The organism is Mycolicibacter kumamotonensis (assembly GCF_002086285.1).
GTDB classification, from domain to species: Bacteria; Actinomycetota; Actinomycetes; order Mycobacteriales; family Mycobacteriaceae; genus Mycobacterium; species Mycobacterium kumamotonense.
On the sequence record NZ_MVHU01000007.1, the window covers coordinates 57,672 to 113,850 of the forward strand.

Annotated in this window: 56 protein-coding genes and 1 riboswitch (2 of these 57 only partly in view); of the genes, 17 read left to right on the forward strand and 39 right to left on the reverse strand. The window is 69.0% G+C overall.

The window, feature by feature from the left end:
- Positions 1-1,992: the 3' portion of an AAA family ATPase gene (locus BST28_RS06860; RefSeq protein WP_083080448.1), read on the forward strand. Its footprint begins 39 nt before the window's first position; the window shows 1,992 of its 2,031 coding nt (coding positions 40-2,031); its start codon lies beyond the left edge, outside the window; the stop codon is at positions 1,990-1,992.
- On the opposite strand, the gene dapE is transcribed toward BST28_RS06860, so the two are convergent.
- Positions 1,982-3,061, reverse strand: coding sequence for a succinyl-diaminopimelate desuccinylase (gene dapE, locus BST28_RS06865; protein WP_083080450.1), 1,080 nt, complete (start codon positions 3,059-3,061; stop codon positions 1,982-1,984). The two genes, BST28_RS06860 and dapE, sit on opposite strands and share 11 nt — an antisense overlap.
- A gap of 104 nt (positions 3,062-3,165) precedes the next feature.
- Here dapE and dapD point away from each other — a divergent pair, with 104 nt between their 5' ends.
- The gene (gene dapD / locus BST28_RS06870; RefSeq protein WP_109560663.1) at positions 3,166-4,119 is read left to right on the forward strand and encodes a 2,3,4,5-tetrahydropyridine-2,6-dicarboxylate N-succinyltransferase; all 954 of its coding nucleotides are present in this window, start codon (positions 3,166-3,168) and stop codon (positions 4,117-4,119) included.
- Here the strand turns inward: dapD and BST28_RS06875 are convergent.
- Both BST28_RS06875 and BST28_RS06880 read right to left on the reverse strand, forming a co-directional pair.
- Positions 4,116-6,977, reverse strand: coding sequence for an MMPL/RND family transporter (locus BST28_RS06875; protein WP_083080454.1), 2,862 nt, complete (start codon positions 6,975-6,977; stop codon positions 4,116-4,118). The two genes, dapD and BST28_RS06875, sit on opposite strands and share 4 nt — an antisense overlap.
- The gene (locus BST28_RS06880) at positions 6,974-7,399 is read right to left on the reverse strand and encodes an MmpS family transport accessory protein (RefSeq protein WP_083080455.1); all 426 of its coding nucleotides are present in this window, start codon (positions 7,397-7,399) and stop codon (positions 6,974-6,976) included. The genes BST28_RS06875 and BST28_RS06880 overlap by 4 nt, the downstream gene beginning before the upstream one ends.
- A gap of 125 nt (positions 7,400-7,524) precedes the next feature.
- On the opposite strand from BST28_RS06880, the gene BST28_RS06885 reads away from it, so the two are divergent.
- Positions 7,525-8,199: a TetR/AcrR family transcriptional regulator gene (locus BST28_RS06885; RefSeq protein ID WP_083080534.1), complete on the forward strand. Its 675-nt coding sequence runs from the start codon at positions 7,525-7,527 to the stop codon at positions 8,197-8,199.
- 3 nt (positions 8,200-8,202) lie between these two features.
- Here the strand turns inward: BST28_RS06885 and BST28_RS06890 are convergent, their stop codons facing one another.
- The gene (locus BST28_RS06890) at positions 8,203-8,445 is read right to left on the reverse strand and encodes a hypothetical protein (RefSeq protein WP_065287879.1); all 243 of its coding nucleotides are present in this window, start codon (positions 8,443-8,445) and stop codon (positions 8,203-8,205) included.
- A gap of 108 nt (positions 8,446-8,553) precedes the next feature.
- Complete coding sequence (locus tag BST28_RS06895; RefSeq protein WP_083080457.1) at positions 8,554-9,954, reverse strand: acyl-CoA synthetase; 1,401 nt, start codon at positions 9,952-9,954, stop codon at positions 8,554-8,556.
- 132 nt (positions 9,955-10,086) lie between these two features.
- Here BST28_RS06895 and BST28_RS06900 point away from each other — a divergent pair, with 132 nt between their 5' ends.
- Complete coding sequence (locus BST28_RS06900; protein WP_083080458.1) at positions 10,087-10,818, forward strand: helix-turn-helix transcriptional regulator; 732 nt, start codon at positions 10,087-10,089, stop codon at positions 10,816-10,818.
- A gap of 21 nt (positions 10,819-10,839) precedes the next feature.
- On the opposite strand, the gene ctaD is transcribed toward BST28_RS06900, so the two are convergent.
- Together ctaD and BST28_RS06910 are read right to left on the reverse strand one after the other, a co-directional pair.
- Positions 10,840-12,552, reverse strand: coding sequence for an aa3-type cytochrome oxidase subunit I (ctaD, locus tag BST28_RS06905; RefSeq protein WP_083080535.1), 1,713 nt, complete (start codon positions 12,550-12,552; stop codon positions 10,840-10,842).
- 119 nt (positions 12,553-12,671) lie between these two features.
- Complete coding sequence (locus BST28_RS06910) at positions 12,672-13,574, reverse strand: pseudouridine-5'-phosphate glycosidase (RefSeq protein WP_083080460.1); 903 nt, start codon at positions 13,572-13,574, stop codon at positions 12,672-12,674.
- 99 nt (positions 13,575-13,673) lie between these two features.
- On the opposite strand from BST28_RS06910, the gene BST28_RS06915 reads away from it, so the two are divergent.
- Positions 13,674-14,612 (forward strand): GmrSD restriction endonuclease domain-containing protein, encoded by a 939-nt coding sequence (locus tag BST28_RS06915; protein ID WP_019739078.1) that lies wholly within the window; start codon positions 13,674-13,676, stop codon positions 14,610-14,612.
- Positions 14,613-14,622: 10 nt separating this feature from the next.
- Here the strand turns inward: BST28_RS06915 and BST28_RS06920 are convergent, their stop codons facing one another.
- From BST28_RS06920 to dapC, 4 genes are all read right to left on the reverse strand, one after another.
- Positions 14,623-15,807 carry a PPE family protein gene (locus BST28_RS06920; protein WP_083080462.1) on the reverse strand — a complete coding sequence of 395 codons (1,185 nt, stop codon included), beginning with the start codon at positions 15,805-15,807 and terminating at the stop codon, positions 14,623-14,625.
- A gap of 8 nt (positions 15,808-15,815) precedes the next feature.
- Positions 15,816-16,115, reverse strand: coding sequence for a PE family protein (locus tag BST28_RS06925; RefSeq protein ID WP_019738254.1), 300 nt, complete (start codon positions 16,113-16,115; stop codon positions 15,816-15,818).
- 339 nt (positions 16,116-16,454) lie between these two features.
- On the reverse strand, positions 16,455-17,582 hold the full coding sequence (locus BST28_RS06930) for a PPE family protein (RefSeq protein WP_234808211.1): 1,128 nt from the start codon (positions 17,580-17,582) through the stop codon (positions 16,455-16,457).
- A 382-nt stretch (positions 17,583-17,964) separates the two neighbouring features.
- Positions 17,965-19,083, reverse strand: a complete 1,119-nt coding sequence (dapC, locus tag BST28_RS06935; RefSeq protein WP_083080466.1) for a succinyldiaminopimelate transaminase — start codon at positions 19,081-19,083, stop codon at positions 17,965-17,967.
- Positions 19,084-19,228: 145 nt separating this feature from the next.
- Here dapC and BST28_RS06940 point away from each other — a divergent pair, with 145 nt between their 5' ends.
- A complete protein-coding gene (locus tag BST28_RS06940) occupies positions 19,229-19,777 on the forward strand; it encodes a PadR family transcriptional regulator (protein ID WP_083080536.1) in 549 nt (182 codons plus the stop codon).
- Positions 19,778-19,787: 10 nt separating this feature from the next.
- Positions 19,788-21,830, forward strand: coding sequence for an FAD-dependent oxidoreductase (locus tag BST28_RS06945; RefSeq protein WP_083080468.1), 2,043 nt, complete (start codon positions 19,788-19,790; stop codon positions 21,828-21,830).
- Here the strand turns inward: BST28_RS06945 and BST28_RS06950 are convergent.
- From BST28_RS06950 to BST28_RS07015, 14 genes are all read right to left on the reverse strand, one after another.
- Positions 21,827-24,379, reverse strand: a complete 2,553-nt coding sequence (locus BST28_RS06950) for a bifunctional FO biosynthesis protein CofGH (protein ID WP_083080470.1) — start codon at positions 24,377-24,379, stop codon at positions 21,827-21,829. The two genes, BST28_RS06945 and BST28_RS06950, sit on opposite strands and share 4 nt — an antisense overlap.
- 67 nt (positions 24,380-24,446) lie before the next feature.
- Entirely contained in the window at positions 24,447-24,857 is a 411-nt protein-coding gene (locus BST28_RS06955) for a hypothetical protein (protein ID WP_207570055.1), read from the reverse strand.
- A 179-nt stretch (positions 24,858-25,036) separates the two neighbouring features.
- Positions 25,037-25,963 (reverse strand): N-acetyl-1-D-myo-inositol-2-amino-2-deoxy-alpha-D-glucopyranoside deacetylase, encoded by a 927-nt coding sequence (gene mshB / locus BST28_RS06960; protein ID WP_083080474.1) that lies wholly within the window; start codon positions 25,961-25,963, stop codon positions 25,037-25,039.
- 38 nt (positions 25,964-26,001) lie between these two features.
- Positions 26,002-26,904 carry a hypothetical protein gene (locus BST28_RS06965; protein ID WP_234808212.1) on the reverse strand — a complete coding sequence of 301 codons (903 nt, stop codon included), beginning with the start codon at positions 26,902-26,904 and terminating at the stop codon, positions 26,002-26,004.
- 253 nt (positions 26,905-27,157) lie between these two features.
- On the reverse strand, positions 27,158-28,996 hold the full coding sequence (locus BST28_RS06970; protein ID WP_211662790.1) for an ABC transporter family substrate-binding protein: 1,839 nt from the start codon (positions 28,994-28,996) through the stop codon (positions 27,158-27,160).
- 83 nt (positions 28,997-29,079) lie between these two features.
- The gene (typA, locus tag BST28_RS06975; RefSeq protein ID WP_029249332.1) at positions 29,080-30,963 is read right to left on the reverse strand and encodes a translational GTPase TypA; all 1,884 of its coding nucleotides are present in this window, start codon (positions 30,961-30,963) and stop codon (positions 29,080-29,082) included.
- An 84-nt stretch (positions 30,964-31,047) separates the two neighbouring features.
- A complete protein-coding gene (locus BST28_RS06980; protein WP_100227011.1) occupies positions 31,048-31,437 on the reverse strand; it encodes a MarR family winged helix-turn-helix transcriptional regulator in 390 nt (129 codons plus the stop codon).
- 39 nt (positions 31,438-31,476) lie between these two features.
- Positions 31,477-31,863 (reverse strand): RidA family protein, encoded by a 387-nt coding sequence (locus tag BST28_RS06985; RefSeq protein WP_083080478.1) that lies wholly within the window; start codon positions 31,861-31,863, stop codon positions 31,477-31,479.
- A gap of 36 nt (positions 31,864-31,899) precedes the next feature.
- Complete coding sequence (locus BST28_RS06990) at positions 31,900-32,232, reverse strand: DUF732 domain-containing protein (protein WP_083080480.1); 333 nt, start codon at positions 32,230-32,232, stop codon at positions 31,900-31,902.
- Positions 32,232-32,981, reverse strand: coding sequence for a respiratory nitrate reductase subunit gamma (gene narI / locus BST28_RS06995; protein WP_019737779.1), 750 nt, complete (start codon positions 32,979-32,981; stop codon positions 32,232-32,234). Before narI ends, BST28_RS06990 begins: the two co-directional genes overlap by 1 nt.
- Positions 32,978-33,646 (reverse strand): nitrate reductase molybdenum cofactor assembly chaperone, encoded by a 669-nt coding sequence (narJ, locus tag BST28_RS07000; protein WP_019737780.1) that lies wholly within the window; start codon positions 33,644-33,646, stop codon positions 32,978-32,980. Before narJ ends, narI begins: the two co-directional genes overlap by 4 nt.
- Complete coding sequence (narH, locus tag BST28_RS07005) at positions 33,643-35,253, reverse strand: nitrate reductase subunit beta (RefSeq protein WP_083080482.1); 1,611 nt, start codon at positions 35,251-35,253, stop codon at positions 33,643-33,645. The genes narJ and narH overlap by 4 nt, the downstream gene beginning before the upstream one ends.
- Positions 35,253-38,978 (reverse strand): nitrate reductase subunit alpha, encoded by a 3,726-nt coding sequence (locus BST28_RS07010; RefSeq protein ID WP_083080484.1) that lies wholly within the window; start codon positions 38,976-38,978, stop codon positions 35,253-35,255. Before BST28_RS07010 ends, narH begins: the two co-directional genes overlap by 1 nt.
- A gap of 150 nt (positions 38,979-39,128) precedes the next feature.
- Positions 39,129-39,521 (reverse strand): (deoxy)nucleoside triphosphate pyrophosphohydrolase, encoded by a 393-nt coding sequence (locus tag BST28_RS07015; protein ID WP_083080486.1) that lies wholly within the window; start codon positions 39,519-39,521, stop codon positions 39,129-39,131.
- 33 nt (positions 39,522-39,554) lie between these two features.
- Here BST28_RS07015 and BST28_RS07020 point away from each other — a divergent pair, with 33 nt between their 5' ends.
- Positions 39,555-39,839 carry a 4a-hydroxytetrahydrobiopterin dehydratase gene (locus BST28_RS07020; RefSeq protein WP_083080488.1) on the forward strand — a complete coding sequence of 95 codons (285 nt, stop codon included), beginning with the start codon at positions 39,555-39,557 and terminating at the stop codon, positions 39,837-39,839.
- On the opposite strand, the gene BST28_RS07025 is transcribed toward BST28_RS07020, so the two are convergent.
- The gene (locus BST28_RS07025) at positions 39,817-41,103 is read right to left on the reverse strand and encodes a mannosyltransferase (RefSeq protein ID WP_083080490.1); all 1,287 of its coding nucleotides are present in this window, start codon (positions 41,101-41,103) and stop codon (positions 39,817-39,819) included. The genes BST28_RS07020 and BST28_RS07025 overlap by 23 nt on opposite strands.
- Before the next feature lie 86 nt (positions 41,104-41,189).
- Here BST28_RS07025 and BST28_RS07030 point away from each other — a divergent pair, with 86 nt between their 5' ends.
- On the forward strand, positions 41,190-42,176 hold the full coding sequence (locus BST28_RS07030; RefSeq protein ID WP_019737786.1) for an Rv1157c family protein: 987 nt from the start codon (positions 41,190-41,192) through the stop codon (positions 42,174-42,176).
- Positions 42,177-42,180: 4 nt separating this feature from the next.
- Here the strand turns inward: BST28_RS07030 and BST28_RS07035 are convergent, their stop codons facing one another.
- Together BST28_RS07035 and BST28_RS07040 are read right to left on the reverse strand one after the other, a co-directional pair.
- The gene (locus BST28_RS07035) at positions 42,181-42,327 is read right to left on the reverse strand and encodes a hypothetical protein (RefSeq protein ID WP_019737787.1); all 147 of its coding nucleotides are present in this window, start codon (positions 42,325-42,327) and stop codon (positions 42,181-42,183) included.
- Entirely contained in the window at positions 42,324-42,923 is a 600-nt protein-coding gene (locus tag BST28_RS07040) for an HhH-GPD-type base excision DNA repair protein (RefSeq protein WP_083080492.1), read from the reverse strand. Before BST28_RS07040 ends, BST28_RS07035 begins: the two co-directional genes overlap by 4 nt.
- 133 nt (positions 42,924-43,056) lie before the next feature.
- Here BST28_RS07040 and BST28_RS07045 point away from each other — a divergent pair, with 133 nt between their 5' ends.
- Entirely contained in the window at positions 43,057-43,353 is a 297-nt protein-coding gene (locus tag BST28_RS07045) for a DUF732 domain-containing protein (RefSeq protein ID WP_065287804.1), read from the forward strand.
- Here BST28_RS07045 and BST28_RS23230 read toward each other — a convergent pair whose 3' ends face one another.
- Both BST28_RS23230 and BST28_RS07050 read right to left on the reverse strand, forming a co-directional pair.
- Positions 43,354-43,527 (reverse strand): DUF5302 domain-containing protein, encoded by a 174-nt coding sequence (locus tag BST28_RS23230; protein WP_019739046.1) that lies wholly within the window; start codon positions 43,525-43,527, stop codon positions 43,354-43,356. It lies immediately after the preceding gene.
- Between the two features lie 65 nt (positions 43,528-43,592).
- Positions 43,593-44,036, reverse strand: coding sequence for a PPOX class F420-dependent oxidoreductase (locus tag BST28_RS07050; protein WP_083080494.1), 444 nt, complete (start codon positions 44,034-44,036; stop codon positions 43,593-43,595).
- A gap of 52 nt (positions 44,037-44,088) precedes the next feature.
- Here BST28_RS07050 and BST28_RS07055 point away from each other — a divergent pair, with 52 nt between their 5' ends.
- Positions 44,089-44,610: a DUF1697 domain-containing protein gene (locus tag BST28_RS07055; RefSeq protein ID WP_083080538.1), complete on the forward strand. Its 522-nt coding sequence runs from the start codon at positions 44,089-44,091 to the stop codon at positions 44,608-44,610.
- A 24-nt stretch (positions 44,611-44,634) separates the two neighbouring features.
- Positions 44,635-45,456, forward strand: coding sequence for a class I SAM-dependent methyltransferase (locus BST28_RS07060; protein WP_083080496.1), 822 nt, complete (start codon positions 44,635-44,637; stop codon positions 45,454-45,456).
- Here BST28_RS07060 and BST28_RS07065 read toward each other — a convergent pair.
- Positions 45,453-45,836: an Rv1152 family transcriptional regulator gene (locus tag BST28_RS07065; RefSeq protein ID WP_019738107.1), complete on the reverse strand. Its 384-nt coding sequence runs from the start codon at positions 45,834-45,836 to the stop codon at positions 45,453-45,455. The two genes, BST28_RS07060 and BST28_RS07065, sit on opposite strands and share 4 nt — an antisense overlap.
- Positions 45,837-45,864: 28 nt before the next feature.
- Between BST28_RS07065 and BST28_RS07070 the strand changes: the two genes are divergently transcribed.
- Positions 45,865-46,578: an NAD-dependent deacylase gene (locus tag BST28_RS07070; RefSeq protein WP_083080498.1), complete on the forward strand. Its 714-nt coding sequence runs from the start codon at positions 45,865-45,867 to the stop codon at positions 46,576-46,578.
- Between the two features lie 6 nt (positions 46,579-46,584).
- Here the strand turns inward: BST28_RS07070 and BST28_RS07075 are convergent, their stop codons facing one another.
- Positions 46,585-47,223: a methyltransferase domain-containing protein gene (locus tag BST28_RS07075; RefSeq protein ID WP_083080500.1), complete on the reverse strand. Its 639-nt coding sequence runs from the start codon at positions 47,221-47,223 to the stop codon at positions 46,585-46,587.
- A gap of 165 nt (positions 47,224-47,388) precedes the next feature.
- Between BST28_RS07075 and BST28_RS25055 the strand changes: the two genes are divergently transcribed.
- A complete protein-coding gene (locus tag BST28_RS25055) occupies positions 47,389-47,514 on the forward strand; it encodes a hypothetical protein (RefSeq protein WP_019738104.1) in 126 nt (41 codons plus the stop codon).
- A 273-nt stretch (positions 47,515-47,787) separates the two neighbouring features.
- Here the strand turns inward: BST28_RS25055 and BST28_RS07080 are convergent, their stop codons facing one another.
- From BST28_RS07080 to BST28_RS07090, 3 genes are read right to left on the reverse strand one after another with little or no spacing between them, the layout of a single operon-like run.
- Positions 47,788-48,786 (reverse strand): NAD(P)H-dependent flavin oxidoreductase, encoded by a 999-nt coding sequence (locus BST28_RS07080; RefSeq protein ID WP_019738103.1) that lies wholly within the window; start codon positions 48,784-48,786, stop codon positions 47,788-47,790.
- A gap of 40 nt (positions 48,787-48,826) precedes the next feature.
- Positions 48,827-49,579 (reverse strand): 3-hydroxyacyl-CoA dehydrogenase, encoded by a 753-nt coding sequence (locus BST28_RS07085; protein ID WP_019738102.1) that lies wholly within the window; start codon positions 49,577-49,579, stop codon positions 48,827-48,829.
- Positions 49,580-49,619: 40 nt separating this feature from the next.
- Complete coding sequence (locus tag BST28_RS07090; protein ID WP_083080502.1) at positions 49,620-50,705, reverse strand: CaiB/BaiF CoA transferase family protein; 1,086 nt, start codon at positions 50,703-50,705, stop codon at positions 49,620-49,622.
- 50 nt (positions 50,706-50,755) lie between these two features.
- Here BST28_RS07090 and BST28_RS07095 point away from each other — a divergent pair, with 50 nt between their 5' ends.
- Positions 50,756-51,565, forward strand: coding sequence for an enoyl-CoA hydratase (locus tag BST28_RS07095; protein WP_083080504.1), 810 nt, complete (start codon positions 50,756-50,758; stop codon positions 51,563-51,565).
- A gap of 94 nt (positions 51,566-51,659) precedes the next feature.
- Here BST28_RS07095 and BST28_RS07100 read toward each other — a convergent pair whose 3' ends face one another.
- The 4 genes from BST28_RS07100 to BST28_RS07115 are packed head-to-tail and all read right to left on the reverse strand — an operon-like array spanning position 51,660 to position 54,878.
- Entirely contained in the window at positions 51,660-52,379 is a 720-nt protein-coding gene (locus BST28_RS07100; RefSeq protein ID WP_083080506.1) for a CPBP family intramembrane glutamic endopeptidase, read from the reverse strand.
- Positions 52,380-52,424: 45 nt separating this feature from the next.
- Complete coding sequence (locus tag BST28_RS07105) at positions 52,425-52,943, reverse strand: gamma carbonic anhydrase family protein (protein WP_019734648.1); 519 nt, start codon at positions 52,941-52,943, stop codon at positions 52,425-52,427.
- A gap of 4 nt (positions 52,944-52,947) precedes the next feature.
- Entirely contained in the window at positions 52,948-53,736 is a 789-nt protein-coding gene (locus tag BST28_RS07110) for a crotonase/enoyl-CoA hydratase family protein (RefSeq protein WP_019734649.1), read from the reverse strand.
- Positions 53,733-54,878 (reverse strand): thiolase family protein, encoded by a 1,146-nt coding sequence (locus BST28_RS07115; protein WP_083080507.1) that lies wholly within the window; start codon positions 54,876-54,878, stop codon positions 53,733-53,735. Before BST28_RS07115 ends, BST28_RS07110 begins: the two co-directional genes overlap by 4 nt.
- Before the next feature lie 103 nt (positions 54,879-54,981).
- Here BST28_RS07115 and BST28_RS07120 point away from each other — a divergent pair, with 103 nt between their 5' ends.
- Both BST28_RS07120 and metE read left to right on the forward strand, forming a co-directional pair.
- Entirely contained in the window at positions 54,982-55,644 is a 663-nt protein-coding gene (locus tag BST28_RS07120) for an SDR family oxidoreductase (RefSeq protein WP_019734651.1), read from the forward strand.
- A 58-nt stretch (positions 55,645-55,702) separates the two neighbouring features.
- A riboswitch (cobalamin riboswitch) is annotated at positions 55,703-55,894 on the forward strand.
- A 132-nt stretch (positions 55,895-56,026) separates the two neighbouring features.
- On the forward strand, positions 56,027-56,179 hold the beginning of the coding sequence (metE, locus tag BST28_RS07125; protein ID WP_083080539.1) for a 5-methyltetrahydropteroyltriglutamate--homocysteine S-methyltransferase. Its footprint extends 2,118 nt past the window's final position; only the first 153 of its 2,271 coding nucleotides appear in the window; it begins with the start codon at positions 56,027-56,029; its stop codon lies beyond the right edge, outside the window.

Here is a 56,179-nt window from a genome sequence, read left to right on the forward strand (position 1 = left end):
CTGCACCGGCTGACCGACGCGCTCGCCGCAGACGGAACCCGCGCCGGCGCGGTGGTGCTCGGCCCCGACGGCTGCGGAAAGTCCACGCTGGCCCGGCTGGCCGCCGAAGATCGGGTCCGTCGGCACCCGGCGACGCTTACCCGGTGGGTGATCGGCACCCCGGCCGAACGCGAGGTGCCGTTCGGCGCCTTCAGCCATCTGGTCGCGGTGGCCGACATCGGCAAGCCGGCCGCGCTGCTGCGGGCGGCGCGGGCCTCGTTGGTCGCTGCGGGGGACGATCTGCTGCTGGTGGTCGACGACGCCCATCTCCTCGACATCTTGTCGGCGACGCTGGTCTATCAGCTGGCGCTGACCGGGACGGCCCGGGTGATCGTCACCGGCCGCGCCGACGGCTCCCCCGCTCCGCCGCCGCCGATCGCCGCACTGTGGGGAGACGACCTGCTGACTCGCATCGACATCACCGCCTCGGGCCAGGCCGGTGAGGCTGACCGCGACGTGGACGCCTTCGTGGCGGGGCTACCGGCCGACGCGCGCGCCGTGCTGGACTACCTGGCCGTCTTCGAGCCGTTGGCGCTGGTCGACCTGACAGAGCTCACCAGCGCCGATGCCATCCGCCTGGCCGAGGAGCTGGGTGCTGTCGAAACCCGCGCGCGTGGCGGCCGCGAACCCGACCCGGTGGTCTACACCGCGCACCCGCTGTTCGCCGAGCGGGCCCGCGACGCACTGGGGGCCGACGGTGTCCGCGCCCGGCGCACCGAGGTGGTCACCGTGCTGGCCGACCGGCCGTGCGAACACGTCGGCGAGCAGCTGCGGCTGGCGGCGCTGGCCGCCGCCAGCGACGCACCGCAGCCCGCCGAGCAGGCAGTGGAGGCGGCGCAGCAGGCGCTGCGGCTCGGCGACCTGGAACTGGGCGAGCGGCTAGCCCGCAGCGCCCTGAATCGCTCCGGTGGCCTGCCGGCCCGGCTGGCGCTGGCGCACGCGCTGGCCTGGCAGGGCCGCGGGCGAGACGCCGACGCCGTGCTGTCGGCGGTCGACCCGGCCGACTTGACCGAATCGGAGCTGATGGCCTGGGCGTTGCCGCGGGCCGCCAACCAGTTCTTCATGCTGGGGGAACCCGAACGCGCCACCGCATTCCTGGCCGCCACCCGTGGCCGCGTCGCCGGCGCGAGCCCGCGGATCACCCTGGATGCGCTCGGGGCGACCTTCGCGATGAACGCCGGCAACATCGGCCGCGCCGCCGAGGCCGCCGCCGCGGTGCTGGCCGATCCGGCCGCCGACGACATGGCGGTGGCCTGGGCCGGCAGCGCCGCGGCGCTGTGTGCGGCGCGGGCGGGGCGATTCGATGCCGTGGGCCCGCTGGCCCGCCGGGCGCTAAACGCCGAACATCCCGGCGTGCTGCGGTTCACCATCGGGCTCGCCGAGATCACCACGCTGCTGATGGCCGAACGTCTTGCCGAGGCGCGTGAACTGGCTTGGCAGTTCACCGATTTCGCCGAGCTGTCCCAGCCTGGCCGGGCGATCGGCGAGGTGCTGGTGGCGCAGGTCTTGATCGCCGCCGAGGAGTATGGGGCCGCGACCAAGCTGCTGGTGCCGGCCGCAGCCACCCTGGAACGCACCGGCTACTCCTGGGGGCCGCTGTCGCTGACCCTGCTGGCCACCGCGCTGGCCCGTCAGTCCGACATCGCCGGCGCGGCAAAAGCGTTGAGCCGGGCTGAATCCCGGCACGGCACCAAATCGGCGCTGTTCGCTCCGGAGCTGGGCGTGGCACGGGCCTGGCAGCGCGCCGGCATGCGCGATCAGCATGGGGCGATCGCCGCAGCCCGAGAGGCCGCCCGGATGGCCGAGCGCACCGGTCAGACGGCGGTGGCGCTGCAGGCGTGGGATGTGGCCGCCCAACTCGGCGATGCCCGGGCCGTCGACCCGTTGACCCGGCTGTCCGACGAGGTCGACTGCGCGTTCGGCCGGACCGCGCTGGGCCGGCTCAGGGGCTGAGGAAGCCGCGCATCAGCTCGGTCACCGCGCTGATCTGCCCGACCGGCACCCGCTCGTCGACGCAGTGCGCCAGGTTGGGATCGCCCGGGCCGTAGTTGACCGCGGGAATGCCGCGCGCGGCGAACCGGGACACGTCGGTCCAGCCGTACTTGGCCCGCACCTGTCCGTCCGCGGCGGCCACCAGCGCTGCGGCGGCGGGTGCGGTAAGCCCCGGCAGGGCGCCGGCCGCGGAGTCGGTCTGCTCGATCGTCACGTCCAGGCCGCCGAATACCTCCCGCACGTGGGCCAGCGCCGCCTCGGGGGTTTGGTCCGGGGCGAAGCGGAAGTTCACGGTCACGCTCGCGGCATCGGGGATCACGTTGCCGGCCACCCCGCCGTCGATGCGCACCGCCGACAGGCCCTCGCGGTAGACACAGCCATCGATGTCGATGCTGCGCGGCTGGTAGGCGGCCAGTCGGTCCAGCACCGCCCCCAGCTTGTGGATCGCGTTGTCGCCCAGCCAAGACCGCGCCGAATGCGCCCGGGTGCCCGCCGCACTGATCACCACCCGCAGCGTGCCCTGGCAGCCGGCCTCGATGTAGCCGCCGGTGGGCTCACCGAGGATGGCGAGGTCAGCCGCCAGCCAGTCGGCCAGGTTGCGTTCGATGCGGCCCAGCCCGTTAGCCGCCGCCTCGATCTCCTCGCAGTCATAGAACACGCACGTCAGGTCGTGCACGGGCTCGGTGAGAGTGGCGGCCAGGTGCAGGAAGACGGCGACACCGGATTTCATGTCAACGGTGCCGCAGCCGTGCAGCACGTCGCCTTCGGGGCCGGTGGTGGTGCGCCGACTGGGCAGGTTGCCGGCTGCCGGCACGGTGTCGAGGTGACCGGCCAGCAGCACCCGGGTCGGGCGGCCCAGGTTGGTGCGGGCCAGCACCGCGTCACCGTCGCGGACGATCTCGAAACCGGAAGTCTGGGCCCGCAGCGCGGCTTCGACCTCGTCGGCGATCCGCGCTTCGTGCCGCGACTCGCTGGGGATGTCGACCAGCGCCGCGGTCAGCTCGATCGGGTCGGAGCGCAGATCCAGCACGGACCCAGCCTAATGGGTGCCGTCCCCACGCCGAGCAGACATAGAGTCGCACCGCCGGGGTCCTGAGCGTGCGGCTTTGCGTCTGCTCGCGGGGGGAAAGTAGCCTGACCGGCGTGACTGGAGCTTCAGGCGTCGGCGTGGCGACGCTCGCCGCAGACGGATCGGTGCTCGACACCTGGTTTCCCGCACCGGAGTTGGGTGGCTCGGGCCAGCCCGGCACCACCCGCCTCGCCGGGGCCGACGTACCAGCCGACCTGGCCGGGCTGCTCGGGTGCGACGAGGACCGCGGCACCGAGACGGTGGCGGTACGCGTCGTCATCGGCTCACTCGCGGACAAGGCCGTCGACGCTTACGACGCCTACCTGCGGCTGCACCTGCTGTCGCACCGGCTGGTCGCACCGCACGGGCTCAATGCCGACGGGCTGTTCGGGGTGCTGACCAACGTGGTGTGGACCAACCACGGCCCCTGCGCCGTCGACGGCTTCGAGTCGACGCGGGCCCGGTTGCGCCGACGCGGCCCGGTGACCGTCTACGGGGTGGACAAGTTCCCGCGGATGGTCGACTACGTGCTGCCCTCGGGAGTGCGCATCGCCGACGCGGACCGGGTGCGCCTCGGCGCCCACCTGGCTCCGGGCACCACGGTGATGCACGAGGGATTCGTCAACTTCAACGCCGGCACGCTGGGCGCCTCGATGGTCGAGGGCCGCATCTCGGCCGGCGTAGTGGTCGGTGACGGCTCCGACGTCGGCGGCGGCGCGTCGATCATGGGCACGCTGTCCGGCGGTGGGACCCAGGTGATTTCGATCGGCAAGCGCTGTCTGCTGGGGGCGAACGCCGGGCTGGGCATCCCACTGGGCGACGACTGTGTGGTCGAAGCCGGGCTGTACGTCACCGCCGGAACCAAGGTCACCCTGCCCGACGGCAGCACGGCCAAGGCCCGCGATCTGGCCGGCTCGAACAACCTGCTGTTCCGCCGCAATTCGCAGACCGGCGCGGTGGAGGTGGTCGCCCGCGACGGTCAGGGCATCGCGCTCAACGAGGACCTGCACGCCAACTAGACCAACGCCTGCTCCTTGGCGGGGTCCGCTCGGCTCGGTTGCGGCCAGGGCTGCGGAACCGGCCGGGGACGCACGATCTGCGGCCACCAGAACCAGCGTCCCAGCAGGGTCGCGACCGACGGTGTCATCAGGGACCGGACGATCAGGGTGTCGAAGAGCAGTCCCAGCCCGATGGTGGTGCCGACCTGGCCGATCACGATCAGTGCGCTGACCGCCATGGAGGCCATGGTGAAGGCGAACACCAGGCCCGCGGCGGTGACCACGGCACCGGTTCCGACCATGGCGCGGATCAGCCCGGTGTGCAGGCCGACGTGGATCTCCTCCTTGATCCGCGAGACCAGCAGCAGGTTGTAATCCGCGCCGACGGCAAGCAGCACGATGACCGACATCGGCAGCACCATCCAGTGCAGCGGGATGCCCACGATGTGTTGCCAGAGCAGGACTGACAGGCCGAACGCCGAGCCGAGACTGAGCACCACCGTGCCGACGATCACCGTCGCGGCGACCACGGCGCGGGTCAGCACCATCATGATGATGAAGATCAGGATCAGTGCGGCCGTCGCCACGATCAGCAAGTCGTAGTTGGCGCCCTGCTGCATGTCGTAGAACATCGCGGCGCTGCCGCCGAGATAGATGCGGGCTCCCTCGAGCGGTGTCCCCTTGATCGCATCGGCAGCCGCGACCTTGAGCGCTTCGATGCGCGATATGCCCTCCGGTGTCAACGGATCACCCTGGTGAATGATGGTGAACCGCACCGCATGTCCGTCCGGCGACAGGAACAGCTTGATGCCGCGCTTGAAGTCGGCGGTGTCGAAGGCCTCCGGCGGGAGGTAGAACGAGTCGTCGTTCTTGGCGGCGTCGAACGCCTCTCCCATCGCGGTGGAATTGGCCTGCATCGCCATGTTCTGGTCCTGCTGGGCCTTCTGCACCTGGTACTGGTTGAGCAACGTCTGCTTCTGGTTCTTCATCGACTGGATCTGCGCCGGCATGACGGCGACCATCCGCGGCATCAGCTCGGCCATGCGCTGCATGTCGGGCACGATCTCATCGAAGTCGGCAGACATGGTGTCCACGCCGTCCAGGGCGTCGAAGATCGAGCGCAAAGACCAGCAGATGGGGATGTCGAAGCAGTGCGGCTCCCAGTAGAAGTAGTTGCGGAACACCCGGAAGAAGTCGTCGAAATCGGCCATGTGGTTACGCATTTCGCCGATGTCGACGGCCGTGTTGGACATCTTGTCGGCCATCCGCTGCGACACCTCGGCCAGGTCCTGCTGGATGTTCATCATCTCGGTCATCGAGTCGATGCTGGCCTGCAGATCGTCGGCCTGCTTGAGCAGGTTGTCCAGGTTGGTCTGCATGTAGTCGTTGTTCATCAGCTGGGCGGTGCCGCTCTGGCCGAGCGTGTAGGGGATCGTCGAATGTTTGACCGGGTCCCCGTCGGGGCGGGTGATGGTCTGCACCTGGGCGATGCCGTGCACGTTCTTGAGGGCTTTGGCGATCTTGTCGATCACCAGGAAGTCCGCCGGATTGCGCAGGTCCCGGTCGGTTTCGACCATCATCAAGTCCGGGTTCATCTTCGCCTGGGAGAAGTGCCGGAACGCCGCCGAGTACCCCACGTTCGCCGCGACGTCGTCGGGCAGGTAGATGCGGTCGTTATAGCTGGTGTGGTAGCCGGGCAGCGCGAGCAGACCGATCAGCGCCGCCGCGACGGCGGCCACCAGAATCGCCCCGGGCCAGCGAACGGTGCTGGTGCCGACCCGGTGCCACCCGGACGAGCGGGTGAGGCGCTTGGGCTCGAGCACCCGACCGAAGCGACTGCACACCGCGATGACCGCGGGCCCCAGCGTCAAGGCCGCGGCGACCACGATCACCATGCCGATCGACAGCGGGAAGCCCATCGTCTGGAAGTAGGGCAGCCGGGTGAAGTGCAGGCAGAACGTGGCCCCGGCTATGGTCAGCCCGGAGGCCAACACCACATGCGCGGTGCCGTGGAACATGTTGTAGTAAGCGGCTTCTCGGTCCTCACCGGCTTTGCGCGCCTCCTGATAGCGACCGATCAGGAAGATCGCGTAGTCGGTGGATGCGGCGATGGCCAACGTCACCAGCATGTTGGTGGCGAAGGTCGTCAGGCCGAACAGGTTGTGGAATCCCAGGAATGCCACCAGTCCCCGGGCGGCCGATAGCTCGAGCACGACCATCACCAGCACGATCAGGGTGGTGATGATGGACCGGTAGACGGTCAGCAACATCACCGTGATCACGGCGAAGGTGAGCATTTCGATGGTCTCCATGCTCTTGTCGCCGACGTGATTCTGATCGGTGCTGGTCGCCGCGGGCCCGGTGACGTAGGCCTTCACCCCGGCGGGCGCGGGCAGTTCGGATGCGATGTGGCGCACCGCCTCCACCGACTCGTTGGCCAGCGTCTCGCCCTGGTCACCGGCGATGTAGACCTGGACGTAGGCGGCCTTGCCGTCGGCGCTCTGGGCGCCCTTGGCGGTCAGGGTGTCGCCCCAGAAGTCTTGAACGTGCTGCACGTGGGCGGTGTCGGCACGCAGATCGCGCACCATGCGGTCATAGAACTCGTGCGCCGCCGCACCCAGCGGCTTCTCGCCTTCGAGCACGATCATCACCGAGCTGGAAGTGTCGTACTCTTCGAACACCTTTCCGACGCGCTTGGTGGCGATCATCGACGGCGCGTCGTTGGGGCTCATCGACACCGCGCGCAGCTTGCCGACTTCCTCCAGCTGCGGCACGACGATGTTCAGCACGGCGATCAGGGCGATCCACGCCAGGATGATCGGCACCGCGAACGTGCGGATGAAGCGGGGTATCCCCGGGCGCCGCGTCGGCGCGGTCATGCTGCCTTCACAAAGCAGAAGGTCTCGGCATTCACTCCGGTCGCCGTCCGTTCCTGTTTGATCTCGTCGTCGACGGTGACGCGGCAGCTGATGGTGTCGCCGTCGCCCTGGGCCAGGATGTTGGGCATTACCGAGGGCAAGGTCGTCTGCAGCTTCAGCGTCCACGGCAAGGCCGCATCCGGGACACGTTGCGGCTTGCCTTCGAGGTCCATGTAGTTGATGACGGCCGTGGTGCCCGAACCGAAGATCTCGTAGGTCACGAATTTCGGGTTGAAGTCCTCGGCGTTGTCCGAGGACAAGTCGGTCACCACGACGGGATGCGAACCGAACACCGTCCGCAGGTTCGCGACCGTCAGGGCGCCTGCCGCGACTGCCGTCACGATCAAGGCTGGTAGCCACGCCCGGCTGATCAGGCTTTTCATAGTGCGCCTTCCCCGGCCTGGCCGGGTTCGGCCGCCGTCGCATCCAGGTAGTCAAGCTAATTATGTAAGTGGATTAAGTCAATCCGCTTCTCCTGTTGCGCGCATTACACTTGGCCGGTGTGAGTGTGTGTGATGACAGTTCGTGTCGCCCGCTGCGCAAGGACGCCGAACGCAATCGCAAGCGCGTTCTGGAAGCGGCCCGCGACCTGTTTGCGAGCAAGGGCCTAGAGCCCAACCTCAACGACGTCGCGCATCATGCGGGCGTGGGTGTCGGCACCGTCTACCGTCGGTTCGCCAGCAAGGAGGAACTCCTCGAGGCGATCTTCGAAGACGGCATCAACCAGCTCGCGGATCTGGCGGAATCGGCTCTGTGCCAACCAGATCCATGGCAAGGGCTGGTGTGGTACGTCGAGCAGATGTGTGAGATCACGGCCACCGACCGCGGCTTGCGGGAGATCGCCTTCAGTAAGTCATACGGGGGGGACCGAGTGACGGCCGCCCAGGAGCGGCTGGTTCCCGTTCAGAAGAAGCTCGTTGAGCGGGCGCGGATCGACGGTCGCCTGCGTCCCGAACTGTCGTCCACCGACCTGCCGCTCTTGGCACTGCTGGCCGGCACCGTCAGCGAGTTCGCCGGACATGTCGATGCCGAACTGTGGCGCCGCTATGTGGCGATCTTGCTCGACGGTATGCGTGATCGCAGTGACCGATCACCGCTGCCGGTAGCGGCGCTCGACGACGACGGCATCGAAGCCGCGATGCAGTCCTGGGAACCGGCCGGCCCCCGGTGCGACCGCGGCTGAGCCCTAGAGCATCGCGTTGCTGATCTTGTCGCTGTCTTTGCCGATGGTCTTGCAGTAGGCGCTGACCGCCACCCGTGTCGCCGAAAGCTCCATGTTGGACGGCTCGTTGCCCTTCTTGTCCTTGAGCATCTTGGAGACTTCCGACCGCTGCTTCTCCTCGTCGTGACTGTTGAACTCCCCGCAGGTGGTGTCGCCGCCCTTGTTGATGACTTTGCTGACCGAGGAGCACCCGCCGAGCACGAACATCCCGGAGACCAGGAAGGCGGTCAGGACGCCCGCTGCGGCGAGACCGGTTCGCTGCACAAGGTTCACAATCAGGGCCCACCCTTCTGGTTTGGATTCGCGCAAGCGAGCCTACGTCAGCAACGCCTTCTTGAGCACCTTTCCCATTGCGTTGCGCGGCAGCGTATCCACCATCCGCACCTCGCGCGGCCGTTTATGCACCGACAGCTGTTGGGCCACATACTCGATCAGATCATCCGGTTGCGCCGCCGGGTCCGCGGAGGCGACCACGAACGCGACGATGCGCTGGCCCAGATCCTCGTCGGGCAGTCCGACGACCGCCACCTCGGCCACCCCGGGATGACCGAGCAGGGCGGTCTCGATCTCGCCGGCGCCGACCCGAAAGCCTCCGGTCTTGATCAGGTCGACCGATTCGCGGCCGACGATCCGGTGCATCCCGCCGGCGTCGATGACCGCGACATCACCGGTCTGGTACCAGCCGTCGGCGTCGAAGGCCGCCGCGGTCGCCTCCGGTCGGTTGAGGTAGCCGTCGAACAGGGTCGGCCCACGCACGGCGAGTCGCCCGATCGTCTCGCCGTCGTGCGGTACCGGGCCGCCGTCCTCGCCGACGAGTCGGGTCTGCACGCCGGGCAGCGGCAGGCCCACCCAGCCCGGCCTGCGCTCACCGTCGACCCGGGTGCTCAGCGTGATCAGCGATTCGGTGCTGCCGTACCGTTCGATGGGCTCATGGCCGGTGAGCGCCCGGAGGCCCTCGAACACCGGAACCGGAAGCGCCGCACTGCCCGACACCAGCAGCCGGGCCGCCCGCAGGCCTTCGGCGGATACGGGATCGGCCACCACCCGCGACCACACGGTTGGCACACCGAAGTACAGCGAACCGCCGGCCGCCGCGTAGGCCTGCGGCGTCGGCTTGCCGGTGTGCACGAATCTGTTGCCGACCCGCAGCGATCCCAGCAGGCCCAGTACCAGACCGTGTACGTGATACATCGGCAGGCCGTGCACCAGTACGTCGTCGGGACTCCACTGCCAGGCCTGGGCCAGCGCGTCGAGGTCGGCCGCCAGCGCACGCCGGCTCAGCTGCACGCCCTTGGGTGGGCCGGTGGTGCCGGAGGTGTAGATGATCAGCGCGGTGTCGCCTTCGCCCACATCGGGCAACTCCGACGACGGTCCGTCACCGCGCCGTGCCGGGATGTGCGGTAGCCCGGCCAGGTCCTCGGGCCGCTCCCCCAGCCACGCCTGCGCGTCCGAGTCACGCAGGATGTGCGCGCGTTCGGCGACGCCGACGTCGGCCGGCACCGGCACCATCGGTATCCCGGCGAGCATGCAGCCGGCGACCGCAAGCACCGTCGCCGCCGTCGGGGTGGCCAGCACCGCGACCCGACCCGCCCCGCCGAGGTCTTCGAGCACCGCGGCCGAGGCAGCCCTTAGATCAGCTCGGCTAAGTACGGTGTCGTCGATGCGCACCGCATTGGCGATATCGTCGGTGTGGGTATCCAGCGAGGTCAGCAGCACCTCAGGGACGTTACCGGTTGCCGGTCGGAATGCCGGCAGCGTATCGGCTGAGCAATTCTCATCCGCCACGCCTGGTATCAATGAATTCGTTCCATTAAATTTGCGAACAACTCCTCAACGAGAGGCCCATCGATGCACCACCAGTCCGACCCGCGGCGCGGCGCCAATCGCACTCAGCGGTTGCCCCGTAACCAGCAGCGGGAACGGGTGCTGCGGCTGGTCACCTGCGCCGCCGGCGCGGTGGATGCCTCCGAGATCGCCGCGCAGATGGGCTTGCACGTCACCACGGTGCGCTTCCACCTCGACGCGCTGTGCGAGGACGGTTCCGTCGCCCGCACCCGGATCAAGCGGGACGGCGTCGGGCGCCCCCGCACCGGGTACGTCGCGGTACGCGACCGGTTGGATTACCGCAGCCTCGCCGAGATCCTCGCGATGGAGCTCGGCGACACCGCTGCCGAGCGCCGCCAGCGCGCCGAACGGGCCGGCCGACGCTGGGCCGACCGAATCCTGGCCGACGCCGCCTCCACCGATCCCGTCGAGTCGATCGGGCCGGATGCCGAGTCCGGCGTCGACGCGTCCGCCGACCGGATCGCCTCGGTCTTCGAGCGCATGGGCTTCGGCCCGGAGATCACCGAGGCAGTCGACGCCGGTGAGGGCCGGCGCGAGTGCACGATCCGGCTGCACGCCTGCCCGGTCCGCGACTTGGCACGCGCTCACCCGGAGGTCAGCTGCGCCATGCATCTGGGCCTGCTGCGCGGACTGCTCAACGGCGAGGGAGCCGACACCCCGAAGGCGACACCGCGCGCCGAGTTGGACCCGTTCGTCGAACCGGAAATGTGCATCGCCAAGGTGATCGGTCGATAGCCTCGGCTCGCGACGCCGCGGTCAGCCGGTGACATCCGCACGGTGTCTGATGTGGAGCTCATCGCGCAGCCGGGGCACCATGTGCGGGTAGTGCAATTCGAAAGCGGGCCGCTCCGAACGGATCCGGGGCAGCTCGGTGAAGTTGTGCCGCGGCGGCGGGCAGCTGGTGGCCCATTCCAGCGAGTTGCCGTAGCCCCAGGGGTCATCCACGGTGACGACCTCGCCGTAGCGCCAGCTGCGAAATACGTTCCACAGGAACGGCAATACCGACACGGCGAGGATGCATGACCCCGCGGTGGCGACGATGTTGAACGGCTGGAATCCGTCGGTGGGCAGGTAGTCGGCGTAGCGGCGCGGCATACCCGTGTTGCCCAGCCAGTGCTGCACCAGGAAGGTGGTGTGGAACCCGATGAACGTCAGCCAGAAATGCAGCTTGCCCAACCGCTCATCGAGCAACCGGCCGGTCATCTTCGGGAACCAGAAATAGATGCCGGCGAACGTCGAGAACACGATGGTGCCGAACAGCACGTAGTGGAAGTGCGCCACCACGAAATAGGTGTCGTGGACGTGGAAGTCCAGCGGCGGGCTGGCCAGCATCACCCCGGTCAACCCACCGGCCAGAAACGTCACCGCGAACCCGAGCGAGAACAGCATCGGCGTCTCAAAAGTCAACTGGCCCTTCCACATCGTGCCGATCCAGTTGAAGAACTTCAGCCCGGTCGGCACCGCGATCATGAAGCTCATGGCCGCGAAGAACGGCAACAGGACCGCGCCGGTGGCGAACATGTGATGCGCCCACACCGCCGTTGACAGGCCCGCGATACTCATCGTCGCGTACACCATCTGGGTGTAACCGAAGAGCGGCTTGCGGGAGAACACCGGGAAGATCTCGGTGACGATGCCGAAGAACGGCAGCGCGACGATGTACACCTCCGGGTGTCCGAAGTACCAGAACAGGTGCTGCCACAACAGCGCTCCGCCGTTCGCCGTGTCGTAGATATGCGCGCCCAGGTGCCGGTCGACGGCCAGGCCCAGCAGGGCCGCGGTCAGCAGCGGGAAGACGATCAGCACCATGATCGAGGTGACCAGGATGTTCCAGGTGAAGATCGGCATCCGGAACATCGTCATCCCCGGCCCGCGCATGCACACCACGGTGGTGATCATGTTGACCCCACCCAGGATGGTGCCCAGACCCGAGACCGCCAGCCCCATGATCCACATGTCGGCCCCGGCGCCGGGTGCGTGGGTGAGGCTGCTCAACGGGGCGTAGGCGGTCCAGCCGAAATCGGCGGCACCGCCGGGCGTCAGGAATCCGGCGATGACGATCAGCCCGCCGAACAGAAACAGCCAGTAACTCAAGGCGTTGAGCCGCGGGAACGCCACATCCGGGGCGCCGATCTGCAGCGGCAGCACCAGATTGGCGAAACCGAAGACGATCGGGGTCGCGTAGAGCAGCAGCATGATGGTGCCGTGCATGGTGAACAACTGGTTGTACTGCTCGTTGGACAGGAACTGCAGTCCCGGCACGGCCAGTTCGCCGCGCATCAGCAACGCCATCAGCCCACCGGTCAAAAAGAAGCTGAACGTGGTCACCATGTACAAGATGCCGATCAGCTTGTGGTCGGTGGTGGCGATGACCCGGTAGACCAACGTCCCGCGCGGGCCGCCTCGGGAGGGATACGGGCGGACCGGCGAGAGCTGCCGGCCGAGCACGCGCGCGACGCCCCGGTTCATCACGTCAGCCATCGGCCGCCTCCCGCCGAAGTCCTAGCCCCGTCGGCGGTGAGCGTGCCGGCCAGACCAGCGGTTATAGCGGTCCATACTACGTGAAATCGGTACCCGGGGTCCCGGGCTTACCCGGCCGCGTACGCGACGGCGACCTCCCCGGCCAACCGCGCATTACCCAGCACCAGTGCGATATTGGCGGTGACCGAGGCGCCCCGGGTTCCGCGGTGAAAATGGTCCAGCAGAAACGGGGTCACGTCCTTGCCGCGCACCCCCGCCGCCTCGGCGGCGGCCAGCCCGTCGGCGAGCACCCGGTCGTGCAGGGCACGATCCAGCTCGTCGTCCGCGGCGATCGGATTGGCCAGCACCAGTCCGTAGCGGTCGGTGCCCAGCCTGGTGCGGGCCCGCAGCACCGCCGCGGCCTGCGCCGGGGTCTGCACCTGCCAGTCGATGCGGTGGCCGGAGTCGGCGAGATAGAAGGCGGGGAAGCGGTCGGTCCGGTAGCCGATCACCCCGACCCCGAGCGTCTCCAACCGCTCCAGCGTGGCACCGATGTCCAGGATGGATTTGATGCCCGAACACACCACCAGCACCGGGGTGCGCGATAGCGTCGTCAGGTCCGCGGATTCGTCCCAGCTCTCGCGTGCGCCGCGGTGCACACCGCCCAAGCCGCCGGTGGCGAACACCGTGATGCCCGCCGCCGACGCCAGGTGCGCCGTCGAGGCGACCGTGGTTGCGCCGTCCCCACCGGCGGCGGCCAGCATCGCGATGTCGCGCACGCCGACCTTGACCGCGGTTCCCGCGGTGGCCAGGTGGTGCAGCGACCCGTCGTCGAGACCGATGTGTGGCTCGCCCGCGAGGATCGCGATGGTGGCCGGGACCGCGCCCGTCGAGCGCACGGCCTGCTCGATCTCGCGGGCGATGCGCAGGTTCTCCGGACGGGGCAGGCCGTGCGTGATGATGGTGCTCTCCAGCGCCACCACGGCCCGGCCGGCGGCCAACGCATCGGCGACTTCGGGTTGGATGCGCACCGCCCCACCTTATGGCGGGCGCAAAGGGTTCGCGCCCGGCGATCGTGTCGGAGCAGGCTGATAGCGTCCGCGGCAGCGCAGCGAGACGGGAAGGTAGCCGTGGTCGAGCAGGGACACAACTGGCCGGGGTATGCCGTGGTGGCGACGGCCTTATCGGCCTTGTCGGCGTTGGTGGCTGTCTCGCTGGTCACTTCGGCCGCTCCCGCACCCGCCGACCCGGTCCCGGTCGGTGCCGGCGACGTCTCGGTCGAGCTGGCCAAACTCGAGGCCCTTCCGGTCAAAGGCCGCGCCCCCAAGACCGGTTACGAGCGCGAGATGTTCGGCCCGGCGTGGAGCGACGATGTGACGGTGCCCGACGGGCACAACGGCTGCGACACCCGAAACGACATCCTGCGCCGCGATCTGGTCGACATCGAGATCAAGCCGGGCACCAACGGTTGCGTGGTGCTCTCCGGCATGCTGCACGACCCCTACACCGGCACCGCGATCGTCTTCCAGCGCGGCCGGGGCACGTCCCGGGCAGTGCAGATCGACCATGTCGTGGCATTGTCGGATGCCTGGCAGAAGGGCGCCCAGCAGTGGGATGACCTCACCCGGCGCAACTTCGCCAATGATCCGCTGAATCTGCAGGCCACCAGCGGGCCGATCAATGAGCAGAAGGCCGACGGGGACGCTGCAACCTGGTTGCCGCCCAACAAGTCCTACCGCTGCGCCTACGTCTCCCGCATCGTCGAGGTGAAGTCCGGCTACGGCCTGTGGGTCACCCAGGCCGAACACGACGCGATCGCGCGGGTTCTCACCGGCGAATGCGGGGCGTCCACGGGCGGGCCGGCCCCGCCCGAGCCGGCGGACGGCACGTCACCGGCGCAGCCGCCGCCGGGCGAGCCGGTGCCGTTCCTCGCCCCGGACGACGGGCCGTCGGTGTACTTCCCGAACTGCGCGGCCGCGCGCGCCGCGGGCGCCGCGCCGATTCTGGCCGGGCAGCCCGGATACCGGTCCGGGCTGGACGGCGACGGCGACGGCATCGCCTGCGAGTAGGCGCGCGCCGTCATCCGGCCGAGAACGGGCGTGCCATCACCTTGTGCTGGAAGCCGTACCGGGGGCCGGACCCCCGGCCTCCCGCCCCGGCACCGGCCAGCGGCATCCCGCCCATCAGGCTTCCGGCCCCTTCGGCGTCGGGGCTGATGGCGGAGACGGTGCTGACCGGTATCGGCGCGGCCGAACCTGCTGCGGCGCCGGCCGCCGTCCAGCTGGCCGGCACCGACAGCCGACCGGCCGCCGCGGCAGTGCCCAGGCCCGCGGCCACCGGTGCTGCGCCGCCGAGTTGGGCGCCCAGTCCGGCCGCCGGTAGTGCCGCCGGCAATGCCCCCGCGGCCGCCTTGGCACCATCACCGGCGGCCTTCGCCGCGGCGCCGGCCGGCGCCAGCGCCTTCGACAGGGAGACCGCGCTGTTGACCGCACCGGTGGAGAAGTGCGCGATCGCGATGCTGCTCTGCGTCGGAGCGACATAGGACGTCCACGGCGCCAACAGGTTGGCAATCGGACTTCCCGGTGTGTACTTCAGGCCCACCAACGCGTACAGATCGCCGAGCATGCTGTCCAGCGGCGACGTCGACGAGTCCGCCGCGCCGGCCGCCGACGAGGCAGGTGAGGCCAGGCTCGCCAGCGCCGATTGCAAAGCCGAGACCAGTTGCGCGGTCTGCGATTCGTCCGCGGTCGGATCGGGCGTGCTGAACGGGGCCACCTGCGACGCCGACGCCGACTGCCCGGCATACCCGTACATGGCGGCGGCATCGCGGGCCCACATCTCCCCGTAATCCGCCTCGGTCACCGCGATCGCCGGGGTGTTCTGCCCCAGCACGTTCGTCGAGACCAGCGCAGACAACCGGGTGCGATTGGCATCGACATCCCCCGGGTGCACCACCGCGGCCAGCGCGGCCTCGTACGCGGTGGCGGCCTGCCGTGCCCGCCCGGCGGCCTGTTCAGCCCGCGCAGCTGTGGCGTTCATCCATTCCAGGTAAGGCGCCACGGCCACTGCCATCGACGCCGACGCAGGCCCGAGCCATTCCTCACCCGTCAGTGCGGTGACGATCGCCTCGTAGCCGGTGGCCGCCGAATTCAGCTCGGCAGCGAGCCTGCTCCACGAGGACGCCGCAGCCACCAGCGGTGACGAGCCCGCGCCGGAATACATTCGCGCGGAGTTGACCTCCGGCGGCAACGACCCGAAATCCATTGCGGGAACTAACTCGCCACCGTGGCGTTGACCGCTTCGGTCACCGCGTATGACTCGGAGCTCAGCGCCAAGGTCCGCACGAACGCCTCGTGAATCGCGGTGGCCTGCGCGCTGACCTCTTGATAAGCGTGGGCATGAGCCGCGAACAAGGCTGCGGTCAAAGCCGATACCTCGTCGGCGGCCGCCGGCGGCAAGACGGTGGTCGGGCCCGCAGCGGCCGCGTTCTGCGCGGCCACCACCGAGCCGATACCCCGCAGACCACTGGCGGCAGCCGCCAATGCTTCCGGTTGTGTGTTGACGAACGACATCTACCACTCCTCATTGTTCTTTTGCGCCAGCGCACTTCGAAAGACGTTGCTTGGCAGCCTAGGTCGGCCTGCGCCTGCCGGCCGCCGGCCGATGTCGATGGCCCCGCCGCCACACGACGCCCTACATTCGCCGTTCAGGGTGCACCCGAATGCCACCCGACCGGCCCTGAACACCGCAAACGCCGCGGAGCCGGGCGGGAAATCGGTGGGCGCAGCGCGCCGCCATGGTTGGCGTCAGAGAAAGAATCCCAACGCGGATAATGTTTTCGGCGATGCCGGCGAACCATCCGGACAGCCCGCGACGGCAGAACCCGCGGGGAGATTTCACACCGGGGCCGGCTAGCCGCCGGCCGGGTGAGGGGTTAACACGTTGTACCGGAAGCCGTATCGGTTGACATAGCCGTCACTGCGCCGGGGCGCGCCGGCGCTCATCGGCATCCCTCGCAGCAGGCCCCCGGGCTGACTGTCGACAGCGCTGGAGGCGGGAACAGTCTGTGGCGCAGACACTTCCGGGGTCATTGCGGGCGCCGCGCTGACCCAACCGGGGGGCACCGACAACTTTCCCACCGCTGCGGCTCGTCCGAAGCCGGCTGCCGGGACGCCCGCCGGCCGGACTGCACCCGCGGTGGCCGGAAGCGGTATCGGCGGGGGCGCTACCGGCGCCTCGGCGGACGCCGACGGCGCAAACGCTTTCGAGATGCCGAGCAGGTTGGCCGGGGTGGAGGCGAGTCGCTGCACCACCTGCTCACTGGTGGTCAGGTTCTTCACGATCTGCGGCAGGTGCGCCTTGAGCTCCTCCCAGGTCGCCGGCTGCGACGGCGAGGAGGAAATCCGCTCCAGCACTTCGCGTATCGCGGTGACGAGCTCCGTGGAGGATCGCTGCTGGGCGGCGGACCCGACCGCCTGGGCGACCGCGGTCTGCTGACGACCTTCGCCGCTTGTTGCGGTGGTCGCCGGCGGTGTCTGGAACGGTGTGACCATCGAGGCGACCCGTGAGGCCCCCGCGTAGCCGTACATCACGGCGGCGTCCTGCGCCCACATCTCGGCGTACTGCGCCTCGGCGGCCGCGATCGCCGAGCTGTTCTGTCCCAGCAGATTCGTGGCTACCAGCAGACTCAGCAGGCTCCGGTTCGCTGCGACCTCGGCAGGCGGAACTGTTGCTGCGTAGGCGATTTCGTAGGCACCGACAACAGCGCGGGCGTAGCCGGCGGCCTGCTCGGCGTGGCTGGCGGTGGCGCTCATCCACGACACGTAGGGCCCGACCGCGGCAAGCATCGCCGCTGCCGACGGTCCCCACCACGAGGCGTCGACCACCTGGGTGATCAGTGCCTGGTAGAGCTCCGCCGCCGAATGCAGTTCCTCGGCAAGAGCACCCCAGGCGCAGGCGGCCCCCAGCAATGGGGCCGACCCGGCGCCGGAATACATCCGCGCCGAGTTGATCTCCGGCGGCAACGCTCCGAAGTCCATCACCACAACCCCTCGCGCCTATCTCCGGACCGCTCTCCCCCGCCGCCCTCGAGAACTGTGTGTCGCTGTCTGCGGCCGTCGGCTTGTGGCTGACGCTAATACGGTCGGCGCATCCGCCCGGCCGCGAGCAGTGCGCCCGGCTCGAACACCGGGCATGGGGCGGGCCGTCGGGGCCGTGGGCTCACACCGTCGCGGAGAAGGCCGGTGCCACAGCCATTACCTGCACCAACACGCCGTCCCGGCGGCCCGCCGATGCCGCATCGGTGCCCTCGGGCGTGGCGGTTCCCCTGTCGGCCCGCAGAAAGAATCTCGGGGTGCGATAACTCGGCGCACGCTTCGGAGCGGGGTGTGGCCCAGGGGTGCTTTTTCCGTTGGCCGCGGTTCAGCCACCCGATCCGAGCCGGTCGGCCGCCGCGGCGATCCGCTCGTCGGTGGCGGTCAGTGCCACCCGCACATGCTCGGCGCCGGCCGGACCGTAGAACTCCCCCGGCGCCACCAGGATGCCGCGCTCGGCCAGCCAGCCGACGGTGCGCCGGCACGGCTCGCCGCGGGTGACCCACAGATACAGCCCGCCGTGCGACAGGTCGACGGTGAATCCGGCCGCGCGCATCGCCGGCAGCAGCGTCTCGCGGCGGCGCGCATACCGGTCGCGTTGCTCGCGTTCGTGCGCGTCGTCATCGAGCGCGGCGATCATCGCCGCCTGCACCGGGGTCGGCACCATCATCCCGGCGTGTTTGCGCACCGCGAGCAGTTCGGCCACCACGGCGGGGTCGCCCGCGACGAAACCGGCCCGATAGCCGGCCAGCGAGGAGGTCTTCGACAGCGAGTGCACGGCCAGCAGGCCGCTGTGGTCGCCGTCGCAGACCTGCGGGTGCAGCACCGAACGCGGTTCCGTGTCGTCCCAGCCCAGCCCCAGGTAGCACTCGTCGGAGACCAGCAGCACCCCGTTCTCGCGGGCCCAGCCGACGACGGCGCGCAGTTCGTCGGCGGTCAGGATGGCTCCGGTCGGGTTGCTGGGTGAATTCAGGTACACCAGAGCCGGGGGCGAGCCGTCGAGTCGCTGCGGCGCGTCACTGCGCACCCACGGCGCCCCGGCCAGCCGGGCGCCCACCTCGTAGGTCGGGTAGGCCAGTTCCGGAACGACGACCACATCCTCGCCACCGAGGCCGAGCAGGGTCGGCAGCCACGCGATGAGTTCCTTGGTGCCGATCACCGGGAGCACGGCCGACTCCGCAAGCCCGGTGATCCCGTAGCGGCGGGCCAGCGCCGCGACCGCCGAGGCCCGCAACCCGGCCGTGCCGGCGGTGGTGGGATAGCCCGGCTGCGAGGAGGCCGCCGCCAGCGCGTCACGGATGACCTGGGCGACGGGATCGACGGGGGTGCCCACCGACAGGTCGACGATGCCGTCGGGATGCGCTTTGGCCAGCGCCGTCACCTCGGCCAACGTGTCCCAGGGGAAGGTCGGCAGCGCGGCCGACCTGCCGCCGTGTCGGGGGCTCACGGGGCTGCGGCCAAACGCGGCGGGTTCATCGGTTCCTGATAGTAATCGCGCCGCTACGGCCACCGGCACCAGCCGCCCCGCCTATGCGCGCAGTTGCACTGCAACTAGTTGCATAGCTCGGGTGCGGGTGCCTATGCTCACGCCCGTGGCCCTTCCCCACGCGATCCTGGTGTCGCTGCGTGAGCAGGCCGGCTCCGGCTATGAGCTCGCCAGCCGATTCGACCGGTCGATCGGCTACTTCTGGAGCGCCACCCACCAGCAGATCTATCGCACGCTGCGCACCATGGAAGCCGACGGCTGGGTGCACGCCACCGAGGTCGCCCAGCGCGGCCGCCCGGACAAGCGGGTCTACACCGTCGCCGAAGCGGGCCGAACCGAGTTGGCCCGCTGGATCGCCGCCCCGCTGGCCGGCCGCGGGAGTTCGGTGGTGGACAACCGATTGCGGGAGCTGGCGGTCAAGGTCCGCGGTGCCTGCTACGGGGACGTCACCGCCGTGCGCGAGCAGGCGATCACCCTGCGGGCCGAGCGTTCCGCCCGGCTGGACGTCTACCGGGCCCTGGAAAAGCGGCAATTCCCGGATCCCGCCACGCTGAGCGGGTCCGCCCTGCACCAGTACCTGGTGCTGCGCGGCGGGATTCGCGCGGAGCAAAGCGCGATCGACTGGCTCGACGAAGTTGAGGAGGCACTGCGGTGAGGGCGGCACTGTGACATCGGAATCCACCAACCCGTATCCGATCCTGTTGTCCCCGTTGGATCTGGGGTTCACCACCCTGGCCAACCGGGTGGTGATGGGATCGATGCACACCGGCCTGGAGGACCGCGCCTCCGACATCGGCAAACTGGCCGAGTACTTCGCCGAGCGGGCCCACGGCGGTGTCGGGCTGATCATCACCGGCGGATACGCACCGAACCGGACCGGCTGGCTGCTGCCGTTCGCCTCGGCGATGATCAGCTCGGCAGACGCCCGCCGCCACCGCCGTGTCACCGACGCGGTGCACGAGGCCGGCGGCAAGATCCTGCTCCAGGTTCTGCACGCGGGACGCTATGCCTACCACCCGTTTTCGGTCAGCGCTTCGGCGATCAAGGCGCCGATCAACCCGTTCCGGCCGCGGGCGCTCTCGTCACGGGGAGTCGAATCGACCATCGCCGACTTCGCCCGGGCGGCCGAACTGGCCCGCGAGGCCGGTTATGACGGTGTCGAGATCATGGGCAGCGAGGGCTATCTGCTGAACCAGTTCCTGGCGCCGCGCACCAACAAACGCACCGACCGCTACGGCGGCACGGCGGCCAACCGGCGCAGGTTCCCGGTGCAGATCGTGGCCCGTACCCGCGCGGCGGTCGGACCCGATTTCATCATCTGCTATCGGATGTCGATGTCCGACTACGTCGAGGAAGGCCAGAGCTGGGACGAAGTGCTGGCGCTGGCAACCGAAGTCGAGGAGGCCGGGGCCACCCTGATCAACTCCGGCTTCGGCTGGCACGAGGCCCGGGTGCCGACCATCGTGACGTCGGTGCCCAGCGGCGCATTCGTCGACATCTCCCACGCCGTCGCCGAGCACGTCAGCATCCCGGTGGTGGCGTCCAACCGGATCAACATGCCGCAGGCGGGCGAGCAGATCCTCGCTGAGACGTCGGTGCAGCTGATCTCGATGGCCCGCCCGATGCTGGCCGATCCGGAGTGGGTGCGCAAGGCCGCCGCCGGCCGGGCCGACGAGATCAACACCTGCATCGCCTGCAACCAGGCCTGTTTGGACCATGCCTTTGTGCACAAGAAGGTCTCGTGCCTGGTCAATCCCCGGGCCGGCCACGAGACCACGCTGGTCCTGCGCCCGGTCCGGCAGCGCAAGCGCATCGCGGTGGTGGGCGCCGGACCGGCCGGGCTGTCGGCGGCGGTGACGGCCGCCGAGCGCGGCCACGAGGTGACGCTGTTGGAGGCGAACGAGTTCGTCGGCGGCCAATTCGACCTGGCCAAGCGGATTCCCGGTAAAGAGGAGTTCGCCGGGACGATTCGCTACTACACGACCATGCTGGACAAGTACGCGGTGACGGTGCGACTGGGCAACCGCGCCCACGTCGAGGAATTGACCGGCTTCGACGAGGTGATCCTGGCCACCGGGGTCAGGCCCCGGATCCCGCAGATCCCCGGCATCGAGCATCCGATGGTGCTGTCCTACGCCGAAGCCATCACCGGCCGGCCGGTCGGAGAATCGGTGGCGGTGATCGGCGCGGGTGGGATCGGCTTCGACGTCAGTGAGTTCCTGATCGTGGAGAATGCGGAGTCCTCACCGACGCTCAACCTCAAGGAGTGGAAGGCCGAGTGGGGTGCCGCCGACCCCTGGGAGGCCCGGGGTGCGCTGGTGCCGCCGGATCCGGCGCCCCCGGCCCGGCAGGTCTATCTGTTGGCCCGCACGGCGGGAGCACAGGGCCGCAAGCTGGGCAAGACCAGCGGCTGGGTGCATCGGGCATCGTTGAAGGCCAAAGGAGTCCAACAGCTCTCCGGGGTCAACTATGAGCGGATCGATGACGATGGGCTGCACATCAGCTACGGCCCGAAGAGGTCACGGCCGCAGGTGCTGGCGGTGGACACCGTGGTGATCTGCGCCGGACAGGAGTCGGTGCGCGACCTCGAGGACGGATTGCGGATGCGCGGCGTGAGCCCGCACGTGATCGGCGGCGCAGCGCTGGCCACCGAGCTGGACGCCAAGCGGGCCATCAAGCAGGGCACCGAGCTGGCCGCCCGCCTCTAGTTTCCCGCCGGCGAGGGTATCGGCGCGTAGTCGGTGGTGCGCTGCCGAGCCGGTCGGCCGATGCCCTCGGCGATCCCGACCAGCTCGGCGATGGTCTTGGCCGAACCGTGCTCGGAGCCGGCCATCCGGGAGATGGTCTCCTCCATCAAGGTGCCGCCCAGATCGTTGGCCCCGCCGCGCAGCATCACCTGGGTGCGCTCGACGCCCAGCTTGACCCAGCTGGTCTGGATGTTGGGGATACGGCCGTGCAGCATGATCCGCGCCAGTGCGTGCACCGCGCGGTTGTCGCGGTGACTGGGGCCGGGCCGCGCTCCACCGGCAAGATACAGCGGCGAACTCTGGTGCACGAACGGCAACGGCACGAACTCGGTGAAGCCACCGGTGCGGTCCTGGATGTCGCGCAGCACCCGGAAGTGCCCTATCCAGTGGCGCGGGGAATCGATGTGGCCGTACATCATCGTCGAGCTGGACCGCAGCCCGACCTCGTGCGCGGTGGTGACCACCTCGACCCACATCGAGGTAGGCAGCTTGCCCTTGGTCAGCACCCAGCGGATCTCGTCGTCGAGGATCTCCGCGGCGGTGCCCGGGATGCTGCCCAGGCCCGCTTCGCGCAGGCTGATCAGCCACTCGCGAATACTCAAGCCGCTCTTGGACACTCCGTTGGTGATCTCCATCGGAGAGAAGGCGTGCACGTGCATCGACGGCACCCGCTCCTTGACCGCTCGCACCAGATCGGCATAACCGGTGACCGGCAGCTCCGGGTCGATCCCGCCCTGCATGCAGACCTCGGTGGCGCCGGCCAGGTGCGCTTCGTAGGCGCGTTCGCCGACCTCGGCGTTGGACAGCGAAAAGGCGTCGGCATCGCCTTTGCGTTGGGCGAACGCACAGAACCGGCAGCCGACGTAGCAGACGTTGGTGAAGTTGATGTTGCGGTTGACCACGTAGGTCACGTCGTCGCCGACGACCTCGCGCCGCAGTGAATCCGCCAGCGCGGCAACGGCATCCAGCGCCGGACCATCTGCGGTAGCCAGAGCCAGGTACTCGGCGTCGGTGCAGCCGGCCGGGTCGCGCTCCGCCGAGCGCAGGGCGGAAAGCACGTCGGTGTCGACACGTTCGGGCGCTCGCGCGGCCAGTTCGTGGATCTGTTCGCGGATGGATTCCCAATCCCCGAAGGCACTGCCGAGATCACTGCGGGTCTCGGTGGCCCGCCCGTCGACATCGATGGCGGTGTGCAGGTCCACCCGGCCGCTGGACTGCACTTCGTCGGGCTCCTGCCACGCCATCCCGACCGGGTTGACGTCGCGCGCCCAGCCGGTGGCCGGGTCGGCCAGCGCCGCGACGTGCGGGCGTACCCGCGGATCGATCCACGCCGCACCGGCCTGCACGTAATCGGGCTGGGCGGTCAGGCGCTGCACCAGGTCGTAACCGGCCCGCTCGGTGACGGCAGCCAGGTCGTCCAGCGCCGGCCAGGGCCGCTCCGGATTCACGTGATCGGGGGTCAGCGGCGACACCCCGCCCCAGTCGTCGACCCCGGCGGCGATCAGCGCCAGACACTCGTCGGCCGAGACCAGATTGGGTGGCGCCTGGATACGCATCTTGGGGCCCAGCACCAGCCGGGCCGCCGCCACCGTGGCCAGGAAGTCTTCGAAGCCCGCGTCGGGCGTCGACGCCATCGCGGTGTGCTCCTTGGCCCGGAAGTTCTGCACGATCACTTCCTGGATGTGCCCGAACTCCTTGTGCACCTTGCGGATCGCGTGCACGGTGTCGGCGCGCTCGTCCAGTGTTTCGCCGATGCCGACCAGCAGGCCGGTGGTGAACGGGATCGAGAGTCGGCCGGCATCGGCCAGCGTGCGCAGCCGTACCGCCGGGTCCTTGTCGGGGCTGCCGTAGTGGGCCAGGCCCTTGGTCTCGAAGAGCCGCCGAGACGTGGTCTCCAGCATCATGCCCATCGACGGCGCCACCGGCTTGAGCCGTGACATCTCCGACCAGCTCATCACCCCGGGGTTCAGATGCGGCAGCAGGCCGGTCTCCTCCAGCACCCGGATGGCCATCGCCCGGACATAGGCCAGCGTGCTGTCGTAGCCCCGCTCGTCGAGCCACTGTCGCGCCTCGGGCCACCGCTCCTCGGGCCGGTCGCCCAAGGTGAACAGCGCCTCTTTGCATCCCAATTCGGAGCCGAGGCGGGCGATCTCGAGGATCTCGTCGGGCCCCAGGTACATCTGCTTACCCTGCGCCCGCAGCACCCCGGGGACCGTCACGAAGGTGCAGTAATGGCAGGTGTCGCGGCACAGGTGGGTGACCGGGATGAACACCTTGCGTGAGTAGCTGACCGGCAGCCGGCCACCCGGCCCGCGCCGCCCGCCCGACACCAGGCCGGCGTCGCGCACCCGGGCCGCGCTCGCACACAGGTCGGCCAGGTCAGCGCCTCGCGCCGTCATCGCGATGGCGGTTTCCTCGATGTTGAGAAGGACGCCGTCGCGGGCTCGCCGCAACACGCGGCGCAGCGCCGACGGATTCGTCATCCGCGCGCCCCCCGGAATCTCGCGCATGCCATACGCGCCACAGTAGTCGGCGCGCCAAGTCGGCCGACGGCCGCAGGGCGTGCCCGCCCGCCCGTCAGGGTTCGCCGGCCGGCCGGCCGGTGGACAGCGCCTGGCGGCGGCGCCACAGCAGCCACCCGGGCGGGGCGCTGCCCAGCACGATCATCAGCAACACGCCGTAGGCCATCACCCCGCGGTCGGCGAAGATCAGGTCGTCGCCCGGGCCGCCGAACGTCATCAGCGCGATCGCCAACAGCCAGGTCCACAGCGGTAGCGCGGCCAGCCGCAGCGACGACGTGCAGCGCAGCGCGATCCACACCAGTCCGGCATTGACCAGGCCCCCGACCAGGGCGCTGAGCGGAAAGGGGACGGCGCCGATGTGCGCCGGCAGCAGCAGGGCGGTGGAGACGGCGCAGAGCACGCCGTCAACGGCCAGCAGGGCCAGCACCGGGAAGTTGAGTGCCGAACCCGGCGTATCGGCATTCATCGCGGGCTCGGTGAGCGGCGCGACTGGGCTCAAGTGGGGATGCTGTCCAGCTGGCTGACCAACGAACCGACCATCCACTGGTAGCTGTCCAGCCACCACTGCCAGTGCTCCAAGTTCGGGTCCAGATCGGGATCCATGCCTAAACCACCTAAGTCCTTGCCACTACGGCGCGAAACAGCTCAGCAGGAGCTTACCCCGTTCCCGGCGGCACCGAGCTGAAGTCCGGCCAGCAGATCGGTTTCCCAGCCCCGCGCATCGCGCGGACCGGCGCTGCCGGCGGCCAGCACGTAGTGCTCACTGTCCAAGATGGGCTGAGCAATGTTGTTGGACAACGCAAACGCACGGCCGGTGGGCCCGACGGCGACCTGTGTGGCATGTGCCGCCATGGCCGCCACTTTGGCCGGGAGTGACTCGGCGGCCTCGATGACCGCGTCGATCCGTTCGTCGGGAAACTCCGCGACCGTGCCGGCGGCGGCGTCGTCTTCGGGCAACGTCCAGTGCGGCAACCGGTCGGCGTCCCGCAGTGCCCGCCGGGCGGCCCGCGAGGCGCTGGCGGCGGTCACCGTCCAGTACAACTTCGGCGTGGCCCAGCCCGGGCCGGGCCCGGTGGCGTCGTCTGCCGCGGCCGCCACCGTTGCGGTGGTCACGTGGTGGGCGTGCACATGGTCGGGATGGCCGTAGCCGCCGTGCGGGTCGTAGCTCACCACCACGTGCGGACGCAGCCGCCGGATGACCTCCGCCAGGGCCGCGACGGTCTCGGCGTCGTCGGCGTCGATGAACCGCTGCTGTCGGCGGGGCGGGGTGCCGTCCATGCCGGAATCACGCCAGCGTCCGGCGCCGCCGAGGAACTGCGGTGCACCGACGCCCAGTTCCCGCAGCGCGGCGGCGAGTTCGCCGATCCGGTAGCCGCCGAGCTGGTCGGCGTGACCCACCGCCAGCTGCGCCCAGCGATCCCCGATGACCTCACCCTCTTCGCCGAGTGTGCAGGTCACGACGTGCACGTCGGCGCCGCGGGCGGCGTAATGGGCGATCGTCGCCCCGGTGGTCAGCGTCTCATCGTCGGGATGGGCGTGCACGAACAGCAGCCGCGGGGTCTGATCCGACACGGCCCGAACTCTACCGATCGGCTGGATGGCGCCCGGCGTCAGAAGATGCCGAGGATGAAGCTCGCCAGGTAGCTGGGAATGTCGAGGTCGGCCAGCAGCAACGCGAGGTTGTCGTGCAGAACCGCGGAGACCACGTCCGGGCTGAACGAGGCCAGCAGGGCGTCCCAATCGGCTCCGAACGCGGCGACGCCCGGATCGAAGTCACCGAACAGGCTGTTCTGCAGTTCGGCACCGCCCAGATCGATGCCGAGCAGGCTGTTCAGCGCCTGCTCGTTCTGGGCCACGATCGAGTTGTTGGCGATGAAGATGAAGTGGGCGATCTCACTGGCGGGACTGCCGTCGTCGAACTGTCCGACGACACCCAGCTGCGCCTCCACCAGGGCGTTGTTGAACGCCAGTTCCGCGGCGCCGATGCTGCTCAGCAGCGACTGGTAGGCGGCCGGGAGACCCTGCATGATCAAGGAGATGCCGGCAACGGCGTTCGCGGCCGCGCTGCCCGCAGCTTGCTCGCTTCCGCCGAACGCACCGACCGCCGGGGCGCCGAAGACGCCGAGGTCGGGTGTGAGCGGCACCGAGCCCAGCACGCTTTGCGCATCGAATCCCCCGCCCTCGCCGAGCAGGGCGTTGATCGCGCTCTCGTCCAGGTCGCCGGAGTTGAATATCGAGCCGTCGCCGAGCTCACCCTCGCCGTTGCCCGTCAGCAGATCCCCCAGGTTGATCTGCTCCGCGTCGCCGCCACCGCCGCCGGCCATGTCCGGCCGGACGTGGTTCTCGATGGTTTCGATGATCGGGTTCGCGTCGACGTTCGCCGCGGCCATGTCGAAGTCGCGAATCTGCACATCGGGAAGGGACGGTGTCGACGGAGTCAACGCCGCGACCACCCCGGTTACGGAGAGTGCTGCAGCCGCCACCAGGGCGCACCGGTGAACGAGGTGTTCCATCAACCATCCCCTCCCAGTGTGGCGTGCAAGCTGCTTAATAATATCCAAGAATTATCTGTGCGCAAGACTGCGGATCGGTCCGACACCGGCCTGGGAACGGCTCCCACCCGCCTGGGAACGTCTGGCGCCTCTCGACCGTAACCCCGGCGGCCGGGCTCCGGGCCGTCCCGGGGTCCAGCTCTCAGCAAACCGGAAGTATTCGCGTCAGCGCAGAGCTCGCATCGGGTGGCCTCCGGTCGCCGCGCGATCGGCGCTACGGCCGCTTCACCCAGATTCCGGCGTCGCCGACGATGCCCACCGGCACCGCCCCGGACAGGCTGACGTTCGTCACGCTCGGGCCGACGGCCACGATCGTGGTGTCCTGGAGGATCGGCAGCACCGTCGCCATGTTCCACAGCCGCGGTTCGACGGCTGCGATCACCTCGCTGATGGACTTGCTGCCATCCAGTGCCGCATCGATCTCGTCCTGAATGCCGTGGTCGCAGACGCCGGTGATGTTCGACGGGGCCTGCACCAGCGCCCCGGAGCCGGCCGGGCGCGGTGGCGCCTTCGACGTCGGGGTGGTCGGCTCGGTCACGGGTGACGGCGACGGCGGGGCCGGGGCACGCGGCGGAGCCGGAACGCCGGATGTGGGCACGGTGGTGGTCTCCAGCGCGATACAGCCGTATCGCGAGGCCAGCAGTGTCGCCAGGTCGCCCCCGGCCTGCTGCCAGCCGACGATGGCGTCGACCTGATGGGTCACCAGCGCCTCGCGGTAGAGCTTCACCGGGTCCAGCGGCAGCACGGTGGCCGCGATCCCCACGTTGCGCAATTGGTCTGCGGCGGTGTTGGCCACCGCCACCGAGGTCGGGTCGTTGGCCGCCACCCCGATGACCAGCGACAGCTGTTCGCCGCCCTTGCTGATGCGCCCCCGGGTGATCTCCGGCGGGTGCGGCCGGGGCGGCTCGGCTCCCGCCGGTGGCACCAGCGCGGACGGCGGTGCGTCCTTCTCGATGCGGTATCCGGCCGCCTGCAGCAGCGCCAGGGCCGCCGAGTCGGACATGGCCGGTGGGGCCGTCGGCACGTAACCGGGGTCGCTGGGAGTGCGGATCTGGGCCTGAGCCAGGGTGACGGTGTTGTCGCTACCGGCACCCACCGTGGCCAGCAGTCCGACGTCGAGCAGCCCCAGCAGCGCCCGGCGAACCCGCACGTCGGCCAGCTTGGGTTCGGCGGCCCGCAGCGTCAATTGCATCACCCGCGGCGTCACGACCCGGGAGGTCTGCACGCCGGGGATCACCGACAGTTGGGCGAAGGCCGCCGAGCCGCCGTGCACCTGGGCCACCTGGGTGTCACCGTTGCGGATGGAGTCGGCCAGGGCGGCCGGCGACCCGGCCCGGCGGAACAGGACCAGATCCGGCTTGGCCGGCGGGCCCCAGTAGCGGTCGTTTCGGGCGAGCAGGATCGCGTCACGCTGCGGGTCGATGTTCTCGACCCGGAACTGGCCGCCGGTGACCGGCAGCGCCCGGGCCAGCCCGGCCGGGAAACCGCCGGGCACGTCCTTGACGATGTGCGCCGGCAGGATGTTGCTGAACAACTCCCGCCAGGCCGGATACGGCTTAGCGAAGGTGACCACCACCTGCTTGCCGCCGTCGACGGAGTGCACGCCGGTGATCAGGTCATAACCCGCCGGGTCGACGACGCCGGGCTGGCTGACCATCTGCTGCCACAGGTACCAGAAGTCGTCGGCGGCAATCGGTGCGTTGTCGGTCCAGGACGCCTCGGGCCGGATCCGGTAGGTCACGGTGAACGGCGCATCGTCGGTCACCTCGGCCGACACCAACAGCGTCGGGTCCATCTCCCAACGCGAACCGGTCGGCGTGCCGGGGTCCCGGATCGGTCGGAAGGCACTGGGCAACACCAACGCGCTGATGGCGGCGGTAACCGCCGACAGATCGGAGCGCAGATGCGGGTTGAAGCCCGCCCCGATCGAGTCGATACCCATGATGATCTGGCTGACCCGCTGGGGCGGCGGCGCGGGGCTCTTCGGGGTCTCGGTGCTCTGCGGCGCCGGCGGCGGATTGACCGTGCACGCCTGGCTCAGCACCAGCAGCATCGCCGTAATCAGGGCGCCCGCCGTCAGAGGAGCGCGGCGCACTGATTTCGGCACGGCCACCAGGGTATCCGGGCCGCCCAAATCTAGAGGTTCTTGGCCCGCGCGCGGTTGCGCGCCCGCAGCGTCGAGTCCAGCTCAACCTTGCGCACCCGCACCACCTCGGGAGTGACCTCGACGCACTCGTCGGCGGCACAGAACTCCATCGCCTGCTCCAGGTCCAACTCGATCGGTCTGGCCAGCGTCTCCATCACGTCGGCCGTCGACGACCGCATGTTGGTCAGCTTCTTCTCCTTGGTGACGTTGATGTCGAGATCCTCGGCACGCGGATTGATCCCGACCACCATGCCCTGGTAGGTGTCCTGGCCCGGCTCGACGAAAAATTGACCGCGGTCGGCCAGCTGGATCAGCGCGAACGGGGTGATGGACCCGGCCCGGTCGGAGACCAGCGACCCGGTGTGCCGGGCGCGGATCTCACCGGCCCACGGCTGGTAACCCTCGAACACCGCGTTGGCGATGCCGGTGCCGCGGGTCTCGGTGAGAAAGTCGGTGCGCCAACCGATCAGGCCACGGCTGGGGATGATGAACTCCATCCGCACCCACCCGGTGGTGTGGTTGGCCATCTCGGTCATCCTCCCCTTGCGGGCGGCCGCCAGCTGGGTGATGGCGCCGACATACTCCTCGGGACAGTCGACGGTGAGGTGCTCGAACGGCTCGTGCACCTTGCCGTCGATCTTCTTGGTCACCACCTGCGGTTTGCCCACGGTCAGCTCGAAGCCCTCGCGGCGCATCTGCTCGACGAGGATGGCCAGCGCCAGCTCGCCGCGGCCCTGCACCTCCCAGGCGTCCGGGCGCCCGATGTCGACCACCCGGACCGACACGTTGCCGATCAGCTCGGTATCCAGCCGCGTCTTGACCATGCGCGCGGTCAGCTTGTGGCCCGAGACCTTGCCGGCCAGCGGTGAGGTGTTGGTGCCGATCGTCACGGAGATCGCCGGCTCGTCGACGGTGATCCGCGGCAGAGGGGCCGGGTCGACGGGGTCCGCCAAGGTATCGCCGATCATGATGTCGCCGATGCCGGCGACGGCGACGATGTCACCGGCGACGGCCTCGTCGGTCGGGGTGCGCTCGACGCCGACGGTGACCAGCAGCTCGGTGATCTTGGCCGTGGTGGTCACCGGCTCACCGTCGACCTCACGCATCCAGGCGACCTGCTGGCCTTTGCGGATGCGGCCGTTGTAGACCCGGATCAAGGCGAGCCGGCCCAGGAACGCCGAGGCGTCGAGGTTGGTGACCAGCGCCTGCAGCGGCGCCTCCGGGTCACCCGAGGGCGGCGGCACATGTTCGAGCAGCACGTCGAACAGTGGATCGAGGTTGTCGCCGTCCGGGACCGAGCCGTCGGCCGGCGCGGTGGTGCTGGCCACCCCGGCCCGGCCGGACGCGTAGAGCGTCGGCAGCCCCAGTGCGTGTTCGGCGGCGGCCTGCGCCTCGTCGTCGAGGTCGCTGGCCACGTCGAGCAGCAGATCGTGGCTGGCCTCGACCACCTCGGCGATGCGGGCGTCGGGGCGGTCGGTCTTGTTGACCACCAGGATCACCGGCAGGTGCGCTGCCAGCGCCTTGCGCAGCACGAACCGGGTCTGCGGCAGCGGCCCCTCGGAGGCGTCGACCAACAGCAACACCCCGTCGACCATGGACAGTCCGCGCTCGACCTCCCCGCCGAAGTCGGCGTGGCCGGGGGTGTCGATCACGTTGATGACGGTGACGGTTCCGTCGGGGTGGTGGCGGTGTACGGCCGTGTTCTTGGCCAGGATCGTGATGCCCTTTTCCCGCTCCAGATCACCGGAGTCCATCACCCGGTCGGCGGCCTCGCCGCGTTCCTGCAGGGCCCCGGACTGGCGGAGCATGGCGTCGACCAGAGTCGTCTTGCCGTGGTCTACGTGCGCGACGATGGCGACGTTACGAAAGTTCACCGGGCGATTCTGCCAGCGCACCCCGTCAATCGCGAAAACGAGGCACCCGAAGCCGCCAAGGTCACAGTCGGCTCTCAGGCCCGGTCACAGACCCAGCGGGGACTCGGCGCTGAACCGCTCCAGTTCCTGCAGGTGCAGCTCGGTCAGCGCTTGCAGACACTCCGCTGCCGCCTCGGTGAGCTGTAGCCGAATCACCCGCTGGTCTTCACTGTCGCGGGTCCGGGTGACCAGCCCGGCCGCTTCGGCTCGCTGGATCAACTCGCCGGCGCTGTGATGGCGCAGCAGCAGGTATTCGGCGATGTCACCGACCGTCGGGCCCCGCGAGTCGCTGTGACCTCGCACCGCCAGCAGCAATTGGTGCTGCGCGGGGGTGAGCCCGGCGGCCTGCGCCTGGTCAGCGCTCCAGCGCTCGAAACGCCGCAGCCGGGTCCGGAAGGTCAGCAACCGGGTGTAGACGTCGTCAGGCAGTCCCACGCCGGTCACTTTATGCTGCCCGCTGTGCTCGCGCGGCCATCAGCGCAGCCGTGCGGTGATCTGGATCTCGACCGCCGCCCCCGGTGACGCCAGTTCGGTTATTCCGACGGCCGTCCAAGCCGGGTAGGGAGCGGAAAGGAAAGCATCTTTGACCGCACAGAATTCGTCGAAGTGCGCTGCCAGACCGACGTGATAGGTGGTCATCTCCGTCACGTCGGCGAAGTCCAGGCCCACCTCCCCCAGCAGGCCGCGGAGATTTTCGAAGGCCTGAGTAAATTGCTCGGTCAGGTCCTGCGGCACGGTCAGGTCGGGACGCAGGCCGATCATGCCCGAGCAGCGCAGGTGATCGCCGTCGACGACGGCGGGGCTGAAGTGATAAGCGTCAAACATCGGCTGCATCCAGGCCGGGATGACGGTCCGTTTCATGGGGTCTCCTGGTGATTCAGCGCAATCGACGCGTCGCTACGGCGCACCCCCGGCGCCGTTCTGCACCAACTGGTCCGGGCAGTACGACCGCGCGGCGATACCGACGAACATGGTCCCGTGCTCGGTCGTCAGGCCCGGATTGCGTTCCTTGAGACCGTCGAGTACCTCCGGGCTCGGTTTGCCCTCCGCGATGAACCGGCACACCATCTTTGCGGTGATGATCGCCTGGTCGGCGCGGTTGTAGGTGATACCGGCCGCCTGCAGCGCCATGAGGAAGTCGCTGTCGATATCCGGCGGCTCGGCCTGCGCCGGTCCGGACAGGCCGATCATCATCACCAGGGCACCCAGCGGGGCCGCGAGGATCTTCATCACCAGCCCCTCCGCGGTGACCGGGAGCCCATCGGTTGATTCTTCTTCGCGAAGTCGCGGCTGCGGTAGACGATGTAGGGCCGGAACAGGTAGCCGATCGGCGCGCTGAAAGCGTGCACCAGGCGGGTGAACGGCCACAACGCGAACAGGGCCAACGCGATCAACACATGCACCTGGAAGTACGCCGGCGCCTGCGCCATCAGATCGCCGCGCGGGTCAAGCGCGATGATCGATCGGAACCACACCGACACAGTCTGCCGGTAGTCGTGCTCCTCCCCGTAGGCGGTGGCGCCCATCAGGGTGCAGACCATGCCGGCCACCAGCGCACACATCAGCACCGCATACATCAGCTTGTCGTTGACGCTGGTGGCCTTGAACACCGATCGCTCGGTGCGCCGGCGATAGATCAGCAACCCGACGCCGACGAGCGTGGCGATGCCGGCGGGAACTCCGAGGATGAGCGCCTGCAGGTGATAGAAGCGATCGCTCATGCCCAGCGCGCGGGTCCACGACTCCGGGACGAACAGCCCCATGATGTGCCCTGCGATCACCACGAAGCTGCCGAAGTGGAACAACGGGCTGCCGATCCGCAGCAGCTTGGACTCATACAGCTGCGACGAGCGGGTGGTCCAGCCGAACTTGTCGTACTTGTATCGCCACCAGGTCGCCACACCGGCGACGGCCAGCACGAAGTAGGGCACGATGTCCCACCACAGCTCTACGGGGCTGATGACGGTGACTTCGGTCATCGGGCCGGCACCTTCGGCATCCCGAGCGAAACCGTCGCCGAGTACGGCTGTAGCCCAACGGCTTCGGCCGGCGGGCCGGACGCCATCAGCTCACTCACGTTCTGCACCTCCTGATCGGTCGCCTCCGGTAGTGTCTCGCACACGGCGGCCACCGTGTAGGCATAGGGCGATCCCGCATCGGCCAGCGACTTGTGCAGGACGTCGATCGGCACGCGGTGCGCCAGCAGCAGCCGACGTCCGGCCTCGGGGTCGACGGTCGCGGCGAACTCCAGCACCACCGGCAGATGGTCGGGCGCCTCCCCGGCGGGCGGCTCGACGCCGGCCTCGCGGTAGGCGGTGGCGAAGGCCAGCATCTGCATCCCGCGGTTGCGGGTGTCCCCGCCGGTCCAATAGGTCAGAAACATCGTCGAACGCTTGCGCATGTCGAACGTTTCGACGTAGTCGACGGCAGCCGCCATCGGATCCGCCGCGCGCAGCGCTGACGCGGTGCGCCGCAACAGGTCTGCCGGCATCGCATCCGCGTGGGCCAGCAGCGCGTCGACGGTGTCGAGCCGCTGGCTCAGGTGCTCGTCGGGATAAGCCAGCAACAGCGACGCCGCCTGCCACACCGCCCGGTCGGCGGGCCCGCCCGGCTGGCGCCGCAACGAACGGAGGAAGCGCTTCACTGGTGCTCCGGAAACATCTCGGGCACCGCCTTGTCGCCGCCGCCCCAGTTGAGCAGATTGGTCCGGCCCCGCGGCCGCTGCGCGTGCCCCCCACTGTCCATCACGTGAAACGACGACTTGCTTCGACCGTCGGCAGCCAGGAACGGGTCGTCCTCGTAGCCTTCGGGACCACCGGTGATGGAGCATCCCATGTGTTCGAGCTCGTGCGCCTTCTGACTGTAGGCGGTCGGAATCACATAACGCTCTTCGTATTTCGCGATTGCCAAAAGCCGGTACATGGAATACATCTCCTCTTCGGTCATGCCGACCGAGGCGGGGATGTGCGGCTGGGTCTCCCGGCCCAGGCTGATGTCACGCATGTAGGAGCGCATCGCGGCCAGGCGCCGCAGCACGTCTTCGATGACGGTCGTGTCGCCCGCGGTGAAAAGTTCGGCGAGGTAGGCCATCGGGATACGCAGCGCTTCGAGAGCGCCGAACAGATTGCCGAGGTCTTCACCGTCGTGCCCGTCACGGCTGACGGCGTCGACAACCGGGGACAGCGGCGGGACGTACCAGACCATCGGCATGGTGCGGTACTCCGGGTGCAGCGGCAAAGCCACTTTGTAGGTGTTGATCAGCGCGTAGATCGGCGAGCGCTGTGCGGCCTCGATCCAGGTGTCGGAGATCCCCTCGGCGCGCGCGCCCGCGATCACCTCCGGGTCAGTCGGATCCAGAAACACCCCGCACTGCGCCTCGTACAGATCGGTGTCCTTCTCCACCGACGCGGCTTCGAGAACCTTGTCGGCGTCGTAGAGCACCAGCCCGATGTAGCGCAGCCGCCCGACACAGGTCTCCGAGCAAACCGTGGGCAGGCCGACTTCGATTCGCGGATAACAGAAGTGGCACTTCTCGGCCTTGCCGGTCTTGTGGTTGAAGTACACCTTTTTGTACGGGCACCCCGACACGCACAGCCGCCAACCACGGCACCGATCCTGGTCGACCAGCACGATGCCGTCCTCTTCGCGCTTGTAGATCGCCCCGGTCGGGCACGACGCCACACACGACGGGTTCAGGCAGTGCTCGCAGATCCGCGGCAGGTAGAACATGAAGGTTTCTTCGAGCTCGCTTTTGACCTGGTCACTGACCTTCGCCAGGATCGGGTCATTGACCAGGTTCTCCGGCGAACCCGCAAGGTTGTCATCCCAGTTGGGGCCCCACTCGATCTTCATCGGATCGCCGGTGATCGAACTGCGGGGCGCGGCGACCGGGATGGTGTCGCCCAGCGGCGCCGAGGTGAGGTTCTCGTAGTCGTAGGTCCACGGTTCGTAGTAGTCCTTCAACGCGGGCAGGTTGGGGTTGGCGAAGATGTTCAGCAACTTGTGGACGCGTCCGCCGGCCAGCAGCCGCAGCCTGCCCTTCTTGTCGAGCGTCCAGCCGCCCTTCCAGCGACTCTGGTCTTCGTAGGTGCGCGGATACCCTCCGCCCGGGCGGGTTTCGACGTTGTTGAACCACACGTACTCGGTGCCCTCGCGGTTGGTCCAGGCCTGTTTGCAGGTCACCGAGCAGGTGTGGCACCCGATACATTTGTCCAGGTTCATCACCATGGCCATCTGGGCCATAACTTTCATCAGTAACGAACCTCCTGGCTGCGGCGGCGACGCACCACCGTCACCTCGTCACGCTGGTTGCCGGTCGGCCCCAGGTAGTTGAACGCGAACGCATGCTGGCCGTAGCCGCCGGCGAGATGGCTGGGCTTGACCCGGATCCGGGTCAGCGAGTTGTGGGTGCCGCCGCGCTTGTTGTTGGTCTCGGCCCGCGGGGTGTCGACGGTGCGCTCCTGGACGTGGTAGACGAAGACCACGCCGTCCGGCATCCGCTGGCTCACGATCGCCCGGCCGACGAACACACCGTTGACGTTGACCGCCTCGATCCAATCGTTGTCCTTCACACCGATTTTCGCGGCATCTCCCGGGCTCATCCACATGGTCGGCCCGCCCCGGGACAGCGACAGCATGTACAGGTTGTCCTGATAGGTGGAGTGGAACGACCACTTCGAGTGCGGGGTCAGGTACCGCACCGTGATGCCGATGCCGTCGCCGACCTCGCCGAGTTCGGGGGCATCGAACAGCCGCACCATGTCCAGCGGGGGGCGGTAGACCGGCATGTGCTCGCCGAGTTCCTCGATCCAGTCGTGCGCGGTGTAGAAGTGCATCCGGCCGGTCAGGGTGTGGAACGGCTTGAGGCACTCGATGTTGATCGTGAAGGGCGCGTAGCGCCGGCCGCCGGTCTCGCTCCCGGACCACTCCGGGCTGGTGATCACCGGCACCGGGCGGGCCTGGGTGTCGGCGTAGGTGATCCGCTTCTCCTCACTGCCCTCCGACAGATGTGCCAGCCGCTGGCCGGTGCGCTTCTCCAGTTCGCGGAACCCCTCCGTCGCGATCCGGCCGTTGGTGGTGCCCGACAACGCCAGGACGGTGTCGGCCATCCGCGTCGCGGTGGTCAGCGCCGGCCTGCCCTCACCGGCACCGGATTTCATCACCCCGAACCTGGCTGCCAGGTCCTCGACCTCTTCGTGCGGGAACACCGTGTAGCCCTTGGTGGTCAGCCCCAGCGTCTCGACCAACGGACCCAGGGTCTGCCACTTGTCGTGGATTGCGGTGTAATCGCGTTCCACCACCGTCACTTTGGGCATCGTCTTACCCGGAACCGGCGTCTCGCCGGTGCGCAGCCAATCGCGTTCCGTGCCCTCGGGGTAGGCCATCGCGTCGGCGGTGTCGTGCAGCATCGCGGTCAGTACGACGTCGCTGCGCACGCCCAGATGCTTCTTGGCGAGGCCACTGAAGGTCCGGGCGATCGCACCGAACGCGTCGTAGTCGCTGCGGGTCTCCCACGGCGGGTCGATCGCGGCGCTGAACGAGTGCACATACGGGTGCATGTCGGTCGACGACAGGTCGGCCTTCTCATACCAGGTCGCCGCCGGCAGCACGACGTCGGACATCAGCGTGGTCGAGGTCATCCGGAAGTCGATCGACATCAGCAGGTCGAGCTTGCCTTCGGGAATGTCGCCGTCGCAGCGCACGGTCTGCGGTTTCACCCCGCCCGACGGCGGCTCGCCGACAACACTGGCGTCGGTGCCCAGCAGGTGCTTGAGGAAATACTCCCCGCCCTTGCCCGAGGCGCCGATCAGGTTGGCCCGCCATACCGTGAGCACCCGCGGCCAGTTGACCGGGTTGTCCGGGTCGGTCACCGACAGTTTCAGCTCGCCGGAGGCGAGTTGCTCGGCGACGTACTCGCCCGCGTCGCGGCCGGCGGCCTCGGCCGCATCTGCCACATCCAGGCTGGACTTGTCGAACTGGGGGTAGAACGGGCTCCAGCCCATCGCGGTGGCCGAAGCCAGGATGTCCATGGTGTGCTTGCCGTCGAAGCGACCGCGCCCCACCGGGGTGGTCAGCTTGTCCGCCCCGTAGGCGTCGTAGCGCCACTGGTCGGTGTGCGCGTACCAGTAGGAGGTGCCGGGCACCTGTCGCGGCGGCCGCGACCAGTCGTTGCCCGCGGCCATCGTCTGCCAACCGGTCAGCGGGCGCACCTTTTCCTGGCCGACGTAGTGCGCCCAGCCGCCGCCGTTGCGCCCCATCGACCCGGTCAGCATCAGCAGCGCCAGCACCGCGCGGTAGGTGGCGTCGCCGTGGAACCACTGGCAGATCCCGCTGCCCATGATGATCATCGACCGGCCGCCGGAATCCACTGCGTTCTGGGCGAATTCGCGCGCCACCCGGATCGCCTGGGCGGCCGAAACCCCGGTGATCGGTTCCTGCCACGCCGGGGTGTTGACGGCGGTGCCGTCGTCGTATCCGGTGGGCCATTCGCCGGGCAGCCCGGGCCGGCCCACCGAGTAGTTGGCCAGCATCAGATCGAAGACGGTGCAGACCAGATGCTCGCCGACCTGCCGGACCGGGACGCCGCGCTGCACGACGGTGCCGTGGCCGTCCACGGCGTCGAAGCCGGGCAGCGACACCAGGGCGGTACGCCGGTGCCCGTTGTGGGCCGCGGGGTCGAGCACGGTCAGGGCAGGCCGCACGTCACCGAGGTCGAGGTTCCACTTGCCCATGCCCTCGTCGCCCCAGCGGAAGCCCAGCGAGCCGTGCGGCACCACGACGTTGTCGGTGATCTCGTCGATCAGGGCCGGCTTGAACGCCGCATTCTCTACCGTCTGACCCAGGTCGGCGGCCGTCAGGTTCTTACCCGGCACCAGCTCGCCGTCGCGTTCCTCCAGCTTGATCAGGAACGGCAGGTCGGTGTAGCGGCGCACGTAGTCGGTGAAGAACGGCACTTCCTGCTTGACGTAGCACTCGGTGAGGATGACGTGGCCCATCGCCATGGCCAGCGCACCGTCGGTGCCGGCCGCACACGGCATCCACTCGTCGGCGAACTTGGTGTTGTCGGCGTAGTCGGGGCTGACACTGACGACCTTGGTGCCCCGGTAACGCACCTCGGCCATCCAGTGCGCGTCGGGCGTGCGGGTGATCGGGACGTTGGAGCCCCACATCATCAGGTAGGCGGCGTCCCACCAGTCGCCGGACTCCGGCACATCGGTCTGGTCACCGAACACCTGCGGGGAGGCGACCGGCAGGTCGGCATACCAGTCGTAGAACGACGTCATCACGCCGCCGAGCATCTGAATGAACCGGGAGCCCGCGGCGAACGACACCATCGACATCGCCGGAATGGGCGAGAAACCGGCGATCCGGTCGGGGCCGTGGGCCTTGATGGTGTGCACGTGCGCGGCCGCGATCATCTCGGTCGCTTCGGCCCAGGTCACCCGCACCAGCCCGCCCATCCCCCGGGCCTGCTGGTAGCGCCGGCGACGCTGCGGGTCGGCCTGGATATCCGCCCAGGCCAGCACCGGATCACCCAGGCGCGCCTTGGCCTCCCGGAACATCTCGACCAGCGGGCCCCGGGCGTAGGGATAGCGGATCCGGGTCGGCGAGTAGGAGTACCAGGAGAACGAGGCGCCGCGCGGGCAGCCGCGGGGTTCGTATTCGGGCCGGTCCGGGCCGACCGAAGGGTAGTCGGTCGCCTGGTTCTCCCAGGTGATGATCCCGTCCTTGACGAAGATCTTCCACGAGCACGACCCGGTGCAGTTCACCCCGTGGGTGGACCGGACCACCTTGTCGTGACTCCAGCGGTCGCGGTAGAAGATGTCGGCGTCGCGGCCGCCCCGGCGGGTCACGGTGCGCAGATCCGCCGAGACCTCACCCGGCGTGAAGAACCGGCCGCTACGTTCCAGCAGCTCCTCGAGCGGACCGCCGATATGGACCCCTGAGGGCGATGCGGGCGTCGTAGCGCGTGTCATCGGGGTTCTCCTTAGCGGGTCGCCGCACTCCGGCGGTTGAGTAGCGGGCCGGGACGTCGCAGCACGCTCATCTCAGCCCAAAATCCCAGCGTAGCGAGACATATCGCCGAACGACCCATTCCGTCGGCAGAATTTACAGAGCTGTTTCACCTACAGTGCCCGAGCCAGCTCGATGAGCCAAGCTCGATCGGCAGGTACCCAGTCAACATCTGGCAAGTCCACAGCGGTCACCCAGCGAAGAGCCTGGTGGTCGTGCGGGCGGGGCTCACCGCGCGCCAGGCTGACCCGGTAGGCGCGCAAGGTCATGCCGGAGTCGAGTTCGACGTCGGCGCCGAGGCGCTCGCCCACCGTGATCGCCTCGGCGGCGAGGCCCAGCTCCTCGGCGAGCTCACGGGCCAGCGCGGCCGGTTCACTCTCGCCGGGCATGACTTTGCCGCCGGGCAGCTCCCAGCGTCCGGCCAACTCCGGCGGGCGGCGTCGCTGGGCGATCAGCACCGTCGGCCCGACGATCACGGCTCCGGCGACCACGATCTGGGTGGGCATGGCGTGTGAGGCTATACCGTCCTACCGTCGGGTATGGCTTTGTTGACCGATGACCAGGTGGACTCCGCGCTGAGCGGTATCGACGGCTGGGAGCGGGCCGACGGTGCACTGCGCCGCTCGGTCACATTCCCCTCGTTTCTGGCCGGTATCGACGCGGTGCGGCGGGTCGCCGAGCGCGCCGAGGCTGCGGATCACCATCCCGATATCGACATTCGCTGGCGCACAGTGACATTCGCGCTGGTGACGCACTCCGAGGGCGGCATCACCGAGAAGGACCTGGCGATGGCGGGCGAGATCAACCGGATTCTGGCGAGCTGACTCTCGTGGTGGCCATCCAGGCCAGGGTGGCCAGCGCGCCGACGATGTAGACCAGGCCGGCCCACGCCAGGTACCACGGCCTGCCGTTCTGCCAGATGGTCGGTTGGGCGAAACTCAGCAGCCACGGCACCCCGATGAGGGTCAGCGCCAGCCAGCCCCAGCCCAGCAGCCGGGCGCCCCGGCGGTCCGCGTGCGGGCCGTGCAGCAGCCAGATCATCAGCGGCACCAACCACACCCAGTGGTGGGTCCAGGAGATCGGCGACGCCAACAGGCCGAACAGCTCCACCACCAGCAGCAGGCCGAGCGGGTCGGGCCGGGCGGGGTCGCTGCTCAGTGCGCGCCAGGCCAGCAGGGCCAGCACCGCGGTGACGGCCACCGCGATCAGCACGAGCGGACCGTAGCCCGCGTCATGTCCGAGGATGCGGGAGATCCCGCCCCGCCAGGACTGGTTGAACGAGGTACCGATCGGACCCACCCGGTGCGCGTCGCCGAGCAGCTCGGTGAAGTAGCGACGGGCCTGGTCACCGCTGGCCCACACCGATACCGCGACGGTGCCGGCGAAGGCCACCGCCGAGAAGCCGGCGGCGGCCCAGCGCCGTGCGCCGGCCAGGTAGACCCCGGCGATCGCCGGGGTCAGCTTCACCCCGGCGGCCAGGCCGACCAAAAGCCCCGACACCCACCAGCGGCTGCTGTAGACCGCATAGAGCACCGCCAGCACCAGGATCACGTTGATCTGGCCGTAGTCGAAGGTGCTGCGCAGGGGTTCGGTCCAGATCCCGACCGCCGTCCACAACATCGCCACCCGGCGCCCGGCGGTGGCCGATACGCCCAGCAGTCGCTGGCTGAGCCGGACCACGCCGTACAGGGCGGCCATGGTGCCGACCTGCCAGACGAAGGCGACCAGTCCGAACGGCAGCAGATGCAGCGGATAGAACACCACCGCGGCGAACGGCGGATAGGTGAACGGCAGCGGGAAATCGGGCGTCTGGTCGGCGTAGACGTAGTCATACAGCGCGCCGGGCCTGCCCAGGGCGGCCGCACCGCTGATGTAGACGTGCAGGTCGACGAAGTTGGCACCGCGCGGGGTCAGATAGGTCCAGGCGATCCGCGCCACGATGCTGACCGCCAGCAGCAGCGGGGCCGAGGCGGTCACTCGGTTCGTCCATGAACGCGCGGCCGGGGAGTCGAGGGTGGTGTCTACCGGCACGACTGTAGCGAACGGCCGGCGGATCACCGTCGCGGTTCGGGTCCGTAACGGTTCCATAAATCACACACGTGTCACTTGAGCCTCACCAGTAACAGGCTAGCTTCGGATTTCGTAGCAGCCACCGCCGAGGAATTGGGGAACTCATGTCGCGCCTGAAGACGCTGTTCAGCACCACCACGGCGACCGTCGCAGTCGGCTCGTCGGCCGCGCTGATCTTCGGCGGTCTCGGCGCGGTGGCCGCAGCAGACCCGGCCGTGCCGGCCCTGCCGCTGCCGACCGCCGGCTTCCCCGGTCTGCCGGCCCTCGAGCAGTTGAGCCCGGTGATCCAGCAGGCGGCCGCCGACCCGGCCGGGGCCACCTCACTGCTGGCCGCGGCCGCCGCCGCGTTCGCCGGAAACTCCGCAGCGCCCGCCGGTTCCCGGCAGGTGGCCGACTCGGTGGCCCAGTTCGTGCAGTCGCCGCCGGAAGCGCCGGCCGTGCTGCCCAGCGAGCATGTGCCGACGGCCGGATCGGCGCCGGGCTTGGTGGCCCACCTGCCCAGCGGGGTCGACCCCGCCAAATCGGTGGGACCGATTGCGCAGGCCGCGCCGAGCGCCCCGGAAGCCGTCCCGGCCCCGCCCGAGGCCGCCGCCGTTGCCGCACCGCCGGCCGAAGCCGTCCCGGCCGAGACCCCGGCACCCGAGGCGACCCCGGCCGCCGCCAACCCCGGATTCGGCCCGGACGCCCCGCCGACCCAGGACTTCATGTACCCGTCCATCGGCCAGAACTGCCTGGCCGACGGTGGCAACGTCATCGCCACCGCGCTGTCGGTGGCCGGCCCGGCCAGCATTCCCACGCCCGGCCCCAAGGCGGGCCAGACCGCCTACGTCTTCACCGCCGTCGGCACCCCCGGCCCGGCCGAGACCCAGAAGCTGCCGCTGAACGTCACCTGGGTGAACCTGACCACCGGCAAGTCCGGCAGCGCCACCCTGCAGCCGCGCAGCGACATCAACGCCGACGGGCCGACGACGCTGACCGCGATCGTCGACACCGGCTCGGGCAGCATCATGTCGACGATCTTCGGTCAGGTCAGCACCAAGGACCACCAGTGCAATTTCCTGCCCACCATCGGTTCGACAGTGGTGCCCTGAGGCGTCAGTAAGCCATGAACAAGATCGCGTCCCGGTCATAGCTCATACCGGGGTGCGCATCCGCGAGATGCTTCTGCGTCAAGTCGACCAGGTCGTCCTCGTCCTTGCCGACGATGGCCTCGCCGCACGGGCAGTTCAGATGCGTCTTCATGTCGCCGCCTTTCCCTTGCTCTCCCGGGCTTGTTTCGCAGCCTGTTTCTGGGCCTTCTTGGTGGACCGTACCCGGTGCAGCGACGCCGTATCGACGACGTCGGCGATCGACAGGTGGGTTCCGGCGCCGCCGTAGGCTCCGGCGGCCTCCCGCCATCCCGGCGGTGTCACGCCGTACTGCTTGCCGAGCAAGGCCACGAAGATCCGCGCCTTCTGCTCACCGAAGCCGGGCAGTGCCTTGAGCCGCTGGTACACCTGCGCCCCATCGGGGTCACCGGCCGTCCACAGCGCGGCCGTGTCACCGCCGTACTGGTCGACCACGGCCCGCGCCAAAGCCTGGATCCGGCCCGCCATCGATCCCGGAAAACGGTGCACCGCAGGCTTTTCCGCACACAGAGCGGCGAACTCCTCGGGGTCGCGGGCGGCGATCTCATGCGGGTCCAGCCCGCCCATCCGGTCGGCGATCTTCCTCGGCCCGGCGAACGCGACCTCCATCGGCACCTGTTGGTCGAGCAGCATCCCGACGAGTAGCGCGAACGGGTCGGCGCTCAGCAACTCATCCGCCGGCGGATCCCCCACCAGCTGCAACTTCGGCACCCGGTCAGTCTAGAACGACCCGCACCGGTTGCGTGGGGTCATCCACCCGGCCGAATCGGTGGCGTTGATCTGTGTCGGTGCCGTGTGCAACCGTGTAATCGACAACCGGGCGTGCGCATCTCAGGAGACAGGCATGAAACGTGTAGTGGCGGCACTGATCGCAGCGACGGTTACCGCTGTCGCCTTGGCGGCCACGGCCGGTGCGATACCCGACCAGGGCACACCGGAATTCGACACCTACATGCAGGGTCTGGAACGCAACGGGTTCAACCTCAATCCCGACACCGCGTGGCGCGTCGCGCACCAGGCGTGTGAGGGCGGCCTTCCCGGACTGATCGGCTGGGAGCTGGTTGCTCAGGGGGTCGTCGGCCCCGGGGCGGACCAGCGGTTGATGGACGTGGCCCGGAAGTACGCCTGCCCGGTGCAGTGATCAGCCGCTCTTGCGACGAAACTCGCGACGGCTCTCCAGCGGGCCGTGCGATCTCGCCTGCTTGGCGCCGGCGTCCTTGTGGGCGGAGCCACCCGCCGACTTCGCCTTCTTGCGCTCCAGGGCCTCCCGGAACTTGCGCTTGTTTTCGTCGGCGGCGGAATCTGATTCGGGCATGACTGGAGCCTAGCCGCGATGGCGAGGCCGGCGCAGCCGGTCGCCGCGGATCGGCGCCCGCGGCCTCAGCGCATGCCCGGCGGCATGCCGTACAGGTGCGTGATCGGCAGCGTCAGCAGCACGCGACGATCAGTCACCATCGCCTCGCGGTACTCGTCCCAATCCGGGTGCTCCCCGGCGATGTTGCGATACAACGCCACCAGCGCCTCGACGGTCTCGTCGTCGGGTGCGGCCGCCGGCGGCGTCAGCTGGGCATCGCCTTCGGCGACGGCGTAAGACCAGCCGTCATCGGAGCTGACCAGCAGCGACGCCCGCGGATCACGACGCAGGTTGCGGGTCTTGGCCCGCGGCTCGGTGACCGATACCTGCACCGCGACGGCACGCGGGTCGAAGTAGTACTGCACATTCGACAGTTGAGGCCGCCCGTCGCGTTTGATGGTCGCCAGCACGCCGAGCGAGTTCCCACTGATCAAAGCCAGCAACTTATCGTCGAACACCTGGCGTCTCATGCCGGAAGCGTACCGATTGAACCCGGTGTGCGTCGTCGTTACCATCGCCCAGATGACCCGGTACGCGGCGTTCTTGCGCGGCGTCAACGTCGGCGGCGTGAACCTCAAGATGGCCGACGTCGCCGCCGCGCTGACCGATGCCGGACTCTTTGAGGTCCGCACGGTGCTCGCCAGCGGCAACGTCCTGCTCGAATCGCCCGACGACGCCGCGGCGGTGCGCGAAACCGCCGAAGCCGCCCTGCAGGCGCGCTTCGATTACCCGGCGCGGGTGCTGATCTACGACATCGACACGGTGCGCGCACTGGTGGCGGCCTACCCGTTCGAACCCGAGGTTCCCGAACTCCACTCCTATGTCACCTTCGTCGCCGACACCGAGTTGCTGGCCGAACTGTCCGCACTCGTCGGCCAGACCGGCCCGGGCGAGAAGATCGCCGCCGGTGACGGGGTGATCTACTGGCAGGTCCCCAAGGGCAACACCCTGGACAGCGCCGTGGGAAAGACCATGGGCAACAAGCGGTACGCGGCCTCGACCACGACCCGCAACCTGCGCACGTTGAGCAAGATGCTGCGCTGAGCCGCCGCCGGTAAAGTCGCACGGGTGAGCCAGGCAGAGAAAGTCACCCTGACCGGGGTCTCCGAGACCGCGTTACTGACATTGAACGCCCGGGCGACCGAGGCGCGTCGCCCCGACCGGATCATCGACGATCCGATGGCGGTCCGGCTGGCGGATTCGATCGACTACGACTTCGCGAAGTTCGGTTCGACCCGCCAGGACATCGCGGTGCGCGCGCTGGCCATCGACACCGAGGCCCTGCGCTTCCTCCGGCAGCACCCGACGGGCACGGTGGTCGCACTGGCCGAGGGGTTGCAGACCAGCTTCTGGCGGCTCAGCGAAGCCGTCCCGGATCCGCAATTCCGTTGGCTCACCGTGGATCTACCCGCGATCATCGAGATCCGCGAACGCCTGCTGCCGGCGGCACCACGGATCTCGGTCTGCGCCCAGTCCGCACTGGACTACAGCTGGATGGACCGGGTCGATACCTCCGACGGGGTTTTCATCACCGCCGAGGGACTGCTGATGTACCTGCAGCCCGAGCAGTCCCTGGGCCTCATCGCCGAGTGCGCCCGGCGTTTTCCGGGCGGCCGCATGATCTTCGACCTCCCTCCGGCGTGGATCGGCTGGCTGATCCGCCACGGCGTGCCGACCTCGCTGCGCTATCGGGCGCCGGCGATGCCGTTCACCCTGTCCGCCGCCGAGTCCACCAAGCTGGTGGACACCGTGCCCGGTGTCCGGGCCGTGCACGACCTGCAGCCGCCGCGGGGCCGCGGGCTGCTGTTCAACACCGTGCTCCCGGCCGCCTACCGGCTGCGGTTCCTCGCCGACGCGCGCCCGTCGCTGACCCTGCTGGAATTCGGTTAGGAGCCGATCACCGCGGCGTTGCCGAAGGCCGCGTCGAGATAACGCAGCGCGTCGGCCTTGCCCAGGCCGACGGCGCGGGCCGCCGCGACGAAGGCTGCCGCCGCCGCCGTCATCGCCGCATCGGCCGGATCGCTGCTGGCCACGAAAGTGCCGAACCGTCCGCGGGTTTCGACGATCCCGGCGGCCTCAAGCTCCCGGTAGGCCCGCGCTACCGTGTTGACCGCCAGGCCCAGCTGACCGGCCAGCTCGCGCACCGTCGGCAGTCTGGTTCCCGCCGGCAGGGCCCCCTCGCGGACCGCCTCGATCATCCGGGTGCGGACCTGCTCGAACAACGGCGTGTCCGGTTGCGCGTCGATCCTCAGCAGCTCCGTGAAGTCCATCGGCCCAGTATCCCGCTATGTTGGTGGCGTGCAGGTGGCGGTGTTCAGCGGCGCGGGGATCTCAGCCGAGAGCGGGGTCCCCACCTTCCGTGACGACGCGACGGGGCTGTGGGCACGCTTCGACCCCTATGAGGTATCCAGCATCGACGGCTGGCACCGGAACCCCGAACTGATCTGGGGCTGGTATCTGTGGCGCCACCATCTGGCCAGCCGGGTCGGCCCCAATGCCGGGCATCGCGCGGTCGCGGACTGGGAGCGGTACGCCGACGTCCACGTCATCACCCAGAACGTCGACAATCTGCACGAGCGTGGCGGCAGCTCAACGGTTCACCATCTGCACGGCAGCATGTTCAAATTCCGTTGCGCGGACTGCGATCACCCCTACACCGAAAGACTGCCGGAGATGGCGGAGCCGCAGCTGGAAGTGGCTCCGCCGGTGTGCGGCTGCGGCGGTTTGATCCGTCCCGACATCGTCTGGTTCGGCGAGAACCTGCCCGAGGAGCCGTGGAACGCCGCGGTCGAGGCCATCGGCGCCGCCGACGTGCTGGTTGTGGTGGGCACCTCCGCGGTGGTCTACCCGGCGGCCAGCCTGCCCGAGCTGGCGTTGGAGCAGGGCAAGATCGTCATCGAGGTCAATCCCGAGCCGACGCCGCTGTCGGCCAGGGCGACGGTGAGCGTGCGCGACACCGCGTCGGCGGCATTGCCGGGGCTGCTCCAGCGGCTGCCCACCCTGTTGGGCTAGCGAGGCTCAGGCCGGGCGGCGGGCGCGACCCAACGCGAACTCGGAAACCGGCAGCGGCACCCACGCCGGGAACTGGTGCCCGCGCCGCGCCGTCGCGACGGTGAAGCCGGCATCGGTGATCATCTGCTCGGTATCGCGGTGGGTATGACAATTCCCGAACAGCTTCGGCCAGAACGTGGCGTCGGCCAGGCGCTGCAGCCCACCGTGCGCCCCACCGCTGGCGACATGTTCGAAGTAGCGCAGCTCCCCGCCTGGTTTGAGCAAGGTGAACAGCCGGTGCAGCACTTCACGGGGCTGGTCCACCGAGCACAACACCAGCGAGCAGACGATCGCGTCGAACGGTTCGCCGGCATCCAGCGCCTCGACGGTGCTCGCCACGACCGTCACCGGCACCGGCGCGACCGCCGCCGCGTCGCCGGCAGCCGCCCGCAGCCGCGATTCCGGCTCGGGGGCGACGACCTCGGTGACGGTCTCGGGGTAGAACGCGAAGTTGCTTCCGGTGCCGGCGCCGACCTCCAGCACCCGGCCGGACAGATCTTCCAGATTCTCCCGGCGCCGGTCGCGCAGCCAGTCGGTCTCGCGGCTCGACATGAACGTCCAGATCCGGGCGAACAGCGGATTGTCCAGGGTCGCGGGTGAGGCCATGAGGCCACCTTAGCGGTACCAGAAATCTCCGAGCGCACCGTCAGTCAGCCAATGAGGCCGGTCTCAGCCGAAAAGTCCGGCAAAAGCTACCGGCCGGTAAGATTGCCACCATTTCCCGAATCGTGACTCAAAGATCCCTTAATAGTGACCCATAGGCTCAGTGTCATGTGGATCGACGACTCAAGTGCCGACGTCATCAAGGTCGACTTCGAGGCCCTGTACCACGGCGATGTCCTGGTCGAGGGTGATACTTCGGAGCAGCTTGACGACTGGCACCCGCTGGCCAGTTGATTGATCGGCGCCGCGGCAGCGGCGCCTTTCGATATCGCGCCCTTGCGCGACGGCGGCCGCCCACATCCGGGTCGTCCGCAACCGGTGAGTCATCCCATTTCTCTTACATTCAGGTAGGGCCGCTCGGCGTCCTCGGAGCGTCACCCGTCGCATCGCCGCCCAGCAACTTCCGCGGGCGCATCACATGACAACGCCGAACGTGCCACCACTGCGAAAAACCGTTTCGCAGCAGCTGCACGTTCGGCGTAGTAGGTCGGCTTTAGACCGCCGTCGTCAGGCGACGTTCTCCTCGTCGTCGGCCTCGAGCATGTCCGCCAGGCGCCCCGAGATCAGCTCCTCGGCCTCGGTCACGATCCGCGATACCAACTCCCCGACGGTCGGGATGTCGTTGATCAGCCCCATCGCGGTGCCCACCGACCAGATCCCGGCTTCGACGTCGCCGTCCTCGAAGACCTTGCGGCCCCGAACCCCGGCCACCAGCTCCTGCACGTCGGGGAACTGACCGCCCTTGTCGAGGATCTCGACGACTTCGCGCGAGACGGTGTTGGACGCCACCCGGGCGGTGTTGCGCAGCGGCCGGAAGATCAGCTCGGTGCCGCGCTCGTCGCCGGCAACGATGGCTTCCTTGACGTTCTGGTGGATGCAGGACTCCACGGTGCACATGAACCGGGAGCCCATGTTGATGCCGTCGGCGCCCAGTGCCAGCGCGGCGACCAGGCCGCGGGCGTCGGCGAAACCGCCGGAGGCGATCATCGGGATCTCGATCTGGGCGGCCGCGGCCGGGATCAGCACCAGGCCGGGGATGTCATCCTCGCCGGGATGCCCGGCGCATTCGAACCCGTCGATGCTGATGCCGTCGACCCCGAGGCTCTGGGCCTTGACCGCGTGCCGTACCGAGGTGCACTTGTGCAGCACCTTGATCCCGTTGTCATGAAACATCGGCAGGTGCGGCGCCGGGTTGGACCCGGCGGTCTCGACGATCTTGATGCCGGCGTCGACGATCACCTGCCGGTACTCGTCATAGGGCGGCGGGTTGATCGTCGGCAGGATGGTCAGGTTCACCCCGAACGGCTTGTCGGTCAGATCCCGGGTCTTGGCGATCTCGTTGGCCAAGTCCGCCGGGGTGGGCTGGGTGAGCGCGGTAAGGAACCCGAGGGCACCCGAATTCGCCACCGCCGCAACAAGTTCCGCGCGGCCCACCCACTGCATACCGCCCTGGGCGATGGGATGCTCGACCCCGAAGACTTCGGTGAACTTCGTTCTCAGTGACATAAATACTCCTAGCTCTGTCGGATGTTCTTCGCCCAAACGCCTATCGCGGGGCCATGCGGATCGCGCCGTCGAGGCGGATCACCTCGCCGTTGAGCATCGGATTGGTGATGATGTGCTCGGCCAGTGCGCCGTACTCGTCGGGGTCGCCGAGCCGGGCCGGGTGCGGCACCTGCGCGCCGAGCGAGCGCTGCGCCTCCTCGGGCAGCGAACCCAGCAGCGGGGTCTTGAACAGGCCCGGCGCGATGGTGCAGACCCGGATCAGCTCGCGGGACAGGTCCCGCGCGATCGGCAGGGTCATGCCGACCACGCCGCCCTTGGATGCCGAGTAGGCGGCCTGGCCGATCTGGCCGTCGAACGCCGCCACCGACGCGGTGTTGATGATGACGCCGCGCTCCTCACCGACCGGCTCGGTCTTGGCGATCCGCTCGGCGGCCAACCGCAGCACGTTGAAGGTGCCGATCAGGTTGACCTGGACGACCTTGGTGAACTCCTCCAGCGGGAACGCACCGTTTTTGCTCAGCGTCTTGATCGCGTTGCCGATGCCCGCGCAGTTGACGTTGATCCGCACCGGTCCCAGGGACTCGGCGACGTCCAGCGCCGCGGTGACCGCCTCGGGGTCGGTGACGTTGGCCTCGGCGAACCGGGCCCGATCCCCCAGCTCCGCCACGACGTCGGCGCCCCGCAGGTCGATCACCACGACCTGCGCGCCCGCATCGAGCAGGCGTTTCGTCGTCGCCAAACCCAGCCCCGAAGCACCGCCGGTGACGACCGCCACCGCATCCTTGATCTGCACGTGTCATCCCTTCGTCAACCAACCACCTGGTTGGTCGGGACTATACCCAGTCCCTCAGGATGGCGTCGTTGTCGGCCCCCAATACCGAGGGCGGTGTGGGGATGTCGGGCACGCTGCGAGAGAATCGCGGCGCCGGCATGGGCTGCAGATAGCCGTCGACGTCGTAGAAGGTGTCCCGCTCGGCGATGTGCGGATCGGACAGCACCTCACCGAAGGCCAGGACCGGCGCCACACAGGCATCGGAGCCGGCGAACACCTTGGCCCAGTGGTCACGGTCGTGCGCCGCGAACGCCTTGGTGAACACCTCCCGCAACTCGGGCCAGCGCGCAGTGTCGTTCTGCGCCGGCAACTCGGCTGCGTCCAGACCGAGCTTGGCCAGCAGTTCGGCGAAGAACTGCGGCTCGATCGCTCCCACCGAGACGTAGCGTCCGTCGCCGCATTCGTAGGTGTCGTAGTAGGGGGCACCGGTGTCGAGCATGTTGACGCCCCGCTCGTCGCTCCACACACCTTGGGCGCGGAAGCTCCACATCATCGCCCCGAGCATGCTCGAACCGTCGACCATGGCCGCGTCGATCACCTGCCCCTTGCCGGAGGTCTGCCGCTCCCACAGCGCGGACAGGATGCCGACCAGCAGAAACATCGATCCACCACCGAAGTCGCCGGCCAGGTTCAGCGGCGGCACCGGGCGCTCGCCCTTGCGGCCGATCGCGTGCAGGGTGCCGTTGAGCGAGATGTAGTTGATGTCGTGGCCGGCCTGCAGGGCACGCGGCCCGGTCTGGCCCCAACCGGTCATCCGGCCGTAGATGAGCTTGTCGTTGACCTTGGCGCAGTCCTCCGGCCCCAGCCCGAGCCGCTCGGTGACGCCGGGGCGGAAGCCCTCGATCAGCACGTCGGCCTTGGCGACCAGCTTGAGCACCAGATCGCGCCCCTCCGGCGATTTCAGGTCGGCGGTCACCGACCGCCGGTTGCGCAGCATGGTGTCCTTCGGAACGCCGGCACCGAGTTTCGGCGGACGGTCCACCCGAACCACCTCGGCGCCCAGGTCACCGAGGATCATCGCCGCGTGCGGCCCCGGCCCGATCCCGGCCAGTTCGATGACCCGCAGCCCCGCCAGTGGTCCCGCCATGTCTGCCTCCTCGTCGTCTGCATGTGATGTGCATCCTAAGGTGGACACTCATGACCGCAATCAACTCCGGTATCGATGCCCTGGCCCCGGTGGACGGCTTGTCCGTGACTTTGGCCGACGGGGTGCTCTCGGTGACCATCGACCGCCCCGACAGCCTCAACTCGCTGAACACCGGTGTGCTGGCCGGCATCGCCGACGCCATGGAGGGCGCCGCCCGCGACACGCGGGTGCGTGCGGTGCGGCTCGGCGGGTCGGGCCGCGGGTTCAGCTCGGGCGCCGGGATCAGCGAAGACGATGCCACCGACGAGATGCCGACCGAGATCATCGTCGAGGCCAACCGTGCGATCCGCGCGATCGTGGCACTGCCGCGTCCGGTGGTGGCCGTGGTGCAGGGCCCGGCCGCCGGCGTCGGGGTGTCGCTGGCCCTGGCCTGCGACCTGGTGCTGGCCAGCGACAAGGCGTTTTTTCTGTTGGCGTTCACCAAGATTGGGCTGATGCCCGACGGCGGGGCGTCGGCTCTGGTCGCCGCGGCGGTCGGCCGGATCCGGGCCATGCGGCTGGCGCTGCTGGCCGAACGCCTGCCGGCCGCCGACGCCCTGGAGTGGGGGTTGGTCAGCGCGGTGTACCCGGCTGAAAACTTCGACGCCGAGGTGGACAAGGCGCTGGCCGGGCTGCTGGCCGGTCCGGCCGCGGCCTTCGCCAAGACCAAGCACGCCATCAATTCCGCGACGCTGACCGAGCTGGACGCAACGCTGGACCGCGAATACGTCGGCCAGTCGATTCTGTTGAACGCCCACGACTTTCGCGAGGGCACCCGGGCGTTTCAGGAGCGGCGCGCGCCGAAATTCACCGACTCCTGAGCCGCGGCGAGCGTGCGCAAAATGCCGCCCGCGACGGCGTGTCGGTGTGCAAACACGCACGCTCGCGCATAAAGCATATAGGGGGCGGCCGCGGCTACATCCCGAAGATCGAGGGCAGCGCAAGCACCATCATCAGGCCCCACACCAGATGTGTCAGCACCGGCGCCAGCACGCCGCCGGTCGCCCGGCGCTCGATCGCGCAGACGGTGCCGAGAACCAGCGCGGCGACACCGATCATCAGGTTGCCGGCGGTCATCATCGCCGCGATGTAGAGCACCGTGGAGGCCACCAGCGGATAGCGGCGGCCGAACGCACTGAACAGCGCACCGCGGAAGAACATCTCCTCGGCGATCGCGTTGACGATGGCGATCAGCACCACCAGCCGCCAGGACACCTGGGTGGTGTAGTCCAGGATCGCGGTCACCTGGCCGGCCAACGGGGGAACCTTCTGCACCGCCAGCCCGCCCAGCAAAAACACCCCGCCGAGCACCAGGCCGACACCGGTGCCGGTGAACACGGGCCGCTCGTTGCGGCCGCGGAAGCGCACCGCACCCAGATGCAGCGGACCGGCCGCCACCGCCCCCACCGACCAGACGACGGCCAGGGTCAGCGACAGCCAGTAGAACGCCGGGTCACCCGGATTCTTGGTGTGCATCCACGCCAGTACCGCGGCACCGAGCAGCACCACCACGGCGACCACGACGCGACGGCGCTGCACGACGGCCCGCGGCTCGTGGTACGGCGCGGAGACCTTGGAGAAGATGTCGGTGAACTCGCGCAGCAGGCCCGGGCGGGCCGAACTGGTCTGGGTCATGCCCTAGAACGTAGCGGCCCAACGGCGCTCGGTGGCCTGATTGCGTCAGTTCGCCCGGTGGACCTCGATCAGCCGGCGGTAGGCCGCCGCGTTGTACCGGTTATTGCGGATTTCGGCCTCGCTCAGCTCCCGCCGGACCCGGCCCGGCACCCCCGACACCAGCGACCGGGGCGGTATCACCATGCCCTGCGGGATGACGGCGCCGGCCGCCACCAGTGAGCCCTCCCCCACGACCGCGCCGTTGAGGATGATCGCACCCATCCCGATCAACGAGTCGTCCTCGATGGTGCAGCCGTGCAGCACCGCGTTGTGCCCGACGCTGACCCGCGCCCCGACCCGGGCCGGGAACTCCTTGTCGACATGGACGGTCACCCCGTCCTGGATGTTGGTGTCGACACCGATCTCGATCGGCTCCACCTCGGCGCGCAGCGTCGCCGAATACCAGACGCTGGCCCGGGCGGCCAGGTAGACCTGGCCGATCAGGCTGGCGTTGGGTGCCACCCACGACTCCGGGTGCAGCTGCGGGGCATGACCGCGGATGGGAACGATCAGCGGCTCGGGCACCGCCTCAACGCGCCTTCCACACCGGTGCGCGTTTCTCGGCGAACGCGCGCGGCCCCTCCTTGGCGTCCTCGGAGCGCAGCAGCGTGGCGAACTCTCGGCCGGTTCGGGCCCAGCCGGCCGCCTCGCCGGGGATGGCGCCGTCCTCGACCCCGTAGGCGATCCGCTTGCTGGCCCGCACCGACAGCGGCGCGTTGCCGGTGATCTCCTCGGCGAGCTTCAGCGCGGCCTGCAGGGCCCCGCCGTCCTCCACCACCCGGTTGACCAGTCCCCAGCGGGCGGCGTCGGCGGCCGAGATCGGCTCCCCGGTGTAGAGCAATTCCAGGGCGATCTTGCGGGGCATTTGGTCGATGATGCGGAACACCCCGCCGGCGCCGGCGATCAGGCCGCGTTTGACCTCCGGCAGCCCGAACTGGGCGCGCTGCTCGGCGACGACCAGGTCGCTGGCCAATGCCAGCTCGGTGCCGCCGCCCAGCGCGGTGCCGTTGACGGCCGCGATGGTCGGCTTGTCGATGAAGTGCTGCACGTAGCCGGCGAAACCCCACTCCGGGTGGTCGGGGTGGTAGATGTTCTCCCGGTTGGCGATCGCCTTCAGGTCGGCGCCGGCACTGAACGACTTGTCGCCGGCGCCGGTGAGCACCACCGCGCGCACGGCGTCGTCGTCCTGGGCCTGCGCCAACGCGTCGCCGACTCCGGTGCTGACCGCACCGTTGATCGCGTTGCGGGCTTCGGGCCGGTTGATCGTGATCAGCAGTACGTTTCCGCGCCGCTCGACGAGAACGGCCGCGTCACTCACAGCAGCTCCAGGATGGTGGCGTTGGCCTGGCCGCCGCCCTCACACATGGTCTGAAGTCCGTAGCGAATCCCGTTGGCCCGCATGTGGTAGAGCATGGTGGTCATGATCCGGGCGCCGGATCCGCCGAGCGGGTGGCCGAGCGCGATCGCCCCGCCGTTGGGGTTGAGCTTCTTCGGGTCGGCGCCGATCTCGGCCAGCCACGCCATCGGCACCGGGGCGAAGGCCTCGTTGACCTCGAAGACCCCGATGTCATCGACGCTCAGGCCGCTGCGCTGCAGCGCCTTCTGAGTAGCCGGAATCGGCGCGGACAGCATCATCACCGGGTCGGCACCGGCCAGCGTCGCGGTGTGCACCCGCGCCAGCGGGGTGAGGCCGAGCTCTGCGGCCTTGGCCGCCGACATGAACAGCAGCGCCGCCGAGCCGTCGGAGATCTGGCTGGAGTTGCCGGCGTGGATGACGCCGTCTTCTTTGAACGCCGGCTTGAGCTGGGCCATCTTCTCCACGGTGGTGCCCCGGCGGATTCCCTCGTCTGCGCTGACCACATTGCCCTCGGCGTCCTTGATCCCGACGATCTCGTCGGTGAAGGCACCGGAATCCTGTGCAGCGGCGGCCTTTTCGTGCGACGCCAGGGCGAACTCGTCCAGCGCGGTGCGGTCCAGGCCCCACTTCTCGGCCATCATCTCCGCGCCGATGCCCTGGTTGGGGGTCTGGGTGTACCGGCTGCGGAACGCCTCGGGGTACGGGTGCCCGCCGTTGGCCAGCGACGAGCCCATCGGGGTGCGCGACATCGACTCCACACCCCCGGCGACCACGACGTCGTAGTGCCCGGCGACCACACCGGCGGCGGCGAAGTGCACCGACTGCTGGCTGGAGCCGCACTGGCGGTCCACGGTCACCCCGGGCACCGACTCGGGCCAGCCGGCGGTCAGCAGCGCGGTCCGGCCGATGTCCAGGGCCTGCTCACCGGCCTGCATGACGCAACCCCAGATCACGTCGTCGACCAGGGCCGGGTCCACCCCGGCGCGGCCGACCAGCTCGTTGAGTACCTGGGCGGACAGTTCGGCCGGGTGCACCCCGGACAGTCCGCCGTTGCGCTTGCCGATAGGCGAACGCACCGCTTCGACGATTACTGCTTCGGCCATGGCTGCTCTCCTTCATCAACGAGTTCCTTGACGACGATTGTCAACCGACGTCGTCGGCCGGCGTCCACGGGGGTACCCGCAGGGCTCGCGTAGCGTCGGATCCATGGCGCGCATTGTGATCATCGGCGGCCACGGCAAGATCGCCCTGCTGCTCGGTCCCCTGCTGACCGAACGTGGAGACGAGGTGACCTCGATCTTCCGCAATCCCGACCATTCCGAGGAGGTCGCGGTGACCGGCGTGGCGCCGCTGGTGGCCGATATAGAGCAGCTCGACACCGACGCTCTGGCCGCATTGTTGGCCGGACACGACGCGGTGGTGTTCTCCGCCGGCGCCGGCGGCGGCAACCCGGCGCGCACCTACGCGGTGGACCGCGACGCGGCGATCCGGACGATCGATGCCGCCGGTCGGGCCGGGGTGCGCCGGTTCGTGATGGTGTCCTACTTCGGCGCCGGCCCCGGGCACGGTGTGCCCGAAGGCGATCCGTTCTTCCCGTACGCCCAGGCCAAGGCCGCCGCCGACGCCCACCTGCGGGCCAGCGACCTGGATTGGACGGTGCTGGGACCGAGCCGGCTCACCCTGGAGCCGGCGTCCGGCCGCATCGAGACGGGCGCTGCGGCTCAGCGGCACGTCGAGAAGGCAGCGGTGTCGCGCGGCAACGTCGCACAGGTGATCGCGGCCTGCCTGATCGAGGACGCGACGATTCGCCGCACCATCGAGTTCAACGACGGCCAGACCCCCATCGAGGAGGCGCTTCGCGCCGTCTGACCGGGTAGCCTGGGTGATGCAGCTGGTCTGCCGACGCCTGGTGGCGTCGGCATCGAGCGCGACGCGGGGTTTAGCTGGTTTTCTGCGGAGCGCGAGAGGGAACCCGGTGAGAATCCGGGACTGTCCCGCAGCGGTATGCAGGAACGACCGCCGTCAACGGCACTGGTCATTGACTGGGAAGCGACGGCCATTAGGAGCACCCCGGTGCGTGCCTGCGAGTCCGAAGACCTGCCAGTTGTGCTGGGTGCGCCGCGCCCGGCGGATCATCGCCTCGCGGAATGGGCGTCTGGTCGTGAGGGTTGTAGTGCGATGAATGCACGGGACCGGATTGACCGGGCGACGGCCGGCGTTGACCCACCCCTGCCGATTGAAGGATCACATCGTGACAGCTCAACCCTTTACCTCCACCATTCTCGGCTCCCCCAGGATCGGTCCGCGCCGTGAACTCAAGCGCGCCACCGAGAGCTACTGGGCCGGCCGGATCGGCCAGGACGAACTGAAGAACGTCGCGGCCGGCCTGCGCCGCGACACCTGG

Coding starts and splice junctions, on each gene's coding strand:
- BST28_RS06920 (WP_083080462.1), bottom strand. CDS start 15,807: ATGGATTTCGGGTCGTTGCCGCCGGAGGTCAACTCCGCGCGAATGTAT.
- BST28_RS06930 (WP_234808211.1), bottom strand. CDS start 17,582: ATGGACTTCGGAGCGTTGCCGCCGGAGATCAACTCGGCGCGGATGTAT.
- BST28_RS07075 (WP_083080500.1), bottom strand. CDS start 47,223: ATGGCCTCACCCGCGACCCTGGACAATCCGCTGTTCGCCCGGATCTGG.
- BST28_RS07100 (WP_083080506.1), bottom strand. CDS start 52,379: ATGACCCAGACCAGTTCGGCCCGCCCGGGCCTGCTGCGCGAGTTCACC.
- narI (WP_019737779.1), bottom strand. CDS start 32,981: ATGACCGAAGTCACCGTCATCAGCCCCGTAGAGCTGTGGTGGGACATC.
- BST28_RS07065 (WP_019738107.1), bottom strand. CDS start 45,836: ATGGACTTCACGGAGCTGCTGAGGATCGACGCGCAACCGGACACGCCG.
- BST28_RS06880 (WP_083080455.1), bottom strand. CDS start 7,399: ATGAAAAGCCTGATCAGCCGGGCGTGGCTACCAGCCTTGATCGTGACG.
- BST28_RS07035 (WP_019737787.1), bottom strand. CDS start 42,327: ATGAAGACGCATCTGAACTGCCCGTGCGGCGAGGCCATCGTCGGCAAG.
- BST28_RS06990 (WP_083080480.1), bottom strand. CDS start 32,232: ATGAAGATCCTCGCGGCCCCGCTGGGTGCCCTGGTGATGATGATCGGC.
- BST28_RS07095 (WP_083080504.1), top strand. CDS start 50,756: ATGACCGCAATCAACTCCGGTATCGATGCCCTGGCCCCGGTGGACGGC.
- BST28_RS06970 (WP_211662790.1), bottom strand. CDS start 28,996: ATGCTGCTGGTGCTGAGCCAGGCGTGCACGGTCAATCCGCCGCCGGCG.
- BST28_RS06875 (WP_083080454.1), bottom strand. CDS start 6,977: ATGACCGCGCCGACGCGGCGCCCGGGGATACCCCGCTTCATCCGCACG.
- BST28_RS06900 (WP_083080458.1), top strand. CDS start 10,087: ATGCACCACCAGTCCGACCCGCGGCGCGGCGCCAATCGCACTCAGCGG.
- BST28_RS07055 (WP_083080538.1), top strand. CDS start 44,089: ATGACCCGGTACGCGGCGTTCTTGCGCGGCGTCAACGTCGGCGGCGTG.
- BST28_RS07050 (WP_083080494.1), bottom strand. CDS start 44,036: ATGAGACGCCAGGTGTTCGACGATAAGTTGCTGGCTTTGATCAGTGGG.
- BST28_RS07120 (WP_019734651.1), top strand. CDS start 54,982: ATGGCGCGCATTGTGATCATCGGCGGCCACGGCAAGATCGCCCTGCTG.
- BST28_RS07015 (WP_083080486.1), bottom strand. CDS start 39,521: ATGCCCACCCAGATCGTGGTCGCCGGAGCCGTGATCGTCGGGCCGACG.
- BST28_RS07090 (WP_083080502.1), bottom strand. CDS start 50,705: ATGGCGGGACCACTGGCGGGGCTGCGGGTCATCGAACTGGCCGGGATC.
- BST28_RS06965 (WP_234808212.1), bottom strand. CDS start 26,904: ATGGAACACCTCGTTCACCGGTGCGCCCTGGTGGCGGCTGCAGCACTC.
- BST28_RS07045 (WP_065287804.1), top strand. CDS start 43,057: ATGAAACGTGTAGTGGCGGCACTGATCGCAGCGACGGTTACCGCTGTC.
- BST28_RS06950 (WP_083080470.1), bottom strand. CDS start 24,379: ATGCGCGAGATTCCGGGGGGCGCGCGGATGACGAATCCGTCGGCGCTG.
- narH (WP_083080482.1), bottom strand. CDS start 35,253: ATGAAAGTTATGGCCCAGATGGCCATGGTGATGAACCTGGACAAATGT.
- BST28_RS25055 (WP_019738104.1), top strand. CDS start 47,389: ATGTGGATCGACGACTCAAGTGCCGACGTCATCAAGGTCGACTTCGAG.
- BST28_RS07010 (WP_083080484.1), bottom strand. CDS start 38,978: ATGACACGCGCTACGACGCCCGCATCGCCCTCAGGGGTCCATATCGGC.
- BST28_RS06985 (WP_083080478.1), bottom strand. CDS start 31,863: ATGAAACGGACCGTCATCCCGGCCTGGATGCAGCCGATGTTTGACGCT.
- BST28_RS06925 (WP_019738254.1), bottom strand. CDS start 16,115: ATGTCGTTCGTCAACACACAACCGGAAGCATTGGCGGCTGCCGCCAGT.
- BST28_RS07025 (WP_083080490.1), bottom strand. CDS start 41,103: ATGGAACCGTTACGGACCCGAACCGCGACGGTGATCCGCCGGCCGTTC.
- BST28_RS07020 (WP_083080488.1), top strand. CDS start 39,555: ATGGCTTTGTTGACCGATGACCAGGTGGACTCCGCGCTGAGCGGTATC.
- BST28_RS06890 (WP_065287879.1), bottom strand. CDS start 8,445: ATGTTCGTGCTCGGCGGGTGCTCCTCGGTCAGCAAAGTCATCAACAAG.
- ctaD (WP_083080535.1), bottom strand. CDS start 12,552: ATGAACCGGGGCGTCGCGCGCGTGCTCGGCCGGCAGCTCTCGCCGGTC.
- BST28_RS07115 (WP_083080507.1), bottom strand. CDS start 54,878: ATGGCCGAAGCAGTAATCGTCGAAGCGGTGCGTTCGCCTATCGGCAAG.
- BST28_RS07080 (WP_019738103.1), bottom strand. CDS start 48,786: ATGTCACTGAGAACGAAGTTCACCGAAGTCTTCGGGGTCGAGCATCCC.
- BST28_RS06955 (WP_207570055.1), bottom strand. CDS start 24,857: ATGAATGCCGATACGCCGGGTTCGGCACTCAACTTCCCGGTGCTGGCC.
- BST28_RS07030 (WP_019737786.1), top strand. CDS start 41,190: ATGTCGCGCCTGAAGACGCTGTTCAGCACCACCACGGCGACCGTCGCA.
- BST28_RS23230 (WP_019739046.1), bottom strand. CDS start 43,527: ATGCCCGAATCAGATTCCGCCGCCGACGAAAACAAGCGCAAGTTCCGG.